At 43.6% G+C, this 57,671-nt stretch carries 54 protein-coding genes and 1 pseudogene (1 of these 55 running past the window's edge); 32 read left to right on the top strand and 23 right to left on the bottom strand.

The genetic code is table 11. The annotated features are described in order from the left end of the window. Nucleotides 1-791 carry the 5' portion of a methyl-accepting chemotaxis protein gene (locus tag AB6E85_RS16860; RefSeq protein ID WP_372143309.1) on the bottom strand. 763 nt of this gene lie to the left of the window's left edge, so 791 of the gene's 1,554 nt are visible here — the first part of the coding sequence; its start codon is at nt 789-791; the stop codon falls past the left edge of the window. 429 nt (nt 792-1,220) lie between these two features. Beyond that, a complete protein-coding gene (locus AB6E85_RS16855; protein ID WP_017061462.1) occupies nt 1,221-1,832 on the bottom strand; it encodes a toxin-antitoxin system YwqK family antitoxin in 612 nt (203 codons plus the stop codon). A gap of 509 nt (nt 1,833-2,341) precedes the next feature. Between AB6E85_RS16855 and AB6E85_RS16850 the strand changes: the two genes are divergently transcribed. Then, nucleotides 2,342-4,114, top strand: coding sequence for a sodium:solute symporter family transporter (locus AB6E85_RS16850; protein WP_032555190.1), 1,773 nt, complete (start codon nt 2,342-2,344; stop codon nt 4,112-4,114). Between the two features lie 85 nt (nt 4,115-4,199). After that, on the top strand, nt 4,200-5,816 hold the full coding sequence (locus tag AB6E85_RS16845; protein WP_372143308.1) for a polysaccharide lyase 6 family protein: 1,617 nt from the start codon (nt 4,200-4,202) through the stop codon (nt 5,814-5,816). Between the two features lie 196 nt (nt 5,817-6,012). Here the strand turns inward: AB6E85_RS16845 and AB6E85_RS16840 are convergent, their stop codons facing one another. Further along, the gene (locus AB6E85_RS16840) at nt 6,013-6,525 is read right to left on the bottom strand and encodes a peptide-methionine (S)-S-oxide reductase (RefSeq protein ID WP_102579483.1); all 513 of its coding nucleotides are present in this window, start codon (nt 6,523-6,525) and stop codon (nt 6,013-6,015) included. 240 nt (nt 6,526-6,765) lie between these two features. Here AB6E85_RS16840 and AB6E85_RS16835 point away from each other — a divergent pair, with 240 nt between their 5' ends. The 3 genes from AB6E85_RS16835 to tnaA all read left to right on the top strand — a co-directional run bounded on the left by AB6E85_RS16835 (nt 6,766) and on the right by tnaA (nt 11,894). Beyond that, entirely contained in the window at nt 6,766-7,878 is a 1,113-nt protein-coding gene (locus AB6E85_RS16835; protein ID WP_372143307.1) for a YcjF family protein, read from the top strand. After that, the gene (locus tag AB6E85_RS16830) at nt 7,865-9,571 is read left to right on the top strand and encodes a GTPase family protein (protein ID WP_372143305.1); all 1,707 of its coding nucleotides are present in this window, start codon (nt 7,865-7,867) and stop codon (nt 9,569-9,571) included. Before AB6E85_RS16835 ends, AB6E85_RS16830 begins: the two co-directional genes overlap by 14 nt. Before the next feature lie 850 nt (nt 9,572-10,421). Beyond that, complete coding sequence (gene tnaA, locus AB6E85_RS16825) at nt 10,422-11,894, top strand: tryptophanase (RefSeq protein ID WP_372143303.1); 1,473 nt, start codon at nt 10,422-10,424, stop codon at nt 11,892-11,894. 119 nt (nt 11,895-12,013) lie between these two features. On the opposite strand, the gene AB6E85_RS16820 is transcribed toward tnaA, so the two are convergent. Next, the gene (locus AB6E85_RS16820; RefSeq protein ID WP_050650652.1) at nt 12,014-12,898 is read right to left on the bottom strand and encodes a LysR family transcriptional regulator; all 885 of its coding nucleotides are present in this window, start codon (nt 12,896-12,898) and stop codon (nt 12,014-12,016) included. Nucleotides 12,899-13,152: 254 nt separating this feature from the next. Between AB6E85_RS16820 and AB6E85_RS16815 the strand changes: the two genes are divergently transcribed. Together AB6E85_RS16815 and AB6E85_RS16810 are read left to right on the top strand one after the other, a co-directional pair. Beyond that, on the top strand, nt 13,153-13,392 hold the full coding sequence (locus AB6E85_RS16815) for a hypothetical protein (RefSeq protein ID WP_372143302.1): 240 nt from the start codon (nt 13,153-13,155) through the stop codon (nt 13,390-13,392). Nucleotides 13,393-13,605: 213 nt separating this feature from the next. Further along, nucleotides 13,606-13,923: a Dabb family protein gene (locus AB6E85_RS16810; protein WP_248336661.1), complete on the top strand. Its 318-nt coding sequence runs from the start codon at nt 13,606-13,608 to the stop codon at nt 13,921-13,923. A gap of 92 nt (nt 13,924-14,015) precedes the next feature. Here the strand turns inward: AB6E85_RS16810 and AB6E85_RS16805 are convergent, their stop codons facing one another. Further along, nucleotides 14,016-15,227, bottom strand: coding sequence for a DUF3103 domain-containing protein (locus tag AB6E85_RS16805; RefSeq protein WP_372143301.1), 1,212 nt, complete (start codon nt 15,225-15,227; stop codon nt 14,016-14,018). Between the two features lie 610 nt (nt 15,228-15,837). Here AB6E85_RS16805 and AB6E85_RS16800 point away from each other — a divergent pair. After that, a complete protein-coding gene (locus AB6E85_RS16800; RefSeq protein ID WP_372143300.1) occupies nt 15,838-17,307 on the top strand; it encodes a transglycosylase SLT domain-containing protein in 1,470 nt (489 codons plus the stop codon). A gap of 134 nt (nt 17,308-17,441) precedes the next feature. Here AB6E85_RS16800 and AB6E85_RS16795 read toward each other — a convergent pair whose 3' ends face one another. Next, entirely contained in the window at nt 17,442-17,984 is a 543-nt protein-coding gene (locus AB6E85_RS16795) for a DUF3332 family protein (protein WP_372143299.1), read from the bottom strand. Between the two features lie 310 nt (nt 17,985-18,294). Between AB6E85_RS16795 and AB6E85_RS16790 the strand changes: the two genes are divergently transcribed. Beyond that, nucleotides 18,295-19,194, top strand: coding sequence for a LysR family transcriptional regulator (locus AB6E85_RS16790; RefSeq protein ID WP_050621181.1), 900 nt, complete (start codon nt 18,295-18,297; stop codon nt 19,192-19,194). A 73-nt stretch (nt 19,195-19,267) separates the two neighbouring features. On the opposite strand, the gene AB6E85_RS16785 is transcribed toward AB6E85_RS16790, so the two are convergent. The 6 genes from AB6E85_RS16785 to AB6E85_RS16760 all read right to left on the bottom strand — a co-directional run bounded on the left by AB6E85_RS16785 (nt 19,268) and on the right by AB6E85_RS16760 (nt 24,229). Then, nucleotides 19,268-20,107 (bottom strand): class III extradiol dioxygenase family protein, encoded by an 840-nt coding sequence (locus tag AB6E85_RS16785; protein WP_372143298.1) that lies wholly within the window; start codon nt 20,105-20,107, stop codon nt 19,268-19,270. Nucleotides 20,108-20,109: 2 nt separating this feature from the next. Then, nucleotides 20,110-20,463 (bottom strand): protocatechuate 4,5-dioxygenase subunit alpha, encoded by a 354-nt coding sequence (locus tag AB6E85_RS16780; RefSeq protein ID WP_372143297.1) that lies wholly within the window; start codon nt 20,461-20,463, stop codon nt 20,110-20,112. A gap of 5 nt (nt 20,464-20,468) precedes the next feature. After that, nucleotides 20,469-21,347, bottom strand: coding sequence for an amidohydrolase family protein (locus AB6E85_RS16775; protein WP_372143295.1), 879 nt, complete (start codon nt 21,345-21,347; stop codon nt 20,469-20,471). Nucleotides 21,348-21,362: 15 nt separating this feature from the next. Beyond that, nucleotides 21,363-22,460, bottom strand: coding sequence for a 4-oxalomesaconate tautomerase (locus AB6E85_RS16770; protein WP_372143294.1), 1,098 nt, complete (start codon nt 22,458-22,460; stop codon nt 21,363-21,365). After that, nucleotides 22,453-23,130: a 4-carboxy-4-hydroxy-2-oxoadipate aldolase/oxaloacetate decarboxylase gene (locus AB6E85_RS16765; protein WP_372143293.1), complete on the bottom strand. Its 678-nt coding sequence runs from the start codon at nt 23,128-23,130 to the stop codon at nt 22,453-22,455. Before AB6E85_RS16765 ends, AB6E85_RS16770 begins: the two co-directional genes overlap by 8 nt. Before the next feature lie 85 nt (nt 23,131-23,215). Continuing rightward, nucleotides 23,216-24,229, bottom strand: a complete 1,014-nt coding sequence (locus AB6E85_RS16760; RefSeq protein ID WP_050621175.1) for an amidohydrolase family protein — start codon at nt 24,227-24,229, stop codon at nt 23,216-23,218. Nucleotides 24,230-24,480: 251 nt separating this feature from the next. Between AB6E85_RS16760 and AB6E85_RS16755 the strand changes: the two genes are divergently transcribed. Next, nucleotides 24,481-25,320, top strand: coding sequence for a shikimate dehydrogenase (locus AB6E85_RS16755; protein ID WP_372143291.1), 840 nt, complete (start codon nt 24,481-24,483; stop codon nt 25,318-25,320). Between the two features lie 23 nt (nt 25,321-25,343). After that, nucleotides 25,344-25,787, top strand: a complete 444-nt coding sequence (gene aroQ, locus AB6E85_RS16750; protein WP_248336653.1) for a type II 3-dehydroquinate dehydratase — start codon at nt 25,344-25,346, stop codon at nt 25,785-25,787. 343 nt (nt 25,788-26,130) lie between these two features. Here the strand turns inward: aroQ and AB6E85_RS16745 are convergent, their stop codons facing one another. The 6 genes from AB6E85_RS16745 to AB6E85_RS16720 all read right to left on the bottom strand — a co-directional run bounded on the left by AB6E85_RS16745 (nt 26,131) and on the right by AB6E85_RS16720 (nt 32,891). Continuing rightward, the gene (locus AB6E85_RS16745) at nt 26,131-27,954 is read right to left on the bottom strand and encodes a bifunctional sugar phosphate isomerase/epimerase/4-hydroxyphenylpyruvate dioxygenase family protein (protein ID WP_086969686.1); all 1,824 of its coding nucleotides are present in this window, start codon (nt 27,952-27,954) and stop codon (nt 26,131-26,133) included. A gap of 9 nt (nt 27,955-27,963) precedes the next feature. After that, nucleotides 27,964-29,034 (bottom strand): Gfo/Idh/MocA family protein, encoded by a 1,071-nt coding sequence (locus AB6E85_RS16740; RefSeq protein WP_372143290.1) that lies wholly within the window; start codon nt 29,032-29,034, stop codon nt 27,964-27,966. A 25-nt stretch (nt 29,035-29,059) separates the two neighbouring features. Then, nucleotides 29,060-30,004, bottom strand: coding sequence for an AEC family transporter (locus AB6E85_RS16735; protein ID WP_372143288.1), 945 nt, complete (start codon nt 30,002-30,004; stop codon nt 29,060-29,062). A gap of 15 nt (nt 30,005-30,019) precedes the next feature. Beyond that, nucleotides 30,020-31,285, bottom strand: coding sequence for a TRAP transporter large permease (locus tag AB6E85_RS16730; protein ID WP_082241965.1), 1,266 nt, complete (start codon nt 31,283-31,285; stop codon nt 30,020-30,022). 9 nt (nt 31,286-31,294) lie between these two features. Then, the gene (locus tag AB6E85_RS16725) at nt 31,295-31,789 is read right to left on the bottom strand and encodes a TRAP transporter small permease (RefSeq protein WP_050621167.1); all 495 of its coding nucleotides are present in this window, start codon (nt 31,787-31,789) and stop codon (nt 31,295-31,297) included. A gap of 103 nt (nt 31,790-31,892) precedes the next feature. Next, nucleotides 31,893-32,891: a DctP family TRAP transporter solute-binding subunit gene (locus AB6E85_RS16720; protein WP_050621285.1), complete on the bottom strand. Its 999-nt coding sequence runs from the start codon at nt 32,889-32,891 to the stop codon at nt 31,893-31,895. Between the two features lie 450 nt (nt 32,892-33,341). Between AB6E85_RS16720 and AB6E85_RS16715 the strand changes: the two genes are divergently transcribed. The 4 genes from AB6E85_RS16715 to AB6E85_RS16700 all read left to right on the top strand — a co-directional run bounded on the left by AB6E85_RS16715 (nt 33,342) and on the right by AB6E85_RS16700 (nt 37,939). Beyond that, nucleotides 33,342-34,553: a LysR family transcriptional regulator gene (locus AB6E85_RS16715; protein WP_052878527.1), complete on the top strand. Its 1,212-nt coding sequence runs from the start codon at nt 33,342-33,344 to the stop codon at nt 34,551-34,553. A gap of 174 nt (nt 34,554-34,727) precedes the next feature. After that, nucleotides 34,728-35,672 carry a DUF1932 domain-containing protein gene (locus AB6E85_RS16710; protein ID WP_372143287.1) on the top strand — a complete coding sequence of 315 codons (945 nt, stop codon included), beginning with the start codon at nt 34,728-34,730 and terminating at the stop codon, nt 35,670-35,672. Nucleotides 35,673-35,851: 179 nt separating this feature from the next. Beyond that, nucleotides 35,852-36,805, top strand: coding sequence for a Gfo/Idh/MocA family oxidoreductase (locus AB6E85_RS16705; protein ID WP_050653370.1), 954 nt, complete (start codon nt 35,852-35,854; stop codon nt 36,803-36,805). A gap of 108 nt (nt 36,806-36,913) precedes the next feature. Then, nucleotides 36,914-37,939 carry an aldo/keto reductase gene (locus tag AB6E85_RS16700; protein WP_372143286.1) on the top strand — a complete coding sequence of 342 codons (1,026 nt, stop codon included), beginning with the start codon at nt 36,914-36,916 and terminating at the stop codon, nt 37,937-37,939. Between the two features lie 182 nt (nt 37,940-38,121). Here AB6E85_RS16700 and AB6E85_RS16695 read toward each other — a convergent pair whose 3' ends face one another. Continuing rightward, nucleotides 38,122-39,945, bottom strand: coding sequence for a M4 family metallopeptidase (locus tag AB6E85_RS16695; RefSeq protein ID WP_372143285.1), 1,824 nt, complete (start codon nt 39,943-39,945; stop codon nt 38,122-38,124). 637 nt (nt 39,946-40,582) lie between these two features. Between AB6E85_RS16695 and AB6E85_RS16690 the strand changes: the two genes are divergently transcribed. The 7 genes from AB6E85_RS16690 to AB6E85_RS16660 all read left to right on the top strand — a co-directional run bounded on the left by AB6E85_RS16690 (nt 40,583) and on the right by AB6E85_RS16660 (nt 48,148). Continuing rightward, the gene (locus tag AB6E85_RS16690) at nt 40,583-41,224 is read left to right on the top strand and encodes a hypothetical protein (protein ID WP_372143283.1); all 642 of its coding nucleotides are present in this window, start codon (nt 40,583-40,585) and stop codon (nt 41,222-41,224) included. Between the two features lie 76 nt (nt 41,225-41,300). Continuing rightward, on the top strand, nt 41,301-42,461 hold the full coding sequence (locus AB6E85_RS16685; protein WP_372143282.1) for a PIN domain-containing protein: 1,161 nt from the start codon (nt 41,301-41,303) through the stop codon (nt 42,459-42,461). A 300-nt stretch (nt 42,462-42,761) separates the two neighbouring features. Further along, the gene (gene panB / locus AB6E85_RS16680; protein WP_017630572.1) at nt 42,762-43,526 is read left to right on the top strand and encodes a 3-methyl-2-oxobutanoate hydroxymethyltransferase; all 765 of its coding nucleotides are present in this window, start codon (nt 42,762-42,764) and stop codon (nt 43,524-43,526) included. Between the two features lie 141 nt (nt 43,527-43,667). Beyond that, entirely contained in the window at nt 43,668-44,564 is an 897-nt protein-coding gene (locus AB6E85_RS16675; protein ID WP_372143281.1) for a hypothetical protein, read from the top strand. A gap of 343 nt (nt 44,565-44,907) precedes the next feature. Further along, nucleotides 44,908-46,326 (top strand): DASS family sodium-coupled anion symporter, encoded by a 1,419-nt coding sequence (locus AB6E85_RS16670; RefSeq protein ID WP_372143280.1) that lies wholly within the window; start codon nt 44,908-44,910, stop codon nt 46,324-46,326. Nucleotides 46,327-46,332: 6 nt separating this feature from the next. Then, nucleotides 46,333-47,688 (top strand): ATP-binding protein, encoded by a 1,356-nt coding sequence (locus AB6E85_RS16665; protein ID WP_372143278.1) that lies wholly within the window; start codon nt 46,333-46,335, stop codon nt 47,686-47,688. Further along, complete coding sequence (locus tag AB6E85_RS16660; protein WP_017070648.1) at nt 47,675-48,148, top strand: response regulator; 474 nt, start codon at nt 47,675-47,677, stop codon at nt 48,146-48,148. Before AB6E85_RS16665 ends, AB6E85_RS16660 begins: the two co-directional genes overlap by 14 nt. 145 nt (nt 48,149-48,293) lie before the next feature. Here AB6E85_RS16660 and AB6E85_RS16655 read toward each other — a convergent pair whose 3' ends face one another. Further along, complete coding sequence (locus AB6E85_RS16655) at nt 48,294-48,455, bottom strand: hypothetical protein (protein WP_248383304.1); 162 nt, start codon at nt 48,453-48,455, stop codon at nt 48,294-48,296. A 138-nt stretch (nt 48,456-48,593) separates the two neighbouring features. Between AB6E85_RS16655 and AB6E85_RS16650 the strand changes: the two genes are divergently transcribed. The 7 genes from AB6E85_RS16650 (at nt 48,594) to AB6E85_RS16620 (ending at nt 52,352) form a co-directional block, all read left to right on the top strand. Then, complete coding sequence (locus AB6E85_RS16650; protein WP_372143277.1) at nt 48,594-49,094, top strand: opioid growth factor receptor-related protein; 501 nt, start codon at nt 48,594-48,596, stop codon at nt 49,092-49,094. A gap of 200 nt (nt 49,095-49,294) precedes the next feature. After that, on the top strand, nt 49,295-49,735 hold the full coding sequence (locus tag AB6E85_RS16645; RefSeq protein WP_372143276.1) for a hypothetical protein: 441 nt from the start codon (nt 49,295-49,297) through the stop codon (nt 49,733-49,735). 61 nt (nt 49,736-49,796) lie between these two features. Further along, nucleotides 49,797-50,297, top strand: a complete 501-nt coding sequence (locus AB6E85_RS16640) for a hypothetical protein (RefSeq protein ID WP_048614007.1) — start codon at nt 49,797-49,799, stop codon at nt 50,295-50,297. Between the two features lie 69 nt (nt 50,298-50,366). After that, on the top strand, nt 50,367-50,816 hold the full coding sequence (locus AB6E85_RS16635; protein ID WP_372143275.1) for a GNAT family N-acetyltransferase: 450 nt from the start codon (nt 50,367-50,369) through the stop codon (nt 50,814-50,816). Continuing rightward, nucleotides 50,809-51,201, top strand: coding sequence for a hypothetical protein (locus AB6E85_RS16630; protein ID WP_372143274.1), 393 nt, complete (start codon nt 50,809-50,811; stop codon nt 51,199-51,201). Before AB6E85_RS16635 ends, AB6E85_RS16630 begins: the two co-directional genes overlap by 8 nt. A gap of 89 nt (nt 51,202-51,290) precedes the next feature. After that, a complete protein-coding gene (cyaB, locus tag AB6E85_RS16625) occupies nt 51,291-51,842 on the top strand; it encodes a class IV adenylate cyclase (RefSeq protein ID WP_050644721.1) in 552 nt (183 codons plus the stop codon). Nucleotides 51,843-51,869: 27 nt separating this feature from the next. Then, a complete protein-coding gene (locus tag AB6E85_RS16620) occupies nt 51,870-52,352 on the top strand; it encodes a tetratricopeptide repeat protein (RefSeq protein WP_372143272.1) in 483 nt (160 codons plus the stop codon). A 96-nt stretch (nt 52,353-52,448) separates the two neighbouring features. Here the strand turns inward: AB6E85_RS16620 and AB6E85_RS16615 are convergent, their stop codons facing one another. Both AB6E85_RS16615 and AB6E85_RS16610 read right to left on the bottom strand, forming a co-directional pair. Beyond that, a complete protein-coding gene (locus tag AB6E85_RS16615; RefSeq protein ID WP_372143271.1) occupies nt 52,449-53,477 on the bottom strand; it encodes a methionine synthase in 1,029 nt (342 codons plus the stop codon). Between the two features lie 45 nt (nt 53,478-53,522). Then, entirely contained in the window at nt 53,523-54,500 is a 978-nt protein-coding gene (locus tag AB6E85_RS16610) for a DUF1852 domain-containing protein (protein ID WP_372143270.1), read from the bottom strand. 343 nt (nt 54,501-54,843) lie between these two features. Here AB6E85_RS16610 and AB6E85_RS16605 point away from each other — a divergent pair, with 343 nt between their 5' ends. Beyond that, nucleotides 54,844-55,653: a sulfite exporter TauE/SafE family protein gene (locus AB6E85_RS16605; RefSeq protein WP_372143269.1), complete on the top strand. Its 810-nt coding sequence runs from the start codon at nt 54,844-54,846 to the stop codon at nt 55,651-55,653. A gap of 227 nt (nt 55,654-55,880) precedes the next feature. Then, a complete protein-coding gene (locus AB6E85_RS16600) occupies nt 55,881-56,885 on the top strand; it encodes a metal-dependent hydrolase (protein ID WP_372143268.1) in 1,005 nt (334 codons plus the stop codon). Between the two features lie 134 nt (nt 56,886-57,019). Here the strand turns inward: AB6E85_RS16600 and AB6E85_RS16595 are convergent. Beyond that, nucleotides 57,020-57,248 (bottom strand): annotated as a pseudogene (locus AB6E85_RS16595) (carboxypeptidase M32); the annotation flags it as partial. A 129-nt stretch (nt 57,249-57,377) separates the two neighbouring features. Here AB6E85_RS16595 and AB6E85_RS16590 point away from each other — a divergent pair. Next, nucleotides 57,378-57,584, top strand: coding sequence for an antitoxin Xre/MbcA/ParS toxin-binding domain-containing protein (locus tag AB6E85_RS16590; RefSeq protein ID WP_050646545.1), 207 nt, complete (start codon nt 57,378-57,380; stop codon nt 57,582-57,584). Nucleotides 57,585-57,671: the final 87 nt, after the last annotated feature.

Here is a 57,671-nt window from a genome sequence, read left to right as displayed (position 1 = left end):
TCCACTTCGATACCGTCGTGTTGCAACTGGTTAGAAATGTTGCCCAGCTCCTGAATCGACCCCTGCACTTGACCAACAAGTTGGCGAATGTCTTCTAGTACGGTGTTAAACGACTTGGCAATCTCAGCAATTTCATCTGAGCCGCTGTCTTCCGCTGTGACGGTAAAGTCACGTTGTTGGGAGACGAGTAACATGGTTGCGTTCAATGAGGCTATCTTCTTTGCGACACGTGATGAGATCCCAAAAGATACGGCTATCAGTAATACCGTGACGGCAATTACTGAGCTCGCAATAAACGTGGTAATAGTTTGTTGAATCGATTCGACCTGTTCTTCCAAACGGACTTCAACGCCGGTGAATATAGAGATGATATCTTCAAACAGCATTTTCATTTCTGATTTCAGTTCACTGACCTTTTCTGGGTTGCGGTCTATCGCGTCTATCATCAAGGAAAAATCTTTGTTGTATTGCTTCACCTCTCGATTCAGCTTATCTAACTCAGGCACCGCTATGTCTGACTCTTCAAGTAAGGCAGAGAAGCTATTCATCAACTGTTGGAAGTGTGAATACTCTTTGGTGAATTCAGGCTTGAGGGTTTTATCGTGACTGATCAGAAACTCTAGTTCTGCTCGATTCAGTTGAAGCATAGAAACTTCAAGCGACTTCACCTTGATCAGAGTTTTCTCTAGTTTGATCAGCTTTAGATTGGCGATTTCAGTAAATGAAACGACAACCAATAAAGAGACAATGGATAAACAAGCAAGGCTAAAAAGGGAGGTTTTAATTTTCATAGGCAGGCACCAAAGCAAAACAATATGACTCAACAACGTATTTGGAATCGTGTTTCTCTTATTTGCGTGTAGATAGCTTACGAGGTCGGTAATTGAGATCTGACTCGCAACGGAAACGTTTGCTTACAGTATTTTATGGAAAGGTTATGCGCAAGTTAAATATTTATTATTTTCAATGACTATTGGTGATTGTTTTATCACTAGATAGAGTGCTGTAAATAACAGTGAAGGGAGATAGGCAAAGTTGGAAGGAAGTGACGAGGGAAGAGGTCGTGAAAAGAGCAAGTGAAAAAGCCACGAACATTCACGCTTAATCACATGAATGTTCGTTTCTCTTCTCTTGTCTCTTAGTTGCAGACGTGCAGCTGCAAACTTTAACAGCAGGCGTTTAGCTATATCAAAGAGCTCAGTGAGAGCCGTTCTTGAGGCTTAGCTTTCTGTAGGCATCCACACCTGTTTAGAGGTGACTTTGTGGTCTTTAAAGGTCAGTTCTTCAACCTTGTCACCGTTAGTATTCCAGCGAGTAAGTTTTCCGTTCGCGACTTCACCTTCATCAAACTTCGCTTGGCTGGCCTTGTTACCGTTCGGGTAGTAGTCCGTTACCAATCCATCTTTTTGTCCGTCGCTGTATTCAGCTGTCAGGCTTTGTTCCCCGTTGGGATACCAGCGAGAGGCGGTGCCTGATAGTTCATTGTCTTTATAATTGAGTTCTGCTTTTTTCTGTCCGTTTGGATACCAGGTTTCAGCTTTGCCTTGCAGTTCACCTTTTACGTAATTCACTTTAGAAGCGACTTGGCCATTCGGATACCAGTTCGTTTCTAGCCCAAGTTCTAAGCCATCGGCAAACTGAGCTTGGGTCGCGACTTGGCCGTTATCGAACTTCTCTTCAAATTGACCAGTGAAGGGTTTTGAATGGTTTACTTGGTAAGCCACGCCTTTACGCATCTGTAAGTAGTCAACAGCATCTTCACGTGGTGTTGCTGCATAGCTCATAGAAGATACCGTACTAAGAGCAATTAAGATTGGAACGTATTTCTTCATAATGACACCTTTTTATTGGACGGGGAAAGTGTAACGGGTGTGTTAAAAGCATTTCACTTCCGTGTATCCCTGTCAGTATCTAATAGTGGTTTTCAAGTTTTCATTATTGGCTGCCTAATATAGGGAACTTTTAAAAGCAAATTCTTAATCTTATTTGTACTACAAATGTGTTGATTTGATTCATTTTTATAAATTATATCTAACGATATTTTTGCTGTTCTTCTTTGAGTTTTGATCGTCACGAATAATAGTTTTTAACGATGCTCCTTCGATTTTTAGAGACTTTGTTCATGTTTTTCGGGGTTTTGGTCGAAATTTAGTGCGGATAACTGCACTGACTTGAGGAATTGCGCTCCTAGGTGGTGCAACTTTGAACTCGATCACTTGTATGATTAATTGAGTGTCAGACTGTAAGATCACTGTCACGCATTTAGATTATTGTAGTACAAATATACTTGCCATCTATCTATAGTGACCCCAACAAAAAAACATAAATAAAAGGTCTAACGATGGAACTCAATACCCTGATAGTTGGCATCTACTTCCTATTCTTAATTGCGATAGGGTGGATGTTCCGAACGTTTACAAGTACGACAAGTGATTACTTCCGTGGGGGAGGTAATATGCTGTGGTGGATGGTAGGTGCAACCGCATTTATGACCCAGTTCAGTGCTTGGACATTTACTGGTGCAGCAGGTAAAGCCTTTACCGATGGCTTTGCCGTCGCGATTATCTTCATCGCGAACGCATTCGGTTACCTAATGAACTACCTTTACTTCGCTCCGAAGTTCCGCCAACTGCGCGTTGTGACGGTAATTGAAGCGATTCGTATGCGTTTTGGTAAGGTGAATGAGCAAGTATTTACTTGGTCTGGCATGCCAAACAGCGTGATCTCTGCAGGTATCTGGTTGAACGGTCTTGCGATCATCGCATCGGGTATCTTCGGCTTTGATATGACAACGACGATTGTCCTAACGGGTCTGGTTGTACTGGTGATGTCAGTAACGGGCGGCTCTTGGGCGGTAATCGCATCTGACTTTATGCAGATGGTTATCATCATGGCGGTAACGGTGACGTGTGCTGTGGTTGCGATTTACCACGGTGGCGGCGTTACGCAGATCGTTAACGACTTCCCAACGGATTCATTCATTACGGGTGATAACCTGAACTACATGAGCATCTTCAGCATCTGGGCTGTGTTCATCTTCTTAAAGCAGTTCAGCATTACCAACAACATGCTTAACTCTTACCGTTACCTTGCTGCGAAAGATTCAAACAACGCACGTAAAGCAGCACTGCTTGCTTGTGTATTAATGACGCTTGGTCCAATCATCTGGTTCATGCCTTCTTGGTTCATGGCTGGTCAAGGTGTTGATTTAGCAGCAGCTTACCCAGAAGCTGGCAGCAAAGCCGCTGACTTCGCTTACCTTTATTTCGTTCAAGAATACATGCCTGCAGGTATGGTTGGCCTTCTGATTGCCGCTATGTTCGCAGCAACAATGTCTTCAATGGACTCAGGTCTAAACCGTAACTCAGGTATCTTCGTTAAGAACTTCTACGAGCCGATTCTTCGTCCTAAAGCGACAGAGAAAGAGCTAATGGTTGTTTCTAAACTAACGTCTACTTTCTTCGGCATCGCGATCATCTTGGTTGCTCTGTTCATCAACTCTCTTAAAGGTCTGAGCCTTTTCGACACCATGATGTACGTGGGCGCATTGATCGGCTTCCCAATGACAATTCCAGCATTCTGTGGCTTCTTCATCCGTAAAACACCGGATTGGGCAGGTTGGGGTACGCTAGTTGTAGGTGGTGTAGTTTCTTACTTCGTCGGTTTCGTTATCACAGCGGACATGATTCAAAACTGGTTCGGTCTAAATGAACTAACAGGCCGTGAGTGGGCTGACCTGAAAGTGGCTATCGGCCTTATCGGTCACATCGTATTTACTGCTGGCTTCTTCGTACTTTCAACACTGTTCTACAAGCCTCTTGCTGAGCACCGTGAGAAAGACGTAGACAAGTTCTTCAACAACCTTGCGACACCACTAGTTGCTGAAAGTAACGAACAGAAGAAACTGGATAACAAGCAACGTCGTATGTTGGGTTCACTTATCGCGGTAGCGGGTGTGGGCGTAATGACTATGTTCGTACTGCCAAACCCAATGTGGGGACGCATGGTATTCGTTCTGTGTGGCTTGATTGTGTTCTCTGTTGGTCTGTTACTTGTTAAAGCAGTCGATGACAAAGTCGAGCAACAAGACGAAGTGACTCCAGCCGAAGGCTAATTTAATACGCATCCTAAATAACATCACGGCCACCTGAACGGGTGGTCGTCATTTTTATAATCCAAACTTTAATGTGAGATGTACGATGAACAAAAAACTATTATCGGTAAGCATTATTAGCGCGTTCACACTCGCTTTTGCAACAGGCTGTACAACACAAGAAAAAACAGCACCTGTAGTTAGTGTCGCTGAACAAGCTGCGCCAGCTATTAGCGAAATCGACCGTAGTTACCTATTGAGCAGTGACCGCTTAACTGAGGTAGATGGCGACACTTTAGCTGTTGCGTCAGAAGAACAAGTGGCTGCGCTTAAAGCACAATTTGAAAACCTAAAAGATGGCGACGAAGTGGTTATCCCTGCCGGTAAATACGCGAACTTAGGTCAAGTAACGATTACGGCGAATGACATCTCTATCAAGGCAGAGCGAGCAGGTTCTGCGTGGATCACGGGCTTGATTCAGTTTGAACTGAAAGGCGATGACATCACGCTTGATGGCTTGGTATTTACTGAAGGCGGCCCTAACGAACGCTTTGGTGCAGTTCGTATGATGGGTAATGGCAATACGCTTCAAAACTCAACATTCTACTACTTCAACCACGATTACACGTACGAGCCAGACGAGCGTCGTTCTGAGTATCCAAAGTACCTTTGGGTTTCTCTATGGGGTAAAGACGGCAAAGTCATCAACAACCGTTTCGAAGGTAAGCAAAAACGCGGCACTTTGATTGGTGTACAAAAAGATGACACAGCTGACAACCACCTGATCGCAAATAACATCTTCATGGATCAAAAGCCTAACCAGTTCAACGAATTCGACATCAAAGAAGCGATTCGTTACAACGGCAACAGCTGGGAAGCGATCCGTATTGGTGATTCTAAAGCTTCACAGTGGGATTCAAGTTCTAAGTTCGTGAACAACCTAATGATCGATATGGATGGTGAGCGTGAGCTTATCTCGATTAAGTCGGGCGACAACACGATCTCAGGCAATACGATTTTCCAAAGCACGGCGCTTATTTCACTGCGTCACGGAAAAGGCAACACGGTTGAGAACAACATGATTCTAGGTAATGGAAAGCGCCTAACGGGCGGCGTCCGTATCTACGATGAAGATCATGTGATTCGTAACAACTACATTGCAAACACTCGAGGCCGCGATGGCTTGATTGAAGGCAATGCTGACCTACGTGGCGGTATTGTTATTAACACGGGCATCATCGACGTAGCGAATGGTGAGCAGCTAGATCAATCGGTGAAGGGCAAAGAGCTGAACAAGCAATGGACGCCGAAAAACATCACCATCGAGAACAACTCTCTAGTCGACACTGAGTGGGGCATTGTTTACGGCAACCAAAGCCACCGTGTAAGTTTGTTTGACAACGCAGAAGTGGAAGGCATTTATGCGGGCGTTGATGTGGCGTTCAAACACAACGTGGTTGATAACTCGCAGTCACCTGAGTTTGTAAGTGTACGTGCAACGCAAGACTTCCCATTAGTTGGCGCAACCTACACAGACGAAACTTACGTAGGTCAAGTAACGGATTCTGAACTGATCGAAGGCTACTCGGTAGAATTACCAAAAGTCGTTGTAGAAAATGGCATTAACGCTTACCAAGGTGAAGGCGCAGACGTGTCTAAACTTGCGGTCGTGACGGCTGAAACAGCGGGTCCGGACTACGTGCTTGAGAATACGACTAAGTAAGTTAGTCGTTAGTGGCTAATGGCTAATGGCTAAAGGTCAATGGTTTAATGGCTTGAGCTATCAAATCAATTCACGATAGCTGTCCTGACCATAACACTTAAAAAGCCTCAACAGATAATGTCTGTTGAGGCTTTATCGATCTTAGGTCGTGACCATCTCAATCTTACGTCGCGACTATTTTAATCTTACGTCGAGACTATTGTGATTTATACTTATGCAGCAGATCCCAAGGGATATGGCATAAGTGGTGATCTTCAGGGAAGTGACTTAAGTGGTGCTGGTGGATGTCGTCGCTGGCAACATAATTGGTCAATGGCAACACCTCAACAGCGATACGGTCGGCATCATCTCTTGAAGAAATATAGTGCTTAGCTTCGGTTAAGTGTTCTGCGTTAGTGCTGTAAACGCCTGTGCGGTATTTCTCTCCGATATCAACACCTTGTTTATTGACGCTATAAGGGTCAATAATCTCAAACAAATGTTCCATCAGAATAGTGACTGATGTGATACTTGGATCAAATTCAATTTGTACGCACTCTGCGTAGCCATCGTAATCGTTTTGTGTGCCGTTGCTTTGAGTCGTCTTGTTCTCTGTTGGCTGGGCGCTTCCATTTGCACGGCCTGCTTCTGTGCTGATAACACCAGGAACGTACTTAATAAATTCTTGTACACCCCACAAGCAACCGCCAGCTAAATAAATTTGTTCCATACTTCTCTTTGAGCTCTCTGTGTTTGTTGATGTTCGTTAGGTACCCGAATCAATACGATGATACCCGCACGTATAAAAAAGCGTCTATAAAAAATGAGCGCGCAAATAAAAACAAGCGTTTAGGCATTGTAAACCTGTGCGACTGAACAAACATAAGTTTAATATGATTTGTGATTATATAAGTCAGTATTGCTTTGTCATCAACTCGAATCTCAACATCAAGTGAGCGTTACTCTAAACATGTTTGATCAAATAAAAGACTTCATTAATCCGAGCAAGAACCCAGACTTGACTCAGGCTCATGAATATCAGCGCAAGCATCTTCCTACATTGTGGCTGTTGGGCAAAACGGGGGCGGGCAAGTCATCGTTTATTCAAGCGGTGACTGGTGACTCTTCTGTAGAAGTGGGTAATGGTTTTGCGCCTTGTACCATGACGGCGATGTCGTATGAGTTTCCACAAGACAAACCGGTGATGCGCTTTCTCGATACCAGAGGACTAAGCGAAGCGAATTACGATGCGAAAGAGGATCTGGAAGAGATTGGTCAGGCAGGTAATGCGTTAGTCGTTGTGATGAAAGCCGACGAGCCTGAACAATCCGCCGTGCTTACTGCTCTAAAACAGATTAAGAAACAGAAGAAGATTAAACACTTGCTGCTGGTTCATACGGCGGTGTTGTCTTACAGTGAACCAGATCGAACAAGGCAAATTCAATTCAACACTAACCAAGTAGAGAAGACTTGGGGTAAAGAGTTTGAATCGGTAGCAGTCGATTTTGAAGTCGATGACTCGAGCAATAACAGTGGTTCAATTTACAATTATGACATCTTGTTAGAAAAGCTGACCAGTATTCTTCCGGTGATCGGAATGATGGTGCAAGACAAAGAGCATTCCACGCAAGAAGAAGCTAACTTTGATCAAGTAGAAAACGAAGTGCTTTGGTATGCAGGAAGTGCCGCGGCGAGCGATTTGATTCCGGGTGTTGGTTTGGTATCGGTACCTGCGATTCAAGCCAAAATGCTTCATAGCTTGGCGAATCAATATGGGGTCGAATGGAACAAGAGAGTCTTCAGTGAGTTGATAGGCACTCTGGGAAGCAGCTTTGCTTTGCAATACGGAATGAAGCTGGGCACTCGACAGTTGATAAAGCTGATTCCAGTTTATGGTCAAACGGTAGGCGCGGTGGCTGCAGCGGCAATGAGTTTCGGCACCTCTTATGGTTTAGGTCGCGCGGCTTGTTTTTACTTCTATCATAAGAACAAAGGTGAAGAAGTGTCTGAACAAGAGATGCAGAAGATCTACAAAGAATCCCTGAAAAAAGGAAAGGCGGCGTCGGGTTATGATGAAAATTAGAAACCTATTTCGATTACTGGCGGTGCTATCGAGCGGCCGCTGGGGCATTGCCCTGATTTCGGCCATCTTCCCAAGCATTATCATGATGGGCTTTGGTGTGTTCTTGGCGGTGAAATACGGTTATCTACTCGAAATGTCGATTGCCATTGCCGTGAGTACCTTGGTGTTCACCATTCCCCTGTTTATTTCTAGTCGTTCTTCACGCGATTCTTCAAGCCACTCTTCACGCCGATCTTCAAGTACGGAGCCCTTCTCAAATAAAGAGAGCGACGACCTTGGCGAGGGAAGTTCTGAATCTGATTCTGAATCACAACATAACAAAGCTGATATCAACGATGCATTGGTTAAGGCTTCGGCTGATTGGTCTCAAAAAGAACTGTCGATCTGGAATGATTCAAAACATCATGTACGCCAACAATTAATGGTCGACATCGAATGGGGCAACTTAGACCAAACCGGTTTAGAGGTACTTGAATTCGTTGCGAAAAAGTTTGATAAGAAATCGCTCGATTTCTCGATTCCTGAAGGGCTAAAGCTGTTCGAAGAGGTCAGCCGACGTTACAAATTGGTCGTGCGAGAGCATATACCCGGCATTGAGTACCTCAAGGTTTCTTACATCAAAGCGGGCTACGAAGCCTATGACAAATATGGCGAGCTAGGGCAAAAGATCGTTAAGGCCGCTATTTGGGGGAATCACCTTAAAAACCTCTATTTGAACCCATTAAAAGTGATTTCCGATTTGGGTCGAGAACAAGCGACCGCATCGATGACAAGAGGTGTGGTTGATGACATGCAATACGCCGCTAAACAAGCCTTGTTAGATGAAGTCGCTGCGGTGGCGATTGACCTCTATAGCGGACGTTTCAGTATTGAAGATGAAGCTCTGCAAGCGTCTGATGTTTCTGAACTCGACGAACAACGCTTTGCTCCAGAGTTAGAACCCGTGCGAATCGTGCTGGTGGGGCAAACCAGTTCTGGTAAATCTTCACTTATTAATGCACTCAAGCAAGAGTTGGTTGCAGAAGTGGATGTACTGCCATCAACCGACACTTCAACCGTATACAACGCGTTTGTCGACGACAATGATGTTCGCGTTGTTGATCTTCAAGGGCTTGATGGCAATCCTAAAACCGAAGCCTTAATGCTAAAAGAGATGACCCAAGCCGACGTAGTGTTATGGGTGCTTAAAGCCAATCAATCTGCACGTGATTTGGATAAGCAGTTGAAAGATAGATTTGATGCTTTCTATGACGATCCTAAGAACATCTCACGTAAGAAACCGATTGTGGTGTCGGTTGTTAATCAGGTAGACCGATTAAAGCCTGTAGACGACTGGCAACCACCGTATGACTTAGAGAACCCAACATCGGCCAAAGCGAAGATCATTGCTCAAGCGCTCGAATACAATCATATATTGCTGCAAACCGATATCGCGTTACCGCTGGCGATTGCGCCAGAAAAGGTACAGTTTGGTTTAGATACTTTAAGGCAGACGTTGATCGAGCGTATCGCTGACGCAAATAACGTTCAGAGAAATCGCCAACGTTTAGAAGCCATGAAAAGAGGCACGTCGGTTAAAGGCCAACTGAATAAAGCGGTCAAGGCGGGTAAGAAGGTTGCCCCCAGTGCATTGAAAGCAGCGACGCCAAAACTGGCTGAAATGGCCATCAAGCAAGCTGTTAAGAAGAAGTAAGTCATTCACTGCAAAACGGTTCTGGTGAGGCTTGAGGCTCATCAGAACTGAGTTTTTTGGAGCGTGAGAGCTTATCTTTATTTAGTTAAGGCTGAGAGCTTTAGTGCTTAGCTTTTCTAGATCGGCGAATTTTAGAGCTTGGCTTTTTAGCTCTCTAGAAGATGGATTCCTAGAAGATAGCTTTTTAGAAAACAGTCATCTTCGCCCCTTATTAGAGAGGTATTGAGTTTAAAAGAGATTCGATATTATTAAGCAACTCTCTGAACTAGTTTAATAGTATATAAACAGCTGTGATTCACAGTTTATATAACACGCTATCGTATTTAATTACCATTCTAAATATTGATCACATTTATACTTCTCTAAGCTTTATTTATAAAACAATTGCACTATATTTAAATTTCGGATCATTTTGATTTCAACGTAGGGATATATTGTGAACATGTATCTGAAATGGCAATCAACAACTTGGCTAACCTTGTTAGCTTGGTATACCTTAGATCACCAGCTCTCGTTCCACCTTTCTTCAGAGTAGTAACCTCTAGGCGTCACGCGCCAGCAGAGCCCATGAGCTTTGCCCAATCCTATTAATTTTGTCTTTAAGATATGTCGTAACTCATGCGTTTAGTCGTTGTTTTTTGTGCATGGGCTTTTTGTCTCTTAGATATTATTAATTGGAGTCTAATCAATACGTCATTGATTAAATAATCTATTTCTAGCTATTAATTTTTATCGTAATTATCACGAGTGTGATCGTACGTGAAATAAAATTAATGGTGATGACTCGTGACATCTAAAAATAATGAATTTGGCTTTTCGCCTTAGGCTGAATTTGTTGAAAGGTACTATTATGGAAAATTTCAAACATCTACCAGAACCGTTTCGTATTCGTGTTGTAGAGCCAGTAAAAAGAACAACTCGTGCCTATCGTGAACAAGCCATTGTCGAAGCGGGGATGAACCCATTCTTACTTGATAGTGATGATGTGTTTATCGACTTACTGACAGACAGCGGAACAGGATCTATTACTCAGCGTATGCAAGCCGCGATGCTAATGGGTGATGAAGCTTACAGTGGTAGCCGCAGTTACTACGCATTGTCGAATGCGGTTAAGGATATCTTCGGTTACGAGTTGACGATTCCAACCCACCAAGGACGCGGTGCAGAGCAGATCTACATTCCTGTTCTTATCAAGAAACGTGAGATGGAGAAAGGGCTCGACCGAAGCAAAATGGTCGCGTTGTCGAACTACTTCTTCGATACAACACAAGGTCACACCCAAGTGAATTGCTGCGTGGCGAAGAACGTTTATACCAAAGAAGCGTTCGATACCTCAGTGAATGCAGACTTCAAAGGCAACTTCGATGTGGTGAAGCTGGAAGAAGCGATCTTAGAAGCGGGCGCAGCCAATGTTCCTTATATTGTGAGCACCATTACCTGTAACTCTGCTGGTGGACAGCCAGTGTCTATCGCTAACCTAAAAGCCGTGTATGAAATCGCTCAGAAGTACGATATTCCTGTGATCATGGACTCGGCACGCTACGCTGAAAATGCCTACTTCATTCAACAACGAGAAGCGGGTTATCAAGATTGGACAATCGAACAGATCACGCGTGAGTCTTACAAATATGCGGATGGTTTAGCCATGTCTGCCAAGAAAGATGCCATGGTCCAAATGGGTGGCTTGTTGTGCTTTAAAGATGACGCTTTCATGGATGTGTACACAGAGTGTCGAACCTTGTGTGTGGTGCAAGAGGGCTTCCCAACCTATGGTGGTTTAGAAGGCGGCGCGATGGAGCGTCTTGCGGTTGGCCTGTATGACGGCATGCGTCAAGATTGGTTGGAATATCGTATTGGTCAGGTTCAATACTTAGTCGATGGCTTAGAAGCGATAGGTATCGTGTGCCAACAAGCGGGTGGTCATGCTGCGTTTGTCGATGCGGGTAAACTGCTTCCTCATATTCCCGCGCGTCAGTTCCCAGCACATGCTTTGGCGTGCGAGCTGTACAAAGTGGCAGGTATCAGAGCTGTTGAAATTGGTTCCTTGCTGCAAGGTCGCGATCCTGCCACGGGCGAGCAACATCAATGCCCAGCAGAGTTATTGCGCCTTACCATTCCTCGCGCGACGTACACACAAACTCACATGGACTTCATCATCGAAGCATTCGAAAAAGTGAAAGAGAACGCGAGCAAAGTGAAAGGGCTCGACTTTACCTATGAACCGCCGGTGTTGAGACACTTTACCGCGCGCTTAAAAGAGGTTGAAACCGTTGAAAAACAGACAGAAAAAAAGAATGAACAAACGCTCGAAGAAGCATTTTAAAATAAAAACATAAGCGAATAGTCACTAGAAACATAATCAAAGGCTCCCTCGGGAGCCTTTTCTTTTTTTAGATGGTAGGGGAGTTAGGCAGTTAAGCCTTCAACCCGTTAAAAGCTGAACTACGCTTGTTTGTTTTTCAGGGTAGATTTCAACATTTGGAATAACCACTGATTCAAAGGTGCGTCTTTTTGCGAGCGGCGACAGCTCATCACATAGCTCACATCTATGGTCAATTGTTCTGGCAAGTCCATACTGCGACAGCCTTCTGGCACGCTGCCACTGAGAGTGATACCAAAATAGTCGGATTTGAATATAACATCGTGAATCATCGCAGGGTGGTCGACTTCCACTCTTGGGTTTACGTGAAAACCGATATTTCTAAGACGCTCAAGGACCGGATATTTATTGTCATTCCATCCTGGTGTTTTAAATAGAGCGATTGGATAGTTGGCCAGTGATTCAAAGTCTTGCGCTGGATGATCGTCTCTCACGAAGAAAACCACTTTTCCTTCCCCGAACGCCTTTTGAGATATCGACTGTGGCAAGGTTTCATCAAAGTAGTGAACTGCAATGGACTCCTCACCGTCGATGAGCCTGTTCCTCGCGTTGCTTCCCCATCTAAGAAATGAATAGCGAGCATGCGGTGCCGCTTTAGTCAGAGCAAATAAGAGCTTCGAGCCAAAGCGTTCCCAGAATAGAGTATTCGCGTAGATTTTGATATTGCCTTGGTAAGTCTCTGGCGAAAATACTTGATGCTTTATCGCTTCGATACTGCTGAGTATCTGCTCAAAATTTTCGATGTTGGTTTCAACAAAAGTCGTGGGTTCAAAACCGTTTTTGGTTTGAATGAACAGTGGGTCGTCGAGCTGCAACTTTAACTTCGAGAGGTTCTTGCTGATCGCCCCAGAGGTTTTTCCTAGCGACTCCGCCACCAGTCCAACATTGCGAAGTTCATACATACGCTTGATGACGAGGATATTTTGAATATCTAGATTGATGTCCACATTTTCTCCAAATGATTCCTTTTATAGGCAGCAATCTCTGTGCGGTTGGCGTACAGAAATTATGTGACTCTAATATCATAGTGGCAGTGCAAAACGGATAAGACAGCACAGCGTCAGAACTTCGCTAATCCCTTGATTTTCCATTTGGTAAATCTTGCTTTTCCTCGAATGGTTCATGTTCGATTGTTAAAGTTACTCCAACAAAAACACAGATACCAAACGAACAAAGAATTAGAAATACAACGAGGTGATGTATGAACAAGTTAATCGCACTTGGATTGATGGCTTTATCTATGAACACGGCTTTCGCGGCTGACGGTACTTATGCGAGTACTCTCGATATGACGAGAGGCGAAGGTAATCAAGTAAAGGCTGAGCGTGTTGAATCTGAGCCAGTACTTGAAGGAAGAAATGACGCCACTAATGGCGGAATAAAATTCCACAAGAGCGCTGATCAAGACCAGACGATCCAGCTTACGGGTCGTCGTGATTAACGTATAAACGTGCTTACCATTGTCATGAGAAATGCTGCGCCCTTGGGTGCAGCATTTTTGTTTGGGGGTTTGAGTTATTTTATAAACTCTAGTGTTCTAGTCTTGGCATGTTGTGTAACGTGTGGCATTTTGTTGTTCTCTAACTTTAGAACGCTATTGGGTGTTGGTTAAGCATTACAAACCAATAAGCGAACGACTCGAAAAGGACTAGGAATGACTCGAAAAGAAACGGGAATGATTCGTCATATTTTACTGATTAAGTTTAAAGAAAACGCTGAGGCTTCAGAGGTTCAAAAACTAAAGATGTTGTTCGAAGCGATGCCAAACAAAGTTGAAGGGGTGACTTCAGTGGAGTGGGGGCTAAATGACAGCCCTGAAAACAAGAATCAAGGTTATACCCATTCGGTGTTAATGACGTTCGCCGATGAAGAAGGCCGTCAGAAATACCTTCCGCACCCTGAGCATGATGCGCTGAAAGATGTGTTTCGTCCGCTTTTAGAAGACATCATTGTGTTTGATTACTCCCTGTAATTAGGTTCTGAGTAGGTTTCTTATGTTTTACTTAGCTTCGATAATGAAGAGTTAGGGCCTAGCGATTAAGCCCTAACTCAATAAGAAACGGCTTACTCTGTTGGCGAAATCGTGACTGGTGCAAACGACGCGACAGCATTCCCGCCTGCGCCCGGACGGTCTTCATAAGGCGTGTTCTGCATTAAGGTGTAGTACACATCTACGAAGTCATCATCATTCACTAATACACCATCAGGAATCACATCGATAATCTTGCCTGTGATCTGAGGGATGATCGCGTAACCCTGAACTTCTGGATCAGGAATCATCTTCAGTATCTCTTCTGCGGCTTGCACCAAGAGTTTTGCTAGCGCTTTGTAGTCTGTGCCATCATCGTGCTCCATTAAGATCATATCTGCAGCGCCCCAGCGGTAGCGAGGCCAGAAGATGACGGTCTGATTTGGATAGTACGTCTGTTTGTCGTAGTCCAGATAAGGCATCTCAACGAGGTCTATTTGTGGCTCTAAGCGACTTGAATCGACACCCGTCACGATAGCGTAGATTTCCGCTTTGCCAGAGATCCAAGGTTCTTGGTCGACGGCTAAACGGATTTTGGTTAATTGTGTGGTGTTCAACGGCTCAGGTTCCGACAAGGTCATCGAACGATGTGCCTTGCTCATCAAAGACGGTTTTTGAGGTTTACTCTCGTCGGTATTGATAACGCTATCAGCATTGATTTGCGTTGTGGTGCCTAGCTTCTGCATCTCAGCCTGCATTGCCATTAAGCCGGCTTTGAGCTCTTCCGCACCATTACTATCAACCACAAACACTGGGACGTCTGGCATTTGGTACACATCTAATTGATGAACTTGTCCGTATACGTCGTACGCTTCAATATATTGCCAATTCGAATCATCACCTGATGGTTCAAACGCAAATAATGGGTTTTCGCCATTCTTCCAAGCTTCAATCATCGCTTCATCAGCCATGCGAATCTCTAACACAGAGTCGCTGAAGTTATTGATCCCTTTCATCTTGCGATAACCAAGGTCCGCTTTCTGCATCTTGCTTGAAAACGCGGAGTAGGGCTTAGCTGAGTTAAGCTTGTCTATCGGTGTAGACAGTTGCTTTTCTGTTATCTGGTCTTTTAAAGAAAGCTCAAGATCGGAGTAGCGGGCACTGATTTGCAACGCCAGAGATTGCTTTTGCGCTGCGCTACTTTCTGCAATACCTAATGAATCAGTTGTCTCAATATTTTGCGCATAAGACTGGAAGCCAACCACTGTCGTTGCAAGCACCATACTGATAGAAATAGATGGTCTCATAAATAATCCTTATTTTAATTTTTATCATTAATAGAGCATTTGCCCTATAAGGATTAACCTATCAGTAACGTGAATGTGTTCAAAAGTTAGGCAGCCATTTTCACTTCGTTGTGCAGCACAGGATCTCAATTTAAACAATTTATAAAATATTAAAATAGTGCTGGCTTGATATATCTGAATTTATAAACCAATCAATAACTTAATGATGAAATTATTAACTGCTGAGTGGTGTTTGGTCTATTTGGGGATTTATTAGAGACTGCGAAGAGTGACTTCTGATGGCGCTTTTAGAGGGGGAGATCTATAGGAGCCCCCTATATCTACTATAGCCACTGCGTTATTTCGGACTTGATGGTTTCCGGTATAATTCGCTTCCCTTGATAAAAAGTAACGAATCAAAGCAACGCCTAAACGGTCCACAACGCTCACCAGATTGCTCTGAACATCAAACGCACTTTACACATCAACGTACTCTGTCCAACAACGTAGATTGCAATCGTACAACGTTAAGAAATGTTCCTTTACGTTGAATCGCTTCTAGCCCGATAGCTCACAAGCAACACCTAGCATTATTGAGGGTTTTGGCTTAAACGCATTAGGAACAATGAATATGACGAATTTTAATGGCGCTTCACGTTTATCGAAGGTGTTGGTTTTTCTTTCTCTTATTTCCAAATCGACTCTTGGTTTTGAAATACCCGACAACGCACTCGAATCCTATGTGGGTGACTTCTCTGCGTTGCGTGAAAGAGGCGTTGTGCGTGTCTTAGTGTCTGGTGATATGGGGTTCTATCATATTGAAAATGGTAAGCCGAAAGGGATTCTTGCCGAGCAGATTTATTACTTTGATCAAGAGCTAAAGCTACGTGACCCTTTACTGCGCGTTAAGGTGATTCCGGTTGAGCGGAGTGAGCTACTCAATGCTTTGAATCTGGGGCAAGGTGATATTGCCATCGCCAACCTAACCGTGACCAAACAGCGTGAGCAATTGGTCGATTTCAGCATTCCCATTCGTAGCGACATTGATGAGTTACTAGTGACAAGCCGTTCTACACCTTTGATTAACGACATCACTCAGTTACAGGGTAGAGAGGTTTGGCTAAAGCAAAACTCCAGTTATATCAGCAGCGTTTACTCAGTGAATAAACAGCTAGAGAAGAACGGTTTAGCGCCCATCTATATCCACTTGTTAAGTGACAACCTCCAAGATCTCGAATTGCTCGATTTGATTAAACGCGGACAAATTACCGCAACCATCGTGGATAGCCACAAGCTTGAACTATGGGGAAACTTAGAGCAAGACATCAGAATCCATCACAATCTTGCCTTTAGGCACAATGCAGATATTGCTTGGGCGATTCGCAAAAATAGCCCGCAGCTGAAAGCCAAAATCGACCAATATTTGCAAGATTCAAAGCAGGGGACGTTGCTGGGTAATGTCATCGACAATCGTTATCTCGAAAGTACGTCATGGATGAATAGAGCCTCTAATCCGATGCAAAACGAAGAACGGGATAAGCTAGAAAAGCTGTTCATGGTTTATGGGGAAAAGTTCGAGATCGATTGGTTTATTTTGTTAGCAATGGCTTTTCAAGAATCAGGCTTGGATAACTCAAAAATATCACATCGTGGTGCGGTGGGTATTATGCAAGTGATGCCTAAAACCGCAAAAGATTGGTATGTCGATATTGATAATGTTTACGACTTAGAAAGCAATATTCATGCGGGCAGCAAGTATCTGCGTTTTATCTATGACCGATATTTCGATTTGCCGGAAATCTCGGATATCGACAAGATTCATTTTAGCTTAGCGGCTTATAATGCTGGGCCGGCTAAGATCAGACGAATGCGCGTGCTTGCCGCCAAGCAAGGTTACAACCCAAATAAATGGTTTAATCATGTTGAAGTGGTCGCAAGACAAAATATTAGCCAAGAGCCTGTAAAATACGTCGCCAACATCAATCGATACTTCACTATTTACCAGCGATTGGATCAGTTTCAAGACATACGAGAAGCGCAGCTGAGTAATATGACTCGTCAGCTAAACGTGAAACGTTTCTCTCCTTTTTTTGCTTATTAGTGGCGGTTATTCGCCATAAACCAAAATAAAAACGACAAACAAAAAAGAGAGGTTAGCGACTAAGCTAACCTCTCTTTTTTATAGGTACTGACTAACTGAATTGATTGGGGGTGTATCAGTTAATTCTACGTTGCTTAAGACTGATCAGCCGATGCCATGTACATCTGCATCTCTTCCAAGCTTGTTTTTGCAATCACTTGGTTATCAATAGAGTAATGAACTTCATCGCCGAAACGTTGACCCGTTAGAGTCGCGCGAGTACCGTCGTTGTAGGTTAGCTCAATTGCGATTTCGTCTTGGTTAAGTACTTTCATTTCACTGTGGTCAATCACATGCTTTGCCAATGGGTCGATAGGCGCTTCTGTTAGGCTGTCATCCAGTTGGTCATTAACATCAATGTAGGTATCTACTTTGGTATCAAAGATGTGAGGCTTCTTGTTGATTGGGTTCTTGCCCGTCCAAAACTCTAGTGAGTTAAACACGATGTAATCGGCAGCAACGGTAATACCGTAAGCAGGGGCAAGTAACATGTTTAGGCCACCACGAGCGTAACGGTTATCAACGGCTTTAACGTTAAACTCCATTAGTTTACCTGTTACTGCGTTACTACCTACGCAGCCAAATAAAGTCACTAGGCTCATTGAGATTATTATCGGTTTTACAAATCGGTTCATCATTCTCTATTTCTATATGTGTATATTTAGGAACCGATAATTATGTCAAACTCAAGCGTCTTCTAATATAACGCCATGCCTATACTAGATATCAGGAAAACCTATATCTTTATAAAAACCAGACTGTTACCGATATTTGGATCTTGTTCCTTAAATACTACCGTACTAGTTCGTGTTATTTTGTTTTGGCGTTTTAACAATGTTCTGTCATAACCATAACTAAAATATGGGAATGGGGAGCGATAATTCACAGTCATTTAAACGATATTATTTTTATCGTTTATTTAATTACATGACTGCCTGAAGAGCTCGAATGAAACGATTTAACCTCAACCTCATATATTACTTTATCGCGATATATGAAGAAGGAAACCTGACGTACGCGGCAGAAAGGCTCAATATATCTCAACCTAGTCTCAGCGCGCACCTAAAGCAGCTTAGAGACGAATATCGGGATCTCCTCTTCGTTAGAAAATCATACACACTCGAGCCTACGCCAGTCGCGAACGACCTGTACCCAATCTTCAAGCAAGCACATAAGCTGGTTTCACACTCACTCCCTGAAACTCACGATTTCGACCCGAAAGAGTGTAATTACACCTTCAGAATTGCTGCGATGAGCATTTCAAGCAGCGTGATCTTGCCTCGTATCTTGGACAGGATTCAAAAAGAAGCCCCCAACTGCGTTATCGAAGTGGTGAACATCAAAGAAGACATGGCAACGGATATTCGAGAGAAGAAGATCGACCTTGTCGTCGACCTTACTAATGCCCACCCGACACTGCAGAGCCAAGAGATCTGGGGCGATGAACTGTGCGTGGTATGCAGCCAAAACCACTCGCAGATAGAAGAACAGATAACTTTAGAACGCTACTTAGCTGAAAAGCACGTGATGTTGACGCATGATAATTATCGAGTAAACCAGTTAACCGAGCTTCACAGCCCGATCTTTTCCGAAAGAAAGGTGGCGAGAAAGCTCAATTCCATCGCTGACTTTTCTGACACGATTTATAACAGCGATTGGATTGCAACTTTCCCTAAAGGGGTCGCGGACGCGTATTTTGATAAAGACAAGATAAAGTTGCTAGAAGTGCCATTTGAATACCTTACACCTTCATTGAGCGTGTATTGGCACAGCAACCGCAATGACGACATCGTGAACTTGTGGCTACGCGAACTGTTCAGTAATGAAGTGCTGAAATTGGCGTCGTGATACAAAAAAGCCTACTCATGAAAGAGTAGGCTGAAAAAGCTCAATAGCGATCAAGTTTAGAGTCGGGGAGCGACTACTTATTTTCAATCAACATAGTACCTGCGCCAGTATTTGAAATAGGTGCGTGATAGTCACTTTGTAGAACATTTAACTCGCCATTCAATGCACCACGCATCCCCATCCACATGATGAATTCAGGACCTTGAGCACCGCCATTGGCAATAAGATCGTGAATCGTCAGTTTAGATAGCTCGTCGGGGGCGCTGATTAGCTTATCCATGCAGTACAGGTCAAACTCTTTGTTGATGTAGCCCGCACGTTCACCATCTAGCTGGTGGGATAGGCCGCCAGTACCTAACACCACAACTTTTAGATCTTTATCGTAAGAGTCGATAGCTTCACCAATCGCTTTACCTAGGTTGTAACAGCGTTTAGGTGACGGCATAGGGTGTTGCTCTACGTTCAAACAAACAGGAATCACCTTCATGTGTGAGTAGCTGTTGTTTGGCCACATCAACTGCATTGGTACTGTTAGGCCGTGATCTACCTTCATCTCTTGGCAGATAGTGATGTCGAACTCACTCTCAACTAGATGATTACAAATGTGCCAAGAAAATTCAGGATCACCCGGAATTGCTGGAATTGTAGGGATTCCCCAACCTTCATCGGCGTTCATGTAGCTCGCAGCGGCACCAATAGCAAAGGTTGGTTTCTTGTCTAGGAAGAACTCAAGGCCATGGTCGTTGTAGAATACAACGGCAACATCCGGTTTCTCTTGTTCTAACCAAGCGTGAATTCCCGGGAAGTTTTTGAAAAACGGCTGCCAATATTCTGTTTCTTGAAGGTTGTTTTCAATCGCTTTCCCGATTGAAGGAATGTGTGAAGTACTGATACCACCAATAACTCTAGCCATGATTATTTCCCTGCCTCAACCAACATTTGTTTGAATTCTTCAACGCTCATGCCTGTTTGCATGGCGCCAATGTCTTGCATGTTTAAACCAAACATACCAACGAATTTCGCTAAGTAGTAGATACTGCCGCCTTCGTTTAGAAGTGCCAATACATCGCGTTCTTGGACTGCTTTTTTCTGAGCATCACTCAGTCCAAATTTGTCACAGTATGCCTGTTCGTCGGCTTTGAATTCATCACGACCAGCCTGACCATTTAGCGTGTAGCACATCTTGTTTAAGCCATAGCCTTTTATGGCCATTGATCCATCGAACAAAACGGTGCCTGGGATATTTCCTTTATCTTTCAAATAAGTCATTGCGGTTACTCACTCTCTGGCCAGTATAATTTCATTGGGTTTGTCACAAGCAGTGCTTGTTGAAGGGCATCGGTTTCAGCAATCTGTGGAATCACATCAACCAAGTGTCCATCATCAGGTGTGTGTGATTTCATGTTTGGGTGTGGCCAATCTGTCCCCCAAAGTACGCGGGTAGGGAATCGCTCGACCAAGGTCTTAGCAAAAGGCACAACATCACTATAGTTTGGTGGTGTTAATGTTAGACGCTCTGGGCAGCTGACCTTTGTCCAAATGTTTGGGTTGTTTTCCATAAGGCGGATGAACTTTGCAAAGGCTTCACTATTGTTACCTTGTGCAATGTCTGGTCGGCCCATGTGGTCTACAACAACCGTCATATCGAGTTCGTCGAGGAAAGGGGCAATGTCGTCGATGTCTTGAGATTCAAAGTACACCACGATATGCCAACCTAAAGGACGAACGCGATCCGCAATTTTCTTAAGGACGTCTTTTGGTGTGGTATCAACTAAGCGTTTTACAAAGTTAAAGCGGATACCGCGCACGCCTGCTGCGTCCATGGTTTGCAGTTCTTCATCAGTGACAGTTTCATCGACGAAAGCCACGCCGCGTGCCAGTTCACCAGCGCTGTCTAGGGCATCTAGCAATGCTGAGTTGTCGGTGCTATGGCAAGAGGCCTGCACAATCACGTTACGACTAAAGCCAAGGTGATCGCGTAAGGCGAACAGTTGTTCTTTTGAAGCATCACAAGGCGTGTATTTACGCTTAGGTGAATATGGGAATTGCGCCGCTGGGCCAAATACATGGCAGTGAGCGTCGACAGCACCAGCCGGAGCGATAAACTTAGGCTTACTTGGGTTTTGATGAAACGGTAGGTAATCAGCGTCCATTATTCTTCCTTGTTGTTACTGGTGTCCAAACACTGTGCCATCAAACAGTTTTCGCGCAGTGCGAAGAATGGCAGCTGATTGAACTTGGTTGTTTTTGATATCTAAAACCACACTCATTTTTCCAATAGGATGTTCTACATCTAGAGCAACTTTCATGCTGGTTTCAGTTTGTGTGGCGAGTTGTTCTGCCTGGCTCGATGAGTTGATTTGAGCAAGTTGTTTTGCTGGAGCGTTATCGAGTATGCAAGCACTGGCAACACTAACCGCGCCTAGTACACCGATAGAAGCATGGCAACGGTGAGGGATGAATGTGCGAGTAGAGATTGCGCCGCCATATTGAGGCTCGCTGACCAAAGACATCTTAGGGACAGAGAGCTCAGAAACATCACCAAGGTTCATTAATGGACCAGCTTGAAGTCGTATAGATTCCAAACGCTGTTTTAAAGCTTGGTTATTGTCGAGTTGTTCACGCGATTCGTCACCTGTGATGCCGAGATCTTTCGCACACATCACAACAACTGGCATTCCGTTATCAATTAAAGTGACATCGATACCGTCAATTGTATCAATAACATTTCCTGACGGAATTAACGCACCACATGTTGAGCCAGCAGTATCCTCAAAAGTTACCGCAATTGGCGCTGATGAAGAGGGCACGCCATCGATATGGCAGTCGCCTTGATAGGTCACTTGTTTGTTTGGGGTTTGAACTTCTACCGTAGCGATTTGCTGTGTGTTTTCCATGAAGATACGAACTGATGTAGTTCCTTCTTTGGCTTCAACTAACCCACGCTCGATAGCAAAAGGAGCGACCCCTGCAAGGATGTTTCCACAGTTTTGTTTGCTGCTAACCAATGCTTGGTCGACAAACACTTGTAGAAATAGGTAGTCGATGTCTACATGTTCTCGACTCGATGGTTCAACGATCGCTACCTTAGATGTCAGAGGGTCAGCCCCTCCGATACCATCGATCTGGCGTTCATCTGGCGATCCCATCACCGACAGCAAAAATGCATCGCGTTCAGCAGAGTTGATAGGTAAATCATCTTTCAGAAAGTAGGCGCCTTTTGAGGTGCCAGCTCTCATCCACATGCATGGCGCTTGATTAGACATACTTCAGGCCTTTTTCTTCTAGTCGACCACGCATGTCATAGATGTCTAGACCAAGCTCACCATTCGCTAGGCGAACGCGTTTAGCTTCTTCGCGCTCCATACGCTCTAGTGACGCATGCAGTACTTGTTCAGCCTCTTCTCGGCGAACCACAACCACTCCGTCTTCGTCTGCGACCATGATGTCACCAGGATTAATGATTTCTTCTGCACACGTCATCGGAACATTGACTGAACCTAGCGTTTCTTTGATGGTACCTTGGCTAAATACGGCTTTTGACCACACAGGAAAATTCATTTCGCGTAAGTCACGAGTATCACGAACACCGCCTTCGATGATTAAGCCAACCACACCACGTGCCTGTGCTGACGTTGCTAATAAATCACCGAAGAAGCCGTGGTTTGAAGGTGAAGTAGGGGCGAACACCAAAAAGTCACCCGCTTTCGCTTGCTCGATGGCAACGTGCATCATCCAGTTGTCGCCAGCAACTCCTGAGATTGTTAGAGCTGAACCTGCAACGGCGTCACCTTGAAAAATAGGGCGCATGTAATCGGCCAATAAACCACGGCGACCTTGTGATTCATGAATGGTTGCTACGCCACATTTGCGTAAGCCTTCAATGATCTCTTTGTCTGCACGTTTAATGTGTTGAACAACGATGTTCTGACTCATGATGAATTCCTTTTGCTCTTTGCTTATGCTTCTTTTTTAGAGAAAGTTTGTTCGAAGTGCCCATTCTTAAATGGGTAGAGTGGCATTAAGATGTTTTTAGTCGGCTGAATACGCGACGAGCGTTACCCTCAAAAATCATCGATTTCTCTTCGGCCGTGACCTTGTCACTGGCATCAATGTAGCGTTTCGTGTCGTCATAGTAGTGGCCCGTCTCTGGGTCAACACCGCGCACTGCGCCAATCATTTCTGAAGCGAACAAGATGTTCTTCGCTGGCAAGATATCAAGCAGTAGGTCGATGCCTTTCTGGTGATAAACGCAAGTATCAAAGTAGATATTGTTCAACACGGTTTCTTCAAGCGGTGGCAATCCCATATCTTGCGCGATACCGCGGAAACGACCCCAGTGATAAGGTACTGCGCCACCACCGTGTGGGATGATGATTTTCAACTCAGGGAAGTCTTTGAACACGTCAGAGGTCATTAATTGTTGGAAAGCCGTCGTGTCTGCGCCCAAGTAATACGAAGTTGTGGTGTGCAGACATGAGTTACAAGAGCCGCTTACATGGATCATTGCGGGTACGTCTAGCTCTACCAGTTTTTCATACAGAGGGTAGAAAGCACGATCGCCCAAAGAGGCATCTTTCCAAAAGCCACCTGTTGTATCTGGGTTCAAGTTACAGCCGATGAAGTCCATCTCTTCAACACAGCGAACCAACTCAGAAACCGATTTTGAAGGGTCAATGCCTGGTGATTGCGGCAGTTGAGCAACCGGTGCAAAGTTTTGAGGGAAAAGGTCGCACACACGACGAATAAGATCATTTTGATGTTCTGTCCAAAAGCGGCTCGTGTGCTCATTGCCGATGTGATGTCCCATCCAGCTTGCTCGAGGAGAGAAAATCGTTAAATCCGTACCACGTTCTTTCTGTAAACGAAGTTGATTATTTACGATACTTTCGCGAATCTCATCGTCTGAAATGTGAATTGAACCTTTGCTACCAATGTGGTTTGGGTTTTCAGCTAGCGCCGCTTTTTGGCTTTCGCGGTAGTCGCCCACCTGAGGTGGTGTGGTTGTGTAGTGTCCATGGCAGTCGATAATCATCTCGGCAGTCCTTTGTTGTTTTTGTTGCTAACAACTATAACGACCAAGGCTTATTCTCGACTATTTCAATTTATTTCGAAGGTATAAGATTTTGAGATAGAGAGCTGCAATGACGGCAACGAAAAAGCGATATTCCATATGGGTTGGTGCCATAGAAAATAAAAAATGAATAGGTGTTGAATAAAAGTGATTAGCGTTGAATAACGTGATTCTGGTAGCTTTAAATAAAATCCCGAAGAAGGTGAAGTGAAATGATTAATTGTCGACTTATTGGTGCCAATATTGATAAATCCAAGTCACCCGAGTTCCATAACCTATTAGCGGAACAACTTAATATAGAGCTCGATTATCAATTAAGCCCATTAGAGAGTGGAGATATACTCGATTTTCGAGCGCATTCATCTCAAATGGAAGAGAGTAATATTCACGCGACTAATGTGACTTATCCCTATAAAGAGATGGCGGTTCAAGTGGCTGACTTTTTGGATACGTCAGCAAAAATAGTTGAAGCATCCAATACATTAGTTTTTCGCCCAGAAGGTACGTTTGCTTACAACACTGATTTCTCTGGCTTCATTAATGCCTACCATGTTTTTCGGCATTGTAAGCCCGGTAAAACAGTGCTTATAGGCTGTGGCGGTGTGGGTAAAGCGGTGGCAGCGGCTTTAACAGAATTAGAAACCGAACACATCGCGCTTTATGACCGTGATACCGAAAAAATGCATGGTTTAGCTCAGCTGTTAGAAAAAAGAAATGTTAAGGTAACTTGTCTTACAGAGACAACGTTAGAGCAACACGTTAGAGAGGCGGATGGCCTTCTTAATTGCACTCCAATAGGGCATTACAAGACACCGGGCATACCTATCCCAAGTGATTGGATAGAGAACCAGAAGTGGGTATTTGACGCTGTTTACACGCCAATTGAAACTGAATTTATCAAAGCTGCGATGGGGGCGAACCTCGCAGTTTTAACTGGCTTTGAACTGTTTTTTCATCAAGCGGTTGATGCGTTTCAACTGTTCACCGACCGTGAATTAACACCTCAAGAGTTATCTCAATTTCGTCAAAATCAATTTTCAAATCCCGTCTAAGGATAGAAGTAAGGAAAGGAACAATGAAAAAATTATTAGTGTTGAACGGACCAAACCTAAACCTACTAGGAACTCGTGAGCCTCAGCAATATGGTCATGAAACACTGGCAGATGTAGAAGAAAACTGCCGCAAGTTAGCCGCTAAATATGATTGCGAAGTCGAATGCTTTCAAAGTAACACCGAAGGTCATTTGATCGATGCCGTGCACAAAGCCGGTCGTGAATTTACTGCCGGTGAATGCGTAGGCGTGGTATTCAACCCAGGCGCTTACACGCACACATCAATAGCTTTGCATGACGCAATAAAAGGCGTCGATGTTCCTGTTGTTGAAGTGCATATCTCAAATGTTCACGCGCGCGAAGCATTTCGTCATCACTCTTACATCTCGCCTGTAGCCGCAGGCACAGTGATTGGTATGGGAACTAAAGGTTACGGCTTAGCCATTCAGTTCTTATTAGACGACTAATACCTCTAATCAACATAAGCAGAAAAATTGAGCCTCTAGCATCGCTAGGGGCTTTTTTACGGCTTGGTTTTCTGAAGTAGGGTAAAACACAGTGCACTCGACTGCATCGGGATGAGTGCACTAAGAAGCTCTTGCCCAAAAATTTGTTAGCCCTCCTACAAGCCCATGAACTAAAAACACCAGAACCTAGACAAAAAAAACTGCACTTACCGAAGATGAGTAAAGTGCAGCAAAGCTCAAGAAGAAAAATAGCAAGTTAAGCAAGTTAATATATCTGCTGCCATACAAGTGAGGTTGTATCCAACGGATATATTTGGTGAAAAAAGTTAGGTAACAATGCCTGTTAGAACTGATTCGCTTGTGACGCTAGACGAATGAACGCGTTAGTCTCGCCGTATTTGCTGTAGTCTCCTACGCGTTGAACGACTTCGAAGAACAAGCCATTGATCTCTTTGGTGTAGAAATGGAAGAAGCTGCCTGTTTCGTCTTCCGTGTACAGAATGTTGTTTTCACTTAGGCGTTGAATCAACTCATCGGGTAAATCAAATTGCGCTTGAATATCCAAGTAGTAATTATTTGGGATCTTCAACTGATAGATAGGAGAGAGATCCTGAACCGCTAAGAAGATGTCTTTACACTCCATGGCAATTTGGTTGATGCTCGCACCATTAGAGTCATTCAAGAAACGTTGAGCAGAGGTTTGCTTAGCACTGGTGCTGTTCAATGCAATCTTGATCTTACTGTTAGCGCTCTTGATGGTGCGGCTAGTGATTAGGCCATTCACATCTGGCAAGTCAAAGCTCTCTTCAGGTACAAAGCCGAAGATGGATTTGTAGAAGAACAGGTTAGACAGCAATGAATCAGGTGCTACAACTTGCCCCATGTGGTCGATGCGGACGAAGTTGTTGTCCATAGGCGCATGATCAGCGACTGGTTCAAAATCTACTTCATAGAACTTCGATGCTTCGTTCTCTTCAAGAAGGTGAATCAGCAAGTTGCCAGAGCTTTTGAGAGTAGGGATATCTAGCTCATTCTCTTGACGTGTTTGATGAATGGTTGGGCTGTTGTAACGGCTCGCTAATTCAACAAGACGGCTTGAATCTTCAGTGATAACGCCGAGCGCGCATACCGATTCACCATGACCTTCACGGTAAGTTTGCGCGTTTGAATTCTTCTCGTAGTTGAATATAAAGTTGATGTCACCGCGTTGGTATAAATCAACATTCTTACTCTTATGGCAATGAGTCTTTTTGAAGCCTAGAGACTCAATCACATCCGAGAAAGGGTTGTTCTCACGCTCTTTAACTGCGAATTCAATAAAGCTGAGGTCGTGGATCTTAGGTGCATTGAACGCGTCGTTAGTTTGATCTTCTAGCCATTTCAAAGAACGCACACCATCGATCGCTTTCTCGATTGGCGATGATGAACGGAACTCATCGTTAAAGACTTCATGGGATAAATAATCGTTGTAACCTTTGTCTTTAAGCGCTTTTACGAAATCGATAACTGGGAAGTCACCTTGGCCAGGAAAACAACGATAGTGGCGGCTGTATTGAAGAATATCCATCTGCATTTTTGGTGCGTCGGCCACTTGAACCAGAGCGATCTTATCGACTGGAATATCGTTCTTCAACGTATCCAATGTGTTTCCGCGTGCAAACATGTGAAAGGTGTCGAGAACCACACCAAGGTTAGGGTGGTCGACTGTTTTCACTAGGTTCCAAGCGTCATCATAATCGGCAATGTGGCGACCCCATGCTAGAGCTTCATAGCCTAATTGCATGTCTTCACGCTTTGCCAGTTCTGCTAATGCGTATAAATCTTCAGCACACTGTGCAACGTTTGGAGATGACTGAGGATGCACGTTACTGCACATCATTAAACGGCTGGTGCCTAGTTGGTGGGCGAGGTCCATCTTGCGCTCAAGCATGCTGTACTTTTTTTGGCGAAGGTGAGCGGGCATGCCTTCCATGTCGCGAAAAGGTTGCAGTACAAGAATCTCTAAGCCAAGGCTGTCTGCGATGCGTTTAACGTCAGAAGCGGAACCGCGGTATTGAGTGAGGTCATTCTCAAAGATCTCAATAGCTTGAAAGCCCGCTTTAGCGGCAGCATGCATTTTTTGTTCTAGCGTGCCAGACAAGCACACAGTCGCGATTGAATATTTCATGGTGGCTCCTTACTTAAGCTGCGGTGTTACATCTTGAACGGGTACGTATTGTTCTGTTTCACAGGCTTTGATGATCGCGTCGATAACCAATAGATTTTGTAGGCCATCCCAAATGCTGACTTTTGGTGTTTGTTCTTCGCCGCGAATCAATGCGCAGAAGTGTTCAAGCTGACGTTTTAGAGGATCTTCACGGTGAATATCTTCTTTGCGCTCAAGCATTTCGTTCCACCATGATGGCGTGACGTCTTTCGCGAATGATTTCACCTGCATAGTTGGTATAGAAAGGGAGCCATTGGTGCCTGCTACGTGGTAGCAATCTTCGGTTTCGTACGTCGCGTAAGACTTGTTCTCTTGTGAGGTTTGTTCCCAGCTGCGTGGGCTTGCTGAAGCGTCAGACAATAGGAAAGAGCCTAGTGTGCCGTTTTCAAAGCGCAGAGAGATGACTGTTGTGTCTTCGACTTCAAAGTCACGTGCACTGCTTGAGCTCATCGCCTGAACACCGACAATATCGCCAACAAGGTGACGCAGGTTGCCTATCTCGTGAATCATGTTGATAAGGATAGGGCCGCCGCCTTTTACTTTGCGCCAGTCGCCTTCATTAAAGTAGTAATCTGGCTTGTAAAATGCCGCACTGCCCATAATAGAAACCAGTTTGCCAAGCTCACCGCTGTCGATGATCTTTTTAGCGGTTTCCAAAAGCGGACTATAAGCGCGGTGATGACCAACCAGTATTTTACTGTTCTCATGTTTTGCATGCTTCAATAACTCAACCGCATCTTCGATAGAATCTGTCACTGGTTTTTCGACGATAGCTGCCACACCAGCGGCAATGCATTCGTGTGCTTGCAGAGCGTGTAACTTATTTGGGGTCGCGAGGATCACACCGTCTGGCTTTGCATCGGAAAACAGCGCTTCTAAGCTCTCATAAACGGGCACACCGTAATCCTCGGCAATCTCTTTCGCCGCTGGGAACGGATCAACGATAGCAGCCAGTTCGCATTGTTCATTTTCAACAATGAGCTTGATGTGTGTTTTCCCGATTAAGCCTGCTCCAGCAACAGCAATTTTAACTTTTTCCATGTTTAAGACCTTATGAGTGAACGTTTTAGTTATTGTTATTTGAGTTATGAGTTATGAGCGAAACAACGATAGACAAGGTAAATCCAGAGGCCAGCGTCGTTATAATCAATGTGTTTGCACAGAAGTTTTGTTGCTTATAAATCCCGCCAAGAATGGGGTAGATAGAGAGCATTGGTGATGCACAAAAGATAAGCAGTACATATTTTAAATCTCCTTCTACCGGCCAGACCAAAAGTAAGCCAAGCGCAATAATGGGGAAGCAAACCAGTTTGATGCTAGTAACCAGCGCAATGCGTGATTTTTGGTTTAGCACCAGTGATTGCCCCAAAATTCCACCAATCGCAAATAATGCTAAAGCGACTGAGGTTTTGGCGAGAATGCCAACGCTTTCTCCAATCACGACTGGCAGCTGAATACCTAACAGGTTGATGCTCAGTGCCAAGGTGATCGAAATGATGATTGGATTCTTTCTTAGCCTGTTTCCAATCTCGATAAGTTGATCTTTGAGCGATGAGTCGGTTTCATTCGAGAACTCCAGTAACACCAAACACACAGGAATAAACACGAGATTTTCAATCAACACGCTCATTAGAAACGCTTCCGCGTACTGACCATTAAAAATCGACAACACGATAGGGAAGCCTATGAATGCGCTGTTTGGCATCCCGCTACCTAGAGCATTGATGAAGCAATCTTGCCACTTCAACTTCATGATTAATCGGCTATACAACACTGCGATGGTCATACACAGCAACCCGCCTACGGCATAGATCAACATGTAGTTTTTGTTGATCGCTTCGCTCAAATCTAACTGAGTGACACTGCCAAAAATGACCGCAGGAAGTGAGATATAAAGAACGAATTTGCTTACGTCGCCGATGAAATGGCGAGAGAAAAAGCCATTTTTAGTCGTGAGAAAGCCTGCCGCGACAATCAGTATCAGCGGCAGCAATATTTCATATACAGACATGGTTTTGTGTGTGCTCTAGTATCCGAATAGCTGTGGCAAGAACAGCACGCTTTGCGGAACAAAAGTGATGAAGAACAACACCAATACTTCAAGTAGGAACAGTGGAATCACTTGCTTAGAAATCGCGGCGATTCCGACCTTGGATATGGTGTTGGACACAAACAGACAAATCCCCATTGGTGGTGTAATCAAGCCAATCATTAGGTTGAAGATAACCACGATACCGAAGTGAACAGGGTCGATACCAAAGCTCATCGCAATCGGGTGAAAGATTGGGATAAGAATCAGCATTGCAGCTATGCCTTCAAGGAATAACCCAACGACCAGCAAGATAACGTTCACCATAATCAAAAACATGATTGGGTCGCTGATGCTGCCTAAAATCTGTTGGCTGATGAACTGAGGAACGCGAGAGAAAGTAAGAATCCAGTTCGCTACAGATACAACGGCAATCAGGATCAAGACAATTGAAGAGTCTCGCATTGAACGCATAAACACTTCTGGTAGGTCGCTGAAACTCAGAGATTTATACACGAACATACCAACCAGTAGCGCATAGAAAGCTGCGAACGCTGCTGCTTCAGTTGGTGTCACAATACCCATCAAGATTGAACCAAGGATGAAGATTGGCATTGTTAGCGGAACAAACGCCTTTACCAATGCTTTACGGCGGCTTTGACGAACCACGTTGCTTTTTATGTTGTGACGAGTCGCGTAAATAAACACGAAAATAGACAGAGCAACTGCAGACAATACGCCAGGAACAATGCCCGCTAAGAACAGGGCAGGGACAGATACGCCACTCGCAATAAGCGCATAAATGATCACTGGAATACTTGGTGGAATCATCGGCCCAATAACCGAAGACGCTGCCGTTAACGCTGAAGAAAACTCTTTGCTGTAGCCTTCTTTTTCCATTTGAGGAATAAACACGCGGCCAAGTGCTGATGTATCAGCGACTGCAGAGCCTGAGATACCAGCAAACATCACTGAAGACCAGATATTCACTTGAGCTAAGCCGCCACGGAAGTGACCCACTAATGCGTTAGCGAAATCGATGATACGGCTGGTGATACCACTCTTGTTCATTAGCTCACCCGCAAGAACAAACAGAGGAACCGCAAGGATAGAGTAAGAATCCAAACCACTAAAAATACGTTGGGCTATTAGGCTGATAGAGATGGGAGTACTAGAGACGTAGAACGACATCGCCAAGATGATGCTGAATACGAGAGGAATACCAAAAATTAGCATGGATCCCATTAAGGCAATTGAAGGCATAACGATTCCTTATACGTCGCTTTGGATAGCTTGAGTTCTTGTGGATACACGCGCTGATTTCACGTGCTGAATTAAACGCAGTGTAGCGGCTATAAACAGGCAAGCGCCGCCAACAATCAATGCTGATTGGAAGTAGTACATAGGGACTCCAATACCAGCTGACTCAATGCCTCCGCGTTTGATCACAAATAGGTACGCTGAGTAAGTCCAGATCACCGAACATAACAAAACAGATAGGTCGACAATGACTTCCAGCGTTTTTTGAAATGCTTTTGATTTGACTGAATCAAGAACAGAAAATTTGATGTGTAAGCCTTCTAAATAACACAATGATGTAGCGAACATAACGCCATAAATCATTGAGTATTTGCTCAGCTCCTCGCCCCATAGGATAGAGGTATTAAAAAAGTAACGGCTGATTGTGGTGATCAACATCACTGCAAACAAATTGAAGAGTGAAGCCCCTGCGAGAATCGCAAGTAGCTTTTTATATTGCTCAATCATGTTCCCTGTCTCCTTGGGAAGAGTCGTTATACATCAGAGGTATAACGACTCATTTCTTATAAGTACTGCTGTAGGGTTTTTGTATTGATTATTCGGTTATGAATTAGTTAGTCGCGGTTTCTACTGCGTCTAGTGCATCATCAATCCATTTTGAATCGATAGTGCCTGATAACCATTTGATCACAGCGGGCTGCGTCTTATCGCGGAATTGTTTCTGTTGCTCTGGCGTTAGCGAAGTAATCTTCATGCCTTTTTGAGCAAGTACTTCTAAGCCTTCTGCTGAATTCACTTGCTGAATAGCTCGACCTACTGTACCTGCAACTTTTGCAGCGCGATCAATGATTGCTCGGTCTTCGGCATTCAAAGATGTGTAGAAATCGTCATTCATTAATAGGAAATCAGTGCCATAAACGTGACCGTCTAGAGTGATGTATTTTTGAAGTTCATAGAATTTGTTCGCGTTGATTACGCTGACAGGGTTTTCCTGTCCGTCGATAACGCCAGTAGTTAGAGCGGCAGGAACTTCAGGGAATGCAATAGGTGTAGGCTCTGCATCCAATGACTTCATCATTTCAACGTAAAGTGGTGTTGTCATTACACGGATTTTAAGACCGTTTAAGTCTTGCGGCGTAGTGATTTCACGCTTTGAGTTTGTGAAATGGCGGAAACCTGTTTCGCCATAAGCGAGGTTGCGTAGACCCGTCGTTTTCAAACATTGGTCATTCAACTTTTGACCAAACTCACCATCTAGCACTTCCCAAGCAATAGGAGCTGAAGGAAACAGGTAAGGGATTTCTAGTACGTTAGCTTCCTTACAAAGCTTAGAGTAGGCACCAGAAACCATAGTCATGGTTAACATACCTTCTTGAGTCGACTGAAGTAGCTCTGTCTCGCCACCAAGTTGACCTGAAGGGTAGATATTTACATTAATTCGACCACCAGATTCAGCCTCTACAAGGTTCTTGAAAACCTGTGTTGCAGCGCCTTTCTTAGAGATCGTCCAATCTTGTGAATCTACATGCCCAATAGTGATGTCCAGAGCAGCAGCAGAGCCTGCATATGCAAGCGATAGAGCGAGTGTAAGTTTAGTTATTGTTTTCATTTGTGAACCTCCTGTTTCTACGTCGATAAAGTTATCACCTAAAATTAACAACCGATAATTCATATAGTGAAAGTGTTATTCAATTTTGAGATAACATTAACTATTCGTGTTGGGGTTACAGTTTGATATTCCATTTGCATTGCACTATAAAACAGTGAGTTACTGATATATAGCTGTGGGTTATGTATTAAAAAAGGGGATTGAAAATGAATTTTCGTGTATTTCTTTTTTGGAGAATGAAGTCACATCTTTACCTTGGTAGAGTTACATTTTATCTACATCAACTCACAGATTTCAGCTTTTCTGCTGGAAGAGTATTCAAAAAATGTGCTGAATGTGTTCGATAGTTGACGGGGTTTAAATGTGGCATTTAGCACCGTTTTGAAGTTGTTGTTTGTATTTGGAATTTGAATGCAAATGGCAGTTTGACAGCACTTTTGAGGCGATAACATGTTAAATATTCCAAACTTGAGACACCTAAGAGCGATATCAGAAGTGGTGAATACTGGAAGCATTAGCAAGGCTTCGGAAGTGGTGTTTTTGTCTCAGCCCGCTATCACACAAGCGATAGCGAAACTGGAAAAAAACATTCATAGTGAGTTGTTCGAACGTACCACCGATGGCATGAAACCGACCGAACAAGGAGAAGCGTTTTCATTTCGAATTGAACGTGCGTTGGAGTACATCAGTAAAGGCATTACTGATTCGCTAAAAGTCGCGAAAGGCCAGCGAAAAAGCAGCGTTCAGCGCTATTTATTCAATATAACAACCACTCAATTGAAAGCATTGATCGCGGTTTCTAACGGTCAAAGCTTTACTGAAGCCAGTCGAATTTTGGAAGTGTCGCAGTCGTCAGTGTATCGTGCATCTAAAGATCTTGAAGAGATCCTTGGTATCACTTTATTCGAAAAAAACAGCACGGGTATTACGATTAGTAAGGCTGGTAGCGCTCTGGTGATGTCGAGTAAATTAGCCTTCGTAGAAATCAAGCAAGGTATCGAAGAGGTTGGCTTATTGAGTAACCGCCATAACAGTGTGATTACGGTTGGCTGTTTGCCTCTTGCTCGTACATGTTTACTACCAAACACCATCAATGAGTTTTCTCGTAAGTTCCCTGATTGCCAAATTCATGTGATCGACGGCCCGTATCAAGACTTGCTCAATCACTTACGCCACGGTGAGCTAGATATCCTAATTGGTGCGCTGCGTTTCCCATCACCGAGCACCGATATTCGCCAAGAAACTCTGTTTCAATCACATAACAAAATCCTCTCTAGAAACGACCACCCACTGAGCTTGAAAGAGCAAATAACACTTGATGATTTACAAGGTTCGAGTTGGGTTGTATCTAATGTAAACACGCCTGGACGCAGAATGTTTGAAGACATTTTTACGTCTCAGGAACGTGATGTACCTACTCGAATTGTTGAGGCAAGCTCGCAGATGTTGGTAAGAGAACTGCTTTTAGGCAGCGATCGATTAACGATCCTCTCTCAGCACCAGATTACTCGCGAACTTGAAGAGGGGCACTTCACCATTCTGCCATTTGATTGCAAAAAGCAGTCGCGCCCAATCGGTTTAACCATGCGGAAGAACTGGTTTGCTACCTCGGTTCAAAACCATTTTCTAACGTTGTTACGTGAGAAAGGTGTACAGCTTTAGTTATTCTCAGTTGAGTTCAGTTCGGCTTGTTTTGTTTTCTGTTTGGCTTTCTATTTTCAACTTAAATCATGACACTCAAATACGATCTAAAAGTGAAGGCATTTTTCCAAAATTGAATACCCCTTATATTTATTTGATTATCGCTCTTTAGGTGCCAATGCTAAGGTAACTGTCATGAAAAACGCAGATAAGTTGGCAGGTAAAAAGAGAATTATGGCGACGATAACAAGAGCTGCGTTCATTGGGTTTGGTGAAGCTGCACAAGCATTTTTGGTGAGCTGGGGTGATAAAGCACCAGAAGTGATCAGTGGATTCGATATCAAAAGTAACCATGCACAGCACCGCGAAAGCATTCTCCTTGAATACATAAAGCATGGCGTTCAAGGTGCATTTGAAGCCCACGAGGCGATAAATGGTGCTGAGTTAGTCTTTTCACTGGTGACGGCCGATCAAGCAGAAGCAGTGGCGAAAAACGTAGCGAAAACATTTACGCCCAAACAGATATTCTTGGACTGTAATTCATGTTCACCCCAAGTAAAACAAAGGAATGCTGAGCTTATTGAAGCATGTGGTGCAAGCTACCTTGATGTTGTAATTATGGCCCCGGTGTTGGGAAGAACATCTGCAATCCCATTGTTGATCTCTGGAAAAAAAGCATTAGAGATTGAACCGCTACTGACCACACTTGGCTTCAACGTTGAAGTGGTGTCTGACCAAGTGGGTGAGGCATCAAGCATCAAAATGATTCGTTCTGTGATGGTAAAAGGGCTTGAAGCTCTCACTACGGAATGTTTGTTGGCAGCACGTAAAGCGGGGGTTGAAAATCATGTGCTCGAATCACTTAGTACAACGTATCCAGCCCTGCCATTGAACGATCTTGGCCAATATCACTTGGAACGTATGTTATCTCATGGGGAGCGACGTTCCAACGAGCTTAAAGAGGTATCTAACACCTTAAGCGAACTAAATTTGAATGGCTCGATGGTGAACGGTGCGATGGAGTGGCATAGCGCACTCGGTAAGATGCCGGTCGAATATCAAGGGCAAGACCTATCTACACTGAGTGATTTGGTATTAGGGCAGTTGGCCAATACTCGAACTCGCGCAGTGAATGAATAACGGGATAACCAAAAAATCGAAAATCTCAGCAAGCGAATGTTGTGATTAGCTGAATGCAGAACTGGGTTAAACGTAGATGCCATCGATTATTAAGCAATTCATTAAGTAATCAAACATTGAGTAACAAGTATTAAGCAACACCAGCCAAACAGGGCGGGTATCAAATTAAAGGAATGAATATGAACGTATGTGTTGTGGGCGCGACAGGTGCCTTTGGACGTAAACACTTGGATGCTATCCGTGAAATTGAAGGCGTTCGCGTAACTGCGATGGTTTCTCCAGAGCAAGATAAGCTTGATCAACTGATCACAGAGTATGGTCATGATTCAAAGGGCTTTACCAATCTATCTGACGCACTTGTACTTGATGAAGTGGAAGCAGTAATTCTTGCTACGCCAACACAAATGCATGCAGCACAAGCGATTGAATGTATGGAAGCAGGCAAACATGTTTTGGTTGAAATCCCAATGGCGGACAACATCGAAGACAGCTACCGTGTGGTAGAAGCTCAAAAGAAATCTGGCAAAATCGCAATGGCTGGCCACACTCGTCGTTTCAACCCAAGCCACCAATGGATTCAAAACAAGATTGCTGCCGGCGAACTTCATATCCAGCAGATGGACGTTCAAACGTACTTTTACCGCCGCACAAACACCAATGCCAAAGGTGAAGCTCGTTGTTGGACAGATCACCTGCTTTGGCATCACGCGTGTCATACAGTTGACCTTTTCCAATACCAAACCGGCGAACAGGCAACTAAGCTGCAAGCGCTTCAAGGTCCAATTCACCCAGACTTGGGTATTGCAATGGACATGAGCATTGGAATGAAAGTGCCATCAGGTGCAATTTGTACGCTTTCACTGTCATTCAACAATGATGGCCCGTTTGGTACGTTCTTCCGTTACATCTGTGAAGAGGGCACTTACCTAGCGCGTTATGATGACCTGTATGACGGCAAAGAAAACCCTATCTCACTAGAGGGTGTTGCGGTTTCTAATAATGGTATTGAGCTTATCGACCGCGAATTCTTCGATGCAATCAAAACGGGTCGTGAGCCAAATTCGAGTGTGGCGAGCTGCCTTCCTGCAATGGAAACATTAGACAAGCTTGAACAGTTACTTGAAGCTGAGTAATTAAAAGCTGAGTAGCAAGTTAACGCTCAGTAGTGACTTAAAGAAGAACCGTTCTTTAAAGTCGTATTGGTTCCAAAGTTGGTATTTTTAGCAGTAAAAGGATAAACGATGATGGCTAGTATTGGTGGGCAGACATTAGCGCCAGTGGCTTTAGGGTGTATGAACTTGTCGCATGCTTATGGCACTCCGCCGCAGAAATCGGATAGCATTAAGTTACTCAATCAAGCATTGGATTTGGGCTATAACATGCTCGACACGGCTGCGTTGTATGGCTTTGGTGCGAATGAATCACTGTTAGCTGAGGCTGTTGGTCATCGTCGTCATGAGTTTTTCCTCGCCAGTAAATGTGGAATGTTCAAAGGGCCTGATGGCAAGCGAGCGATTGATGGTCGGCCAGAAACCATTCGCAAAACGTGTGAAGACTCACTAGAGCGTTTGAATACTGACGTTATTGATTTGTACTACCTGCATCGATGGGATAAAAGTGTTCCGATTGAAGAGAGTATTGGTGAACTTTCTCGTTTGGTGGAAGAAGGTAAGATCAAGCATATAGGTTTGTCTGAAGTTTCTGCCGACACCATCGCCAAAGCAAACGCGGTTCATAAGATAGCAGCCGTGCAATCGGAATATTCGCTCTGGTCGCGTAATCCAGAAATCGCGGTAATCGAGCAATGCCAAAAGATAGATGCGACCTTTGTGTCGTTTAGCCCTGTAGGTCGCGGTATGTTGACGGGCGAAGTGAAAGATAATCAATTTGTCGCTGGTGATATTCGCTTAGCGATGCCACGTTTCTCTGATGAATACTTCGAGTCTAATTTGTCTTTAGTACGACAGTTTGAGTCTGTGTTGCCGATGTTTGCAGAAGAGAATGGCTTTTCGATTAATGACAATCGCAGTTCAACTCCGACTCTGGCACAACTGGCGTTAGCTTGGACTTTGAAAAAAGCGCCGAACTCTATTGCATTGCCGGGCACTACAAGCCTTCAACACTTAGAAGAGAACTGGAATGCACAACAGCTATCAGTTTCTGATGAATTGCTGCGCGTGATAGACGGTATCATTCCTCAAAACAAGATAGCTGGTGGACGTTATAACGCGGCAACTCAACGTGAGATTGATACTGAAGAGTTCTAATCACTACTCGATGATTAGTTGTACCTTACTAGCTTTATCTTACTTGTAGTATCAATGACAACTTATCCAATAAACCTCCGGTCACGCCTGCGTAACCGGAGGTTTTTTATTTCAAGACCTAATAGGCAAAACAGTTTGGCCTTGTTGATCTCCATTTAACGCGGTTCGCTTTTTGCTCTAACTCAATCTAAACGCAATGTTAGGCCAGAGTAGTTCGAGTATCCGCGCAGTAACACATGATAGGTGACACCCGGTTGAGCGCTCACACTACACTGCTCATTGTTTCCAGCGCGATAAGGGCGACAGTCGTAACTCGATGTCGTTGGCTTGCTGCCCGATTTCACGTAAAGGTCGGCATCGCCTGAACCACCAGACATTGAAACCGTCACGCTGGATGCAGAATCGACCGTGAATGTGTAGAAGCTCTCTGAAGATTGATTCCCGCTTAGGTTCGCAATCGGTGTGCCTTTCGTTAATACATTGCCAGTTGGAGGCGTGATACCACAGCTTGCATTCACGCCGACGGTGTTAAATGCATCTTCGACATCGGCAACCACATAGCCCATGTCGGCTGCGGCTTTCGCTACGCCACAAGCACCGGCATCAAAGGTACTGTTTGCCGTCCAATACAGTTGGTTCGCGACTGTGAAGATTTCAAAGCCCTTACGTACATTCCAACCCGATTTGTTCGCTAAAAGGTAAAAGGCGCGGTTGTAAACACCGCTAGATAAGTGAACGTTCAAGCCATCGTAGTATTGCGAGGCATGGTCAATCGAGCGACCATCTTTTGAAGGTTGATCGAAGTAACGCAAGCCACCTTCAGATTTGAATATATCGCTGCCGACAATCCAATCCACATTGCCACGCAGGTAGTATTCAGCCGCTTCGCCCGCAATATCGGAGAAGGCTTCATTCATACCACCCGACATGTTTCGGTACACAAGACCGGAGTTTTGCTCTGTGAACCCATGGCTAACCTCGTGAGCACTCACGTTGATATCGACCAATGGATAAAAGGTGTTTTTGCCATCCCCAAATGTCATGGATGAGCCATTCCAAAAGGCATTTTCATAATCGGTACCGTAATGAACACGCATCGTCAGTTGGAACGTTAAAGGCGATGTGTTCATCCACTCTTTGTACATATCGAATACGACATTACCAAAATAGTGCGCATCGTTAAGAGGCGAATAAGCCCCGTTGATGTATTTATGATCGGTGTAGTTGGTGCCGTCGGCACAGTTGTAACTGTAGGCTGAACTGCCGGAGGTTCCGTTCCTCAAATCGACTGTCTTAACAGAATCGTTTTCTAACGTACAAGTTGTGCCTGTTTTGTCGATGGGAAAGCTAGGGAAGTCACTACCATATTCATATCGAGTGGTTTTGATATTACCACCGGGGCCAGTGCCGGATGCTTTGGCGTGGTTTAACCCATTCCATTTTTGGAGAACATCGCCAGTCGTGGCATCAATAAAGTAAAAAGGGCGCTCTGGCATAGAGGACGCGATAAAGAAATCGACCAGATACACCACTTGGGCGACTTGGTTCTCATCCAATCTCACCATGAGTTTTGCTTTTTTGTTTTCAATCGACTTTTTGCCGACGGTAAACGTGCGGTGAGCGGAGAGAGCAGCTTCAATTGCTTGTTCCTGATTCAGCTTTGGCGCGATGCTGGATAAGTCACCACTGATCCCTTGTGCCATTGAACCGAATACCTGAGTGGGTTGGTTCTTGGAAAGGGTAGCGACAACCGAAGTGTCAAAGACGGGTAAACCTAAGTGAGTTTGTTGATAGCGGACTTTCGTTTTTCCATTGGGCAATACCACCCGTTTTACCTCAGAAAAGCCTAATTCTAGTGGGGCAACACTCTTCGACTGAGAGACGAGGCTCTGTTGTAGTAACGCATCATCATCGACCCTGACCATTTCTGCAGCGTGTGCATTGAAGCCAAAAGATGTACCTAGAATAGCTGCTATTTTCCAGCTTAGTTGACGTTGTTGGTTCATTTTTCGTTCCTGATTTTAATATAAACTCCTTCTTCCCAACGGCTTTATAGGAAGTCTATATGCAACACGGTAATGCCATGTGTTGCGAATCAAGATTGGAAGAGCATTTCGGCTTATGACAAGTTTTTTAGGGAGATTGAATTTTAGAGTATGTAATTCAAAGTTTACAAAAATTCTTATTGATTAAATTGTTTTTATAAAATTAAATTTTATTATTTATCGTAAACGTATGAAGGGTCGGGAGTTATTAAAATCCGTTTTGTTTGAATCTAGAGAATACTTTTCTCTAAGTTAATCTCGATATTTTTCTGTTTTTATCTTAATTACAGATGAGTAAATAACTGATTTTTTGAAGTGGTGATATTGTCTTTATTATCAATAGTAAACTTGTTTTAACAATACTATTAAGCACAGTTCTCATCTTTTCTACATTTAGTTCTATTAGACAGAAGATTTCTACATTTTCTTGTTCAATCACAAACTAAGAACGATAAGTCATTGTTATGAATGGAGTAAGTCGCTTAAGATAGACAGCATAAGAAACTAGATAGAAAAATTCTGTATTTAAGTACAGAATTTCTCTGTCTGATAGCTGTTATGCAATTTTAAAAATGTCAGTAGAAATGGTTGGATATTTATGAAATCAAGAGATTTAAAAACAATATATGACGTTATTGTAACTGAATACACGATGAGACATATCGGCGAAGGTCGGTTCTTACACACGTTTAAGCCAAAAACGACGAATACTTTGTATCAGTTCGAAGCTAATGGTGTCGCAGAAATGGAAGAAGGCGAAAGGTACAATATCGGATTCCGCGAGGATACAGATGGGCGCAAGACTGTCGACTTGTCGTGTATTTCAAAGTCAGACAGTGTAAACCCAATGTTATCCTACATGTATGCAAAAGAGTTTTCTAAAGCTAGACATGCAGTTAACAAACAGAAAAACGATGAAAGGGTTACGCATAAAGCCACAGATGGCTATTACTGGGGTAAGAAATATGCGTGGCGTGAGTTTGGTCTGGTGATTTCAAAAGATGCTTTTTATGCCTACTTGGAGCAAATCGGTCATCCTAAAGTGCCTTGTATAACGGCAAATCCAGATATGAAATTTAGTAACGACCCTTCTACAGCATACAAAGAAGAGGGGTTAGCTGAAGCTATGGAACTGTTAATTACGACCGCTGAGAAAAAAACCAAAGCTCTATACAAATCACCTCGCTATAGTAAACGTTTCTCTATTCGAGGCGTCGAAGCTATTACGGACAAAAAATAGCATAACAAACGTTTAAGACAGATTCCCAACGCTTGGCATTTTTCCTTCCATTGTTGGGTTTTGTGTTTACGGTGGTATGGTTAAGTTTCGTGGTGGCGTTGCTCACATCTTAACAGGGCGTTATACATCATTTAGATATCGAGGGATTATGGAATACGGTGCTATTACAGTTGATACTTCAATTTTTGATCAAAAAGGTTTATTGCTAGAGTCTGGGCTACTCAATGCTTTAGTACAGTTTAACAATAAGCCTGCAAAACTCGTGTTATCAGAGATTGTAATTAGAGAAGTAAACGCTCATCTAATCAAAAAAGTTAATGATTCATATGCACAATTAGATAAAAGTTTAAACAATGCTAAAAAGCACATCTTTGGGAATGTTCAAGACATTTCGGTAGATCGAGTTGATGGAGAGGTAGTAGCTAAAGAGCGTTTAGAAAGTTACGTTAATAACACTGGGGCAGTTCTAATTTCGGCGAGCAATGGCGTTGACCTTAATCATTTGATAAAGCTCTACTTTAATAACGAGCCTCCATTTGCTGAAGCAGGCAAGAAAAAAAGTGAATTCCCAGACGCAATTGCTTTGTTAAGCCTTGAAGCTTGGGCGATCGAAAATAAAACACGAATTTTAGCTGTTACCACTGATAAAGATTGGGCTAATTTCGCAGAGAATTCAGATTATCTCGACGTTTTGGAAGACTTAGCTCAGGCTATTTCAAAGTTTGAACCAAATGAAAAAACGTTCGACTTCACAAAGCGTCTTTCACTAGCTATGTCATCTGGAGAAGCTCAGGATATTGTTGAGCTGATTACCGATCGCGTTGCTGATGCTGTATCTGAGCAATACTTGTATGCCGAAGCAGAGTCTGCATTCTATTGGGATTCCCACGATTTTCAGGCAGAGTTTGCCGATATTGAATTCATCACAGATGATGAGGGAGCCATCTTACTTAACCCCATTCAAAGTCAAGACAATCATGTGGTTTTTGAAGTTAAAGCAAATATTGCAGCAACGGCAATGTCCTCGTTTACGTTGAGTGTTCATGATTCTATCGATGGCGACTCTGTAAAACTTGGTGAAGTTTTTTCTGAATCAGGCTTAAATTTTGAAACTGGTATTTTGTTTACGATAAATGGTAGTTGGGATGGAGAGCTTAGTGCGCTAGATGTTGACGATGTTGAAGTTCTAAGTTTTCCTAAGTCTGTTGACTTTGGCTATCTTGAACCTGATGTATAACAATCTGTTTAAGAGTGATTCGCAATGCTTGGCATTTTTGCTTTGTGTTGCGTTTAGTTTTTAAGGTGGTATGCGGTGGCTTTGGTATTGCGTTGCTCACCTCTTTACAGGGCGTTATTGCATTCATCGTTCATCGTAACAATCATTTTCCCTAGGTTTAACGCCCACTAACTCAACGTATTTTCTGAATTGAACATAATTTGTCGGCGTTTAATCAAAACCACATTTTCGCTTTCATAGAGCAATTAAAACTAATAGTATCAGTGCTTTAATAACGCATGATTTTATGAGAGCAAGAACATGAAACACACTCCAAGTTCTTTTATGGAAATGAAAGGGAAACAACGTATTCCGATGTTAACCGCTTATACATTCCCTGTGGCTGCAAGTATCGAATCTGCTGGGATACCTATTATTCTTGTTGGTGATACTGTCGGCATGGTTGAAATGGGCTTTAGCAGTACGCGAGATGTGACCATTGAGCACATGGAATATCATGTAGGGGCAGTGCGTCGCGGTGCTCCAAATACTCACATTATTGGTGACCTCCCATACTTAACCGATCGTTCTCCTGAAGTAGCGTTAGTTAACGCTAAAAGGCTGATGCAGGCTGGTGCCGACAGCATAAAACTGGAAGGTGCAAAACTCGATGTTATTGCCCACCTTGTCGCAAACAATATCCCAGTTGTTGGTCACACGGGGTTAACTCCGCAAACGGCAACAAACTTCAAGAAAGTAGGGCAATCTGCTGAAGATGCTCAAACCGTAAGCGAAGAAGCAAAAGCGATTCAAGAAGCGGGTGCGTTTATGTTGGTGCTTGAGCACATTCCTTCCTCACTTGGCGAATCGATTACTCAAGAGATTAGCATCCCTACGATTGGGATTGGCGCTGGTGCCGATTGTGATGGGCAAGTGTTAGTCATCAATGATGCGCTTGGACTTGGTAACCGATGGCCTCCATTTTCAAAACAGTACGCCCATTGCAGCCAAACTATCTTTGACGCAGCAAATGAGTTTGCTACGGAAGTCAAAACTAACGTATTTCCGAACAACCTGAGCAAATAAGCCACTTAGATAATGGCTTTAGGTAGAATCGTAATGCATGGCATTTTTCCGTGCATTACGATAAGCATATGATGTGTATTTGGACGTTCGGTGTTGAGCAGTCTTGATTCTCTCCCCAAACGTCAGTTTCACGGAGGAAACATGACAAGCGACCAACTATTGGAAAAGGCACTTTATAGCAGTGCCAGCATCCACCAACCTCACTCTTTAAAAGCTTATTTGGCTGCGAATTATCTAAATGACTATTTCCCTAAAACAGACAATGTGTGGCTTAAAACGAGTGAGCTAATAGACCAAACTGAGATTGAAGTTTTAGGCGAGTACTCTGCAACGGTGCAAGCGCCGAAGTTTACGGATTTTCGTATTCAAAGGATATTGGATAATGGGGTATACCCAGCGGCATATGCTGCTTTAATGCAGTGGTATGAGAATAAGGGCTTTCAAGACATCTTCTCGCATTACGTTTCGCAGGCCTCTCAAACAAGCGAATACCTTTCCCACAATGTGACTATCTTATTGGCGCTGAACCGTGTTTACCGTGAGTTAGAGCCGTCTCAAATTCCAGCATTCCTTAACCGCTTCACTGAATTTGTTACATCGACCCGTTCTGATGGCGACCGAAACACCGAAACAAGCGAATTCGTAGAGCTCAATCGCGTATTACAAGCATGCTTAAAGCAGTTTGGTTTCTTTGGACACAACCTCATTACGCTTACGTGGATAATGCGTTGCAAGGAAGAGGTGTCGAAAGAGCACTATGACGCAATGCTTTCTAATCTTTATCGACAGGCCAATAGCCCTTTGGAAGATCCTGACGATGAGATTGATCAAGCTATCTTGGCGCAGTGTCAAAGCTCGGATAATTCAGATGAGCTCTATGAGAATATCCACCGATTGGTTTTTGGTTATACATTGAATCTACACCAGATAACGCTAGCGGATGCATTGTGTTTTCTTCACGAAAGATTCCCTGCACATACATCGGAGCTAAAGCACATTGCCGAGTATCAGTGTCGTTTGTTAGAGCAGTCAATTTAGAGATAGAGCCACCCCGTTTCGTGGGGTTCTTAGTCGATACGACAAATTTCAGGAGTACCTAACCCAGTGAGCTTGTTCAACGCTTTTATTAGAAGTGGCCCTCAATTTATGGACATGACTAGAAACGTAGAAACCACTCTCCTGAATTTAATTTCAACAATAAATGACATACAAACGTTGAGGTAGCGCACAGAAACGAAACTGGGGGTATCGCGATCACGTAATCATTGATCTAGCCGAGAGTGAGATAGCGATAAGAGCTCGATAATTCGTTGTCGGATCTAAATTAGAGCTGTAAATCTAATTTCTAAGTAGTTGTTATCTCAGGAAGAGTTTTTGTGCTATGCGCCCCTATATTAAATACATTATCCCCATTTTAATTCCTTTCATTATCCTCGTAATGCCGCTATCAGCGTTTCCATTTGAAGGCCTTACGATTATTCAACAACGCGTTATTGCGATCTTTTTATTAGCGGCATTGTGCTGGGTGTTCGAGCCTATCCCGATTTACGCGACGTCTGTTGTTATTATCGTTCTGCAATTATTGATGTTGTCGGATAAAGGGCTGATCTTTTTAAGGTTTGATCATGGGGAGGAACATTTTGGTGAGTTGTTAAAATACAGCGATATCATGGCGACATTCGCCAGCCCAATCATCATGCTGTTTTTGGGCGGTTTTTTCTTAGCGATGGCCGCCACTAAATATCGATTAGACGTAAACTTAGCTCGCGTGTTGTTGAAGCCATTTGGGCAAGACCCAAAGTTTGTGATGCTCGGCTTAATGTTGATCACTGGTATCTTTTCGATGTTTATGTCTAACACGGCAACAACGGCAATGATGCTATCTATTTTAACGCCGGTACTGGCTGTGTTTGGTCCGAAAGACCCCGGTCGTGTAGCGTTTGCGCTTTGTATCCCTGTTGCCGCTAACATCGGTGGTATTGGTACCCCGATCGGTACCCCTCCGAACGCTATCGCACTTAAATATTTAGTTGGCGATAACCTAATTACGTTCGGCGAATGGATGGCATTTGGTGTGCCGTTTGTCGTTATTATGATGGCGTTAGCGTGGTTTCTAATCGGCTTTATGTACAAAGCTGACCAAAAGAAAATCGAACTAAGTATTAAAGGTAAATTCCTTAAAACACCCAAAGCCATTGCGGTATACGTCACTTTTGCGCTCACCATCATTCTTTGGTTAATGGGTTCAAGCCATGGCATGAACTCTTATACCGTCGCTCTGATTCCTGTTGCTGTGTTCTCTCTTACTGGGATCATCAATAAAGAAGACCTGAAGAAAATTTCTTGGGACGTATTGTGGCTTGTATCAGGTGGTATTGCGCTTGGTTTAGCGCTCGATAAAACTGGCTTAGCAAAGCTCGTGGTACACAGTATTCCGTTTGATAGCTATTCACCCTATGTGGTGTTGTTCGGAGCGGCGTTCTTGTGTTTGGTAATGGCAAACTTTATGTCTCATACCGCAACGGCTAACTTGTTAATGCCAATTATGGCTGCATTAGGTTCGTCTATGGCTTCACTCACGCCACTAGGCGGTGAGTTAACGTTAATTCTGGTTGTGACTTTTGCCGCTTCATTAGGTATGTCGCTACCAATCAGTACGCCACCGAATGCGTTGGCTCATGCCACTGGTCATGTGCAAAGTAATCAAATGGCCAGAATCGGTATTATTTTGGGTGTGGTTGGTGTGCTACTGAGTTTTGTTATGGTGTGGGTGCTACATTCAATTGGTCACATAGGGTAACGATACGTGTATCAACAAAAGTTAGAAGCACTGATCGATCGCTATTTTAATCACACAGAACGTCGGGTGACGTGCTGTGCCGGTAACACCATTATTGAACAATCAGCGTTAAACACTCGTTTATATTATGTGTTGAGTGGGGAACTTGAAGGGTTTTATTCCGAAGATAATACACCGCAAGTGCGAGTATTTAGCGCGGGTAGTGGGGCTTTTATAGGCGTTCATAGCTTCTTTTCAGGTAATTGGACAGCATCTTCAACGGTTGTTGCTAAAACCGATGTAGAGTTAGCGTGGATCGATAAAGACACGCCAGCAGAAGATGAACGTAAATTTGGTCCTCTTACCGCACAGTTCACACCTGTGATTGTCAATGAGTTGTCGCGTCGTCAACGCCGCGCAACACAAGAAGCGATAGCGAAACAAAAAGCGCTAGAGAAGTTACATACTGCTGAGCAAATGACGACCTTGGGTCAATTAGCGGCAGGGATTGCTCATGAACTTAACAACGCTATTGGTGTAGTAAATAGTAAATCTGGTCGACTTGAAACGGTCATCATGGATCTGCTTGAAGAAGTGCATCCTGAAGCCAGTCAATTTTTCGATTTTGGGTTAATGCATGGCCAGAAAACGTCGTCGTTAGAAGCACGAACACGTGGGCGACAATTTGAAAGAAAATATGGTTTAGACAAAAACATTGCTCGCTCTCTTGCGAAGGCGATTCCAATTGACGCTTTATCTGCAACAGACGTTATTTCAAAGCATTGGCTGAAAAACCCAGAAGAAGCGATTCGTTTTTGGCAGATGGGCTGTGATTTACATGATTTACGTTTGGCATCTAGACACACCGTCGGCATCGTAAAATCGGTTAAACAACTTGGCAGAACTGATATCGACACCGAAGAAGCGGTTGAAATTAACGACTCCATTAACCATGCCTTATCCTTGTTACAAAGTGAGTTGCGTAGAGTGTCTGTGCGATTGAGCCCTGCGGATTTACCGTCTTTTAAAGGCTCGAAAACAGAGCTCGTTCAGATTTGGGTCAACATTGTAAAGAATGCTTGTGATGCAATGTCGAATTCAGACGATGCCACAATAGAAATTCAAACCAGATTAAGTAAGAAAAGAATATTAGTTACGATCACGAATAACGGCCCAGAGATAGACGAGGGGACTCGTAGAAAGATATTTCAGCCCAACTTCACCACTAAAAAAGGTGGTCTATCGTTTGGATTGGGCTTGGGTTTATCAGTAGTTAAGCGGATTGTGGCAGGTTATGGCGGAAGTATCATTGTGAAAAGTGATGCTTCTAAAACTGTATTTAGAATCAAGTTACCAATAGAGGGTGAACATGGAGAAGCTTAATTTAATCTGTGTCGATGACCAGAGAGAAGTACTGAGCGCAGTGATACAAGATTTAGAGCCGCTGGCGAGTTGGTTGAATATTGAAGATTGTGAATCAGCGCAAGAAGTGCTTGATCTCATTGATGAACTTGACGCAGAAGGCGAACACATTACCGTCATCGTGTCTGATCATGTGATGCCAGGGAAAACGGGTGTGGAGTTGCTCACTGAAGTGTTCCATGACAGCCGCTTTCCGAATACAAAGAAAATTCTTCTTACGGGGCAGGCCACTCATACTGATACCATCAATGCGATTAATGCAGCAGGCATCGACCGTTACTTTGAAAAGCCTTGGCAAGCAAGCACATTGGTTGAGTGCATTCGTACTCTTGTCACTGAGTACATATTTGATCAAGGGCTTGATTATACGGACTATCAGAATGAGCTTGACCAGCAGGTTGTGTTGAGACGCTTACGCTAGTTTCTTATGTAAGCGACTTACATTATTCACTAGTGTAAGTCGCTTGAAATTTTATGCACCGAAGGACGCTTTCTGAAGGGTTTTTCCTTTGAAATATGTAATCTTTCGGTGCATATATTACCTATCTTTTTTAGTCGTTCAGGTTTTAGTACTCAGTTATTAACACACTGGTTGCTGGCTTAAGTCTAAAACTCATACGCAACGCCAACGCCAACCAAAATTGAAGTTCATGCATAGTCTTTATACACCACATTAGTGCCGTTCCTGCCTCTAGGTAACGCCAGCGGGTGCGTTGTGTTTTCTTCACGAGCGATTCCTAACGCGTGGTATTTGGAGTTTTAAGTCAGATCGGTACTTACAACGTAAATGACTAGGTTTTTCACGGCTTACTGGGTAATAATGCATTCGCCCACAAGTGGGGGCTTATAGTCAGTAGGATTTGAAAATGAGTGAGATTGCTCGCTTTATATCAGGTGAAGCGCCAGATAAATTTGGTCGAAATATAGAACAGTTATTGGCTTACAATCATTTTTGGTTGGAGCATGACCATAAGTATATTCAGGTGTTTTTCCCAATCGATGAGGGGACTAAGTTTAATCAACATGCACCGTTGGTTACTCAAGAAGATAGGGCGCTTTTTGCTAATTCAGAAGCGCTCCGCACAGCTCATCTACAAGTGCTTGACCTGATGCTTGAGTTTTGGGGCATGCAGCGAGATGGAAATGAGATATCGTCATTGTTGCCACTTAGCCCAGCCAACCATGTATGGCTTAAAAATCATGACCATAACCAGCTAAGGTTAACGCGAGCCATTCGCAGTTTATACTTGTTGGGGAATGAAGAGGTCGCAACTCGCTTATGCTACTTCTTAGTATCGGCGGCGAGCGAGACAGGGTTGGTGTCGGAGATAACCGTTCAGTATTGGCGCAATGCCTTGGAAGGTTAGGGCTTCTCTGTGCAGAGCTTTCGGCACTGTCCATAATTGATTCTCAATGCGCGGCATTTTCGTACGATGCCGCTTTCTCTATATTCAACATTTGAATGCAATTTGTGGAATATGTCAAAATTAATTAAGTTGATGGTAAGTTATTACTTTTCATTATGTTAGGGTTCTTTTCTTAAGGTCAGCTGATTAGGAAGAGGCTCATGAAAAAGGGATTTGTGATAGCGATATCAATCGGCTTTGTTGTCTTCTTCCTTGTTGGTCGTGAACTCCAGTGGTTCGGGTCCAGTAATTCCGAGTCGTTTCCTAAACTTCCTGATAGTCCCCAATTTGCTCCCTCTACCGATTTCGACGGCGAGTGGCTAGGCCGCCGTATTAACACCACTGGCAATAATATGTGTGAACGCACAACCATCACCGGAACCATTCGTGAGGGTAAGGCTATCCTGAGGCTTACCTACAATGGAACACCGTTAGAGGGTTGGGTGACGGAAAGCGGCGACTTACGTTTATATGCTAAACATCGCCAATGGGATTATCGTTTTTCCGCACATGGCAGTGGCAATAGGTTTGATGGCCGTTGGCACTTAACCAATGGCCCGTGCCAAGGAAGTTGGTTTCTAGAAAAGGTCGATGGCAAATAGGGCTGTTACTACAAGACGCCGTTTAAAATTGAGCAGCATAAGGTTCTTTTAGGAGAGATAAGTGATCAGATTAATCGCCGTGTTCATTGTGGCTTTCGGGCTAGGCGCATATGCGAGCTTACATGTTTTGACCGATTATGTTGTGAGCATTAAAGACAGTCATAAAGCTGCGGTGCGGCAAGGTTTTGAAACCTATAAATATGCCAATACAAAAGACCTTGCCCCATTAATTAAAACATCGAACTTGTTAGCTCGTTATAGTGCTTGTGAATTAGAGGGAGATGAAGGCGATGCGATTGCATTAACCCTGTCTATTAACGCTATTTCCTTTGGGATGTTATCGAAGCAAGCGTCTGACCTCGATCAAGACACCTTTAGGACTGGTTTGATGATGTACGGAAAACTCAAAGACAACGAGAAAGCGTCTGCTCAATTAACTGAAATACTTACTGCGTACTGTAAAGATAGTCTTCGCTATCTATACGACTGTGAAAAACTTTCTAATTTGTTAGGCGAAGATTGGGATACACAATGGGAGGAAGTGAAACCAGAATGTACCTAAAAGTGATTCAATATATGCGGCATTTTGCTATGCCGTACTCAGATGTGATTTGAAAACAAAGGACACAATATGGAAGTAAGGCTGGTCAAAGGTTCAGATCCTAAGTTCGCTGAATCGATCACCAAAACGAATATGGCGAGTTACTACGATACGCGTGGAATCGCTTGGGGTCATAGTCAGTTTTTACGCAGCTGGGATGAACTGGATAACTATGAAATTTATGTAGGGGATAGTCGTATTGGTGTTATCCGCTTCAGTTACACCAGTGGTACAACGTTTCTTAGGGACTTGCAGATATTAGCTGACTATCAAGGTCGAGGTTTTGGCTCTAAGTGTCTCGATTTGGCTATTGAACATGCGAACAATCAAGCATCCACTCAGTTAGTGCTACGTGTGTTCAGTGAGAATCCCGCGATTAAGCTTTATCAATCAAAAGGTTTTACTCAGTTGTCTGAAGTGAAAGGGCTCGTTGAAATGGAGCTGCCTTTAGAATCATCATTGAGAGAGTGTCATGGATAACCGTATACAATTAAATTTTATTAAGTACTTATTTTCAGAGTTACTGTTTATTGTTATTGCACTAGGTATTGTCTATTGGATATCAGACGGTGATCGTTCATCGCTGCTAACCATAGGGCTGATAATTTATGTTCCTCCACTAATTAAAATTCTAATGTTGTGGTGGAAGCTTCGCGATAGCTCATTTGAAATCACGAACGGTCATGTGCGTTTAAATGGCGTTGCTTGCGATGTGACTTTACAGCGTAGCTTTCTTCCGTTTGAAATTGGCTCATTCATCAAGCTTTCATGCACGAAAGGCGCAATGCAGAAGCACAATATTTACCTTTCTAAAGGCGCTATGAGCCGAGAAGAATGGCAGCGTGTGTTAGCGTGTCGAACATAGTTCCACTGCTTTAGTTTGTGTTGTGCGTCAGTTTGTATTTCGGATTTGGTTCGTGTGCTAGTATCGCCTTTTTTGCACCGAGCTATCTTATGACTAACGACCATTTCAAAGGCAAATATGAGGTTGAGCTGAAGTATCGACTTAGCTCTAAGTCTGAGTTCTTGAAAACTTTGAACCTAATTCCTCATGAAGTAATGCTGCAAGACAATCAGGAATGTGATTGGTATTTCGATAGCCCTGATAGAAGCTTACAGGCTCAGAACAAAAGCTTGTGTATTCGTACTATGGAGCCGTCGGGCATCAAACTATGGATCGTAAAAGGCCCTGAGTCTGATAGATGTGAAGCGACAAACATCACCGATGCGTCGAATGCTAAGAGCATGCTAGAAAACCTGGGATACGAAGTGATTCTTGAAGCGCAAAAAACTCGCAGTATCTATTTTGTTGGAGAGTTCCATATCACGGTCGATTCTCTTGCGGGTATCGGTGATTTTGCCGAATTTGCTATCATGACGGACGATGAATCTCAGTTGTCTGCGTATAAAAGTGAGCTTGAGTTGTTAGCCAATAAATTTGGTTTGACTCAATCGGCACTGCAAACTCAGTCTTACAAACAGATGTTCGAAGAAATGAACGCATAGTACAGCGCTTAAGCGTCAGGGAGAGTTATGGACACCATTATCAAACAAGCCATCGAGTTGCGAAAAGAAGAAAAGTACCAGGAGTCGCGTGACTTACTGGCAACGCTACTCACTGATGAAAACTATGCTGCGAAAGCTCATTTACAGATTGCGTGGTCTTACGACAACCAAGGCAAAGAGCAACAGGCGATTGAGCACTATGTGTTGTCTCTGTCTGGCGTGCTTTCTTCAGTAGAGCGTTTTGATGCGTTGTTCGGCTTGGCGAGTACTTATCGAAGCCTTGGCCTTTATGCAGAGGCTTTAGGCTATTTCGAACAGACTATGGATGAGTATCCTGACTCGATAGAAGTGAAACCTTTCTACGCAATGTGTTTGTACAATTTAGGTCGCCATAAAGAGGCGACGTCGTTGTTACTTGAGCTTTTAGTTTCCACGACGAATAGCGAAGCGATCAAAGAGTACCAACGAGCGATCTCTTTGTATGCTAAAGACCTAGATAAAACCTGGTAAGCAGCGCGTAAAGCTCATTAACTCACATAACAAAAAGCCTAAGCATCGATGTGATACTTAGGCTTCAAGGCATAGTTTTTGTTCGTCAAGGAAGCGTTACGCTGAAAGCTCTTTACGAACGATCTCTGTGCCAGCACTGAGCGCATTTAGCTTCGCCGAGGCAATTTCGCGAGGCAGGGGAGCCATGCCACAGTTGGTGCAAGGGTAGAGCTTATCGGCATCAACGTACTTAAGTGTTTCACGTAGAGTGCTAGCCACTTCTTCCGGTGTTTCAATCGAATCGGTAGCTACATCAATCGCACCAACCATCACTTTCTTGCCTCGCACCAGTTCAAGTAGCTCAAGGGGTACATGAGAGTTGTGACACTCTAAAGAGATGATATCGATATTCGATTGCTGCAGCTTAGGGAAGACTTCTTCATATTGGCGCCACTCGGTGCCTAACGTTTTTTTCCAATCCGTATTCGCTTTAATGCCGTAGCCATAACAAATATGCACTGCTGTTTCGCACTTAAGCCCTTCAATGGCTCTTTCTAAGCACGCGATGCCCCAATCATTCACTTCATCAAAAAACACGTTAAACGCAGGTTCATCGAACTGAATAATATCAACGCCTGCAGCTTCTAACTCTTTTGCTTCCTCATTGAGGATCTTCGCAAATTCCCACGCCAGTTTTTCACGGCTTTGGTAATGTGCATCGTAAAGCGTATCTATCATCGTCATAGGCCCTGGCAGAGCCCATTTAATCGGTTGATCAGTTTGTTGACGTAAGAATTTCGCATCTTCAACAAACACGGATTTTTGGCGAGAAACAGGGCTAACCACTGTAGGTACGCTTGCATCGTAACGGTCGCGAATTTTAACGGTTTCACGCTTTTCAAAATCAACGCCATTCAGATGTTCAATGAAGGTCGTTACAAAGTGCTGACGTGTTTGTTCGCCGTCACTCACAATATCAATGCCGGCTTGCTGTTGCTCGTGCAGAGAGACACGCAGCGCATCTTGCTTGCCGTCTGTGAGTTCATCGCCTTGAAGTTTCCATGGCGACCAAAGCGTCTCTGGTTGTGCAAGCCAAGACGGTTTCGGCAAACTGCCCGCTGTTGAAGTCGGTAATAGTGTTTTCATAATAATACTGCCTATCCTTGGGTGGTTTGAGAGCGCAATAGACGATTAAAGTGCGTAATTTGCCGACCAGTTCTCTAGAACTGATTGGTATGGCTTAATAAACTTCTCTTCTGCGAATTTACCTTGTTCAACCGCTAGCTGGCTTCGTTCTTCACGGTCATACACGATTTGAGTCAGCGAGTGATCCAAGTTTTTCAAGTTTGGTTGGTAACAGTTGCCCGCAACCGCGTTCGCGTTGTAAATCTCAGGTCGGTAGATTTTCTGGAACGTACCCATGGTGCTGATGGTGCTGATAAGCTCTAGGTTAGAGTAATCGTTCAGCAGATCACCAAAGAAATAGAAGGCCAAAGGTGCAACACTGTTTGGCGGCATGAAATAACGAACCTGTAAGCCCATCTTCTTGAAATATTGTTCAGTTAAAGAAGACTCATTCGGTTGGTATTCAAAACCTAATACAGGGTGTTGGTTTTCAGTGCGGTAATAGGTTTTATTATCTGACACGCTTAAGCAAATAACAGGTGGCTTATTAAAGTTCTTTTTGTAAGTGTCAGAGTTAACGAAACATTTAAATAGCTTGCCGTGTAAATCGCCAAAATCTTCTGGAATGCTGAATTTATCTTGGCCTTTATTATGATCCAATAGACGTACGCTAAAGTCATAATCTCGAACATAAGAAGAGAAGTTATTTCCGATAATGCCTTCAATACGCTCGTTAGTTTTACGGTCTACAATATTGGTTTTCAGCACTTCAATTGAAGGGAATGCTTCGCCGTTACTTTCAATGTCCATATCAACAGAAATGATTTCAAGCTCAACAGAGTAACGGTCGCCCTTAGGGTTGTCCCAGTGTGCTAACGCGTTGAAACTATTATCGATCATTTGTAGTGCATTACGTAAGTTCGCTTGACGGCTGTCACCGCGAGCCAGGTTAGCAAAGTTGGTTGTGATGCGCGTGCTGTCTGCAGGCTGGTAGTTTTCGTCGAGGCTAACGCTCTTAATCGTAAAATTAAATTCTTTATTCATGCTGATTTGGTATCCCAATTTGTTTTCTGATTCTCTCGGTCTTTAGTATTAAAACGGTTTTTATTTTTTGCTTGTGACCGGATTAAGAATCGAAGGCTATGCTGTCTGAAATTAATACTTAGTAGAATTAATGTCGTATAAAGTTAATCGCTTAAGGTTTTTATACGTGGATAGGTTGACCATTAACAATGGTATTACTTCACATTCAACATGAGGAATATTCATGATCTATTCTGTTTGAATATTTAAGTCGGTGTCAGTTATATTAATTAGCTTGATGGAAATATAACCACATTAATAATGTGTTATTTAAGACGATTAATTTAATTAAGAGATGGATGAAATGAGTGAATTGCTGTTGTTGATTTTCTACTGTGCGTTACTGGGCAGTGGTGTTGGGTTTCTAGCCGGTTTGTTAGGTATTGGCGGAGGGCTGATCATTGTTCCCGTGTTAAGCAGCATTTTACTGTATTTAGAAGTTCTTCCGTCCGACCAAGTTGTTGTTGCGGCGATCGCTACCTCGTTGGCATCAATACTGTTCACCTCTACGTCTTCTGCACTCGCTCACCACAAGAATGGAGATGTGCCTTGGGATTTGGCGCCTTGGATCATGCTTGGTGTTGCTCTGGGCGCACTGATTAGTGGCTTTATGGCGGCTCTGTTGCCGGAAAAAGTCGTTCGTATTGTGTTTGCCGTGAGTGTGGTTCTGATTGCGATCAAGATGTTCTTAAGCAGCAAAAATGATGCCCCTAAGGAACGAAAACTGCCAAATAAAGGCGTACTCACTGTTCTGACAACCATTACTGGCGGCTTGTCTGCCATGATAGGCATTGGTGGCGGTGCATTGTTGGTTCCGTTATTAACGTTCTTCTCTGTTGATATGAAAAAGGCCATTGGTTGTGCCTCGGCTTGTGGCATTGTGATCGCGTTGTTTGGCTCGATAGGTTACATCAGTTCAGGCAGCAGCCACTTTGCTCTAACCGACGGTTTTGCTGGCTTTGTTTATCTGCCTGCGCTGTTGGGTATTGTGTGCACGTCTTGGTTTACGGCTCCTTTAGGCGCAAAAGCAACCAACCATTTACCGGTTCCAACGATTAAGAAAATCTTCTCAGTACTGCTGGTGGTTATTGCGGCAAGCATGGTGGCGCGTTAATTAAAGATCGTTCAAGTGTGAATATATAGAACAAAAATGAATAAATTGATCCACCACCAATAATTAGAAAAGGGCAGTTTCATAACTGCTCTTTTTTTGTTTATCGGTCTATGCTTATACAGCTATGTACATGAGTATATTGATAAAACCGTTTAGTTATGGACAGTTCACCGCTATAGCTAAATGTATCTTGTTTGATTCAACGGAATGCTATCAATGAGTGATTTATGGATCCTTTAACGCAGGGCGTGTTAGGCGCTTCTTTGTCACAATCGGCCAGCAAAAAACAACATTTGGTTGTTGCTGGGGTATTAGGGCTGCTCTCCGGGTTGGCACCAGATTTGGATGCACTGATTAAGTCTCAAAGTGACCCTTTGTTGGCTTTGGAGTTTCATCGACAATTTACCCATTCACTCTTCTTTATTCCCATTGGCAGTTTGATCTGTGCCTTGGTTCTGTATCACCTGATTGCAAAAAGGCGTGGGCTTTCTTTCAAACAAAGTTGGTTGTTTTGTGCTCTGGGTTATGGGACTCATGCACTGTTAGACGCTTGTACCACTTATGGCACGCAGTTACTTTGGCCTTTCACCAACGCGCGTTTTGCTTGGAATACCATATCAATCATCGATCCTGCTTATACGCTTCCCATCCTAGTGTTGCTTGTGTGTGCAACGTTGAAACGAGCGCCTTGGCTAGCGCGTGTCGCATTTGCTTGGGCGTTAATTTATCCAACATTAGGGATGATTCAGCGAGACAGGGCAGAGGCGGTTGGCTGGCACTTAGTGCAAGAAAGACAACACACACCGATTCGATTAGAGGCAAAACCAAGCTTTGCGAATATCTTGGTGTGGAAAGTGGTGTACGAAACAGAGGCTCAATATCATGTAGACGCCGTGCGGGTTGGTACATCGGTAAGCACGTATCCCGGAGAGTCGATTGCGAAGCTGAATGTTAGCAGGGATTTACCTTGGCTCGATCTTGATTCTCAACAAGCCAAAGACATTGAACGTTTCCGCTGGTTCTCGAATGGTTATATTGCTCAGGACCCAACAGACGATCTGCGTATTATCGATGTCCGATATTCAATTGTACCGAATCAAATGAAAGCACTTTGGAGCATCAAGCTATCAAAAGCAGTTGATGCAAACACGCATGTAAAATACGAAACTCATAGAGACAACACGCCAGAATCGAGACAGATCTTCTTCGGTATGCTCACTGGCGATAAATGATCTAGTTCTGAAGAGTAAAAAGGCTGAGTCGGATAACCTGCTCAGCCTTTTTATTTCACTGTTACTTGGCTTTCTTTGTTCGAAAACTAGGTAATAAAATACTAAAGATAACGACTTCTCAAATGATCTTTGAATTATTGCGCATTCAAGGTTTCGCCTGTTGCACCTTTCACCCAAATCATCAGTAGTAAGCAGGCTGCCTTTGCTCCAAATATTCGATTCTAACCACGTGAGGATAGGAGACAGATCACCGCTTTCAATCACAGAGTTTATATCTACCGTTTTCTTCATTGAAGCCATGAACTGCGCCGCGTACATCGCACCTAGTGTGTAAGATGGGAAGTAACCGAATGCGCCGTCTGTCCCTCAGAAATGCCCCATTATTGCTGAGGTCATTACTATCTATCCGTTTGCTAATCATTATTTGACCAACTTTTCCTGATGTAGGTATGGTGTATAGGACTTATCATATAAATTTAGGCGGAGTTTAAGGTGAATAAAGAAACCAAAAAGAATTTTGATAAAGTATTTCAGGCTGCGTTAGCACTGTTTGGTAGTGAAGAAGCTGCTAATCAATGGCTTAAGCACCCAGTTCGAGGACTTGGTAACAAACGACCAATTGATTTGCTTTCGACAGCCGAAGATACCAAGGCTGTACTCAATTTGATTGGCCGTTTGGAGCATGGAGTGTTTTCGTGAGCTTAGTTGCTACAAGCTTTTGCCCCATTCCATATATGGAATCCACGTATTTACAAAGTGATTTTGGCAATAAAAGTTAAGATGCGG

It is taken from the genome of Vibrio sp. 10N.247.311.51 (assembly GCF_041467855.1).
Taxonomy (GTDB): Bacteria; Pseudomonadota; Gammaproteobacteria; order Enterobacterales; family Vibrionaceae; genus Vibrio; species Vibrio coralliirubri.
Note: the sequence above shows the minus strand (reverse complement) of the source record. Positions and strands in the feature narration are given on the sequence as shown.

Coding starts and splice junctions, on each gene's coding strand:
- AB6E85_RS16785 (WP_372143298.1), bottom strand. CDS start 20,107: ATGGCTAGAGTTATTGGTGGTATCAGTACTTCACACATTCCTTCAATC.
- AB6E85_RS16600 (WP_372143268.1), top strand. CDS start 55,881: ATGGATCCTTTAACGCAGGGCGTGTTAGGCGCTTCTTTGTCACAATCG.
- cyaB (WP_050644721.1), top strand. CDS start 51,291: ATGACTAACGACCATTTCAAAGGCAAATATGAGGTTGAGCTGAAGTAT.
- AB6E85_RS16635 (WP_372143275.1), top strand. CDS start 50,367: ATGGAAGTAAGGCTGGTCAAAGGTTCAGATCCTAAGTTCGCTGAATCG.
- AB6E85_RS16740 (WP_372143290.1), bottom strand. CDS start 29,034: ATGGAAAAAGTTAAAATTGCTGTTGCTGGAGCAGGCTTAATCGGGAAA.
- AB6E85_RS16605 (WP_372143269.1), top strand. CDS start 54,844: ATGAGTGAATTGCTGTTGTTGATTTTCTACTGTGCGTTACTGGGCAGT.
- AB6E85_RS16815 (WP_372143302.1), top strand. CDS start 13,153: ATGAACAAGTTAATCGCACTTGGATTGATGGCTTTATCTATGAACACG.
- AB6E85_RS16795 (WP_372143299.1), bottom strand. CDS start 17,984: ATGATGAACCGATTTGTAAAACCGATAATAATCTCAATGAGCCTAGTG.
- AB6E85_RS16835 (WP_372143307.1), top strand. CDS start 6,766: ATGTTTGATCAAATAAAAGACTTCATTAATCCGAGCAAGAACCCAGAC.
- AB6E85_RS16845 (WP_372143308.1), top strand. CDS start 4,200: ATGAACAAAAAACTATTATCGGTAAGCATTATTAGCGCGTTCACACTC.
- AB6E85_RS16760 (WP_050621175.1), bottom strand. CDS start 24,229: ATGATTATCGACTGCCATGGACACTACACAACCACACCACCTCAGGTG.
- tnaA (WP_372143303.1), top strand. CDS start 10,422: ATGGAAAATTTCAAACATCTACCAGAACCGTTTCGTATTCGTGTTGTA.
- AB6E85_RS16790 (WP_050621181.1), top strand. CDS start 18,295: ATGAAACGATTTAACCTCAACCTCATATATTACTTTATCGCGATATAT.
- AB6E85_RS16630 (WP_372143274.1), top strand. CDS start 50,809: ATGGATAACCGTATACAATTAAATTTTATTAAGTACTTATTTTCAGAG.
- AB6E85_RS16780 (WP_372143297.1), bottom strand. CDS start 20,463: ATGACTTATTTGAAAGATAAAGGAAATATCCCAGGCACCGTTTTGTTC.
- AB6E85_RS16695 (WP_372143285.1), bottom strand. CDS start 39,945: ATGAACCAACAACGTCAACTAAGCTGGAAAATAGCAGCTATTCTAGGT.
- AB6E85_RS16830 (WP_372143305.1), top strand. CDS start 7,865: ATGATGAAAATTAGAAACCTATTTCGATTACTGGCGGTGCTATCGAGC.
- AB6E85_RS16730 (WP_082241965.1), bottom strand. CDS start 31,285: ATGCCTTCAATTGCCTTAATGGGATCCATGCTAATTTTTGGTATTCCT.
- AB6E85_RS16775 (WP_372143295.1), bottom strand. CDS start 21,347: ATGGACGCTGATTACCTACCGTTTCATCAAAACCCAAGTAAGCCTAAG.
- AB6E85_RS16645 (WP_372143276.1), top strand. CDS start 49,295: ATGAAAAAGGGATTTGTGATAGCGATATCAATCGGCTTTGTTGTCTTC.
- AB6E85_RS16810 (WP_248336661.1), top strand. CDS start 13,606: ATGACTCGAAAAGAAACGGGAATGATTCGTCATATTTTACTGATTAAG.
- AB6E85_RS16710 (WP_372143287.1), top strand. CDS start 34,728: ATGAAAAACGCAGATAAGTTGGCAGGTAAAAAGAGAATTATGGCGACG.
- AB6E85_RS16650 (WP_372143277.1), top strand. CDS start 48,594: ATGAGTGAGATTGCTCGCTTTATATCAGGTGAAGCGCCAGATAAATTT.
- AB6E85_RS16715 (WP_052878527.1), top strand. CDS start 33,342: ATGTTAAATATTCCAAACTTGAGACACCTAAGAGCGATATCAGAAGTG.
- AB6E85_RS16840 (WP_102579483.1), bottom strand. CDS start 6,525: ATGGAACAAATTTATTTAGCTGGCGGTTGCTTGTGGGGTGTACAAGAA.
- AB6E85_RS16850 (WP_032555190.1), top strand. CDS start 2,342: ATGGAACTCAATACCCTGATAGTTGGCATCTACTTCCTATTCTTAATT.
- AB6E85_RS16805 (WP_372143301.1), bottom strand. CDS start 15,227: ATGAGACCATCTATTTCTATCAGTATGGTGCTTGCAACGACAGTGGTT.
- AB6E85_RS16685 (WP_372143282.1), top strand. CDS start 41,301: ATGGTTAAGTTTCGTGGTGGCGTTGCTCACATCTTAACAGGGCGTTAT.
- AB6E85_RS16670 (WP_372143280.1), top strand. CDS start 44,908: ATGCGCCCCTATATTAAATACATTATCCCCATTTTAATTCCTTTCATT.
- AB6E85_RS16620 (WP_372143272.1), top strand. CDS start 51,870: ATGGACACCATTATCAAACAAGCCATCGAGTTGCGAAAAGAAGAAAAG.
- AB6E85_RS16610 (WP_372143270.1), bottom strand. CDS start 54,500: ATGAATAAAGAATTTAATTTTACGATTAAGAGCGTTAGCCTCGACGAA.
- AB6E85_RS16675 (WP_372143281.1), top strand. CDS start 43,668: ATGACAAGCGACCAACTATTGGAAAAGGCACTTTATAGCAGTGCCAGC.
- AB6E85_RS16720 (WP_050621285.1), bottom strand. CDS start 32,891: ATGAAAACAATAACTAAACTTACACTCGCTCTATCGCTTGCATATGCA.
- AB6E85_RS16735 (WP_372143288.1), bottom strand. CDS start 30,004: ATGTCTGTATATGAAATATTGCTGCCGCTGATACTGATTGTCGCGGCA.
- AB6E85_RS16800 (WP_372143300.1), top strand. CDS start 15,838: ATGACGAATTTTAATGGCGCTTCACGTTTATCGAAGGTGTTGGTTTTT.
- aroQ (WP_248336653.1), top strand. CDS start 25,344: ATGAAAAAATTATTAGTGTTGAACGGACCAAACCTAAACCTACTAGGA.
- AB6E85_RS16660 (WP_017070648.1), top strand. CDS start 47,675: ATGGAGAAGCTTAATTTAATCTGTGTCGATGACCAGAGAGAAGTACTG.
- AB6E85_RS16615 (WP_372143271.1), bottom strand. CDS start 53,477: ATGAAAACACTATTACCGACTTCAACAGCGGGCAGTTTGCCGAAACCG.
- AB6E85_RS16770 (WP_372143294.1), bottom strand. CDS start 22,460: ATGTCTAATCAAGCGCCATGCATGTGGATGAGAGCTGGCACCTCAAAA.
- AB6E85_RS16690 (WP_372143283.1), top strand. CDS start 40,583: ATGAAATCAAGAGATTTAAAAACAATATATGACGTTATTGTAACTGAA.
- panB (WP_017630572.1), top strand. CDS start 42,762: ATGAAACACACTCCAAGTTCTTTTATGGAAATGAAAGGGAAACAACGT.
- AB6E85_RS16725 (WP_050621167.1), bottom strand. CDS start 31,789: ATGATTGAGCAATATAAAAAGCTACTTGCGATTCTCGCAGGGGCTTCA.
- AB6E85_RS16705 (WP_050653370.1), top strand. CDS start 35,852: ATGAACGTATGTGTTGTGGGCGCGACAGGTGCCTTTGGACGTAAACAC.
- AB6E85_RS16745 (WP_086969686.1), bottom strand. CDS start 27,954: ATGAAATATTCAATCGCGACTGTGTGCTTGTCTGGCACGCTAGAACAA.
- AB6E85_RS16855 (WP_017061462.1), bottom strand. CDS start 1,832: ATGAAGAAATACGTTCCAATCTTAATTGCTCTTAGTACGGTATCTTCT.
- AB6E85_RS16765 (WP_372143293.1), bottom strand. CDS start 23,130: ATGAGTCAGAACATCGTTGTTCAACACATTAAACGTGCAGACAAAGAG.
- AB6E85_RS16700 (WP_372143286.1), top strand. CDS start 36,914: ATGATGGCTAGTATTGGTGGGCAGACATTAGCGCCAGTGGCTTTAGGG.
- AB6E85_RS16755 (WP_372143291.1), top strand. CDS start 24,481: ATGATTAATTGTCGACTTATTGGTGCCAATATTGATAAATCCAAGTCA.